Raw genomic sequence first — 56,499 nt, 5'->3', positions numbered from 1 at the left:
CGCTCACCCGCAGCACCGGCGCCCCCGCGCGCTCCGCCGCCTCGACGAGGTCGGCGTGCCGCGTCTCGGCCTCGGCCGTGGTGAACAGCTCCGCCAGGCCGCCCTCGATCGCCAGCGCCTCGCGCACCGCCTGCGGCCCCTCGGCCAGGAACCGCCGCTCGCGGCGGCGGAACGCGCGCTTGGCGAGCCGCCGCGCGGCCTTCACCCGCGGTGAGCGGATCGAGGTCAGCTCACGACCCGCCATGCGCCCTTCCCCTTTCGAGCCCCCGCCCGGGCCGGCGACGCGGCGCCGGGACCGGGGACCGCCGCGCGGCTCAGGCCGCCTCGCTGCCCTCGGTCGGCAGCGCGGCCCGGGCCACCTCGACGAGCGCCGCGAACGCGGCGGCGTCGTTGACGGCCAGCTCGGCCAGCATGCGCCGGTCGACCTCGACCTCGGCGAGCTTGAGGCCCTGGATGAGCCGGTTGTAGGTCATGCCGTTGGCGCGGGCCGCCGCGTTGATGCGCTGGATCCACAGGCGGCGGAACTGGCCCTTGCGGTCCTTGCGGTCCCGGAAGGCGTACGTCATCGAGTGGAGCTGCTGCTCCTTGGCCTTGCGGTACAGGCGCGACCGCTGGCCGCGGTAGCCGCTCGACCGCTCCAGGACGACCCGACGCTTCTTGGCGGCGTTGACCGCCCGCTTCACGCGTGCCACGTGTTGAACTCCTTCGTGGGGGCCGGGCCCTTCCGGGCTCCGGCGGGGTCAGGTTGTCCGGACTACTTGCGGAGCAGCTTCTTGATGTTCTTGGCGTCGGCCGGCGCCACGACGGCCGGGCCGTCCAGGCGGCGGGTGCGCTTGGAGGGCTTGTGCTCGAGCAGGTGGTTCTTGTTGGCGCGGCGGCGCATCACCTTGCCGGAGCCGGTCAGCTTGAAGCGCTTCTTGGCACCGCTGTGGGTCTTGGTCTTCGGCATGGTCGCCGTCGTCTCCTCAACTCGTGCGCCCCCGCACCGGCGCGCGGGGGCGTGCCTGACCGGGCGCGCTCCCCGGACCTGTCGGATCGCGCCTGGGCAGGCTTCAATGTACGTGCGTCCCGGACCCGTCGGACCGGGGTGCGGACCGGGCCGGCGACCGGCGCCGGCCCGGGGTCAGCCGGCGGCCTGCGACTGGTCCGCGCGCGACGCGTCGCGCTCGGCCTTCGCCTCCGCCTTGGCCTCGGCCTTCTTCTTGTGCGGACCGATCACCATGATCATGTTACGGCCGTCCTGCTTGGCGCGGGACTCGACGAAGCCGAGGTCGTCGACGTCCTCCGCGAGCCGCTGCAGGAGCCGGTAGCCGAGCTCCGGCCGGGACTGCTCGCGGCCGCGGAACATGATCGTCACCTTGACCTTGTCCCCGGCCTTGAGGAACCGCACCACGTGACCCTTCTTGGTCTCGTAGTCGTGCGGGTCGATCTTCGGCCGGAGCTTGATCTCCTTGATGATCGTGTGCGCCTGGTTCTTCCGCGCCTCACGCGCCTTCATCGCGGACTCGTACTTGAACTTGCCGTAGTCCATGAGCTTGGCGACGGGCGGGCGCGCGGTGGGCGCCACCTCGACGAGGTCGAGGTCCGACTCACGCGCGAGCTCAAGGGCCTTGGCGATGGGAACGATGCCCACCTGTTCGCCGTTCGGGCCGACGAGCCGGACCTCGGGCACGCGAATGCGGTCGTTGATACGCGGTTCGGCGCTGATGGGACCTCCTAGGGGCCGCAGTCGTGAAAGTTCTCGGACCGGTCGTACCCCAGGGCTCCCATGCGAAAAGCCCCGCACGACTCGCATACGGGGCCACCTTCGGCCGCCCGCGGCGACGATGCGCCGGGGCGACGGCGTCGCGGGACGGCGCCCGCGTGCCGGACCGAGACCCGCCGGCCGTGGGCCGGTCAGGTGGGAGGTGGCCTCCGCTTGAGCGCCCGGTGCGCGCGTCGGAACACGCTCGCCAGGCCGGTCGAGTTCCCACTCTACCACCCGTGTCGAGCTGTTCGCGCTGCCCCGGGATACCACCGCCCCCGCACAACACCGCGCGGGGCCGCGGGATTCCCCGGCGGTCAGGCGCGGCGGGCCAGTTCGGCCGCTCCGGCGGCGCGCATCGCCTCCACCGGGACGTCCGCGCGGCCCGTCATCAGGGCGACCTGCCGGACGGCCTGGTGCAGCAGCATCGCGAAGCCGCCGACGACGGGCCGGCCCGCCGCCGACACGGCCGCCGCGAGGGCCGTGGGCCACGGGGCGTAGACGACGTCGAACAGCGCCGCGCCCGAGGCCGCGACCGGCGCGGCGAACGCGTCGGCGGCCCCGCCCGGCAGCGTCGAGACCACCAGGCCGACGTCCAGCAGCTCCGGGACGCGGTCGAGCGGCGAGACCTCGACGGCCAGCCCGAACCGCTCGCCCGCCGCCACCGACGCGGCGGCGCGCTCGGGGCTGCGCACGGCCAGCCGCACCGAGTCCAGCCCGAGCCGGGCGAGGGCCGCGAACGCGGACGCCGCCGTCGCCCCGCCGCCCAGGACCAGGGCCGACCCGGGATCGCCCAGGCCCGCCTCGGTCAGCGCGGCGACGATCCCGTGGACGTCGGTGTTGTCCGCGACGCGGCGGCCGTCGCGCAGGACGAGGGTGTTCGCCCCGCCGACCGCGACGGCCAGGTCGGACGCCTCGTCCGCGAGGTCGAGCGCGACGCGCTTGAGGGGCATCGTCAGCGACAGCCCCGCCCAGCCCGCGTCCAGCCCGTCGAGGAACCCGGCCAGACCGTCCTCGGCGCACTCCACCGCCGTGTACGACCAGTCGTCCAGGCCCATCGCCGCGTACGCCGCGCGGTGCAGCGCCGGCGACAGCGAGTGGGCGACGGGCGAGCCGAGCACGGCCGCGCGGAACGTCGTGTTCTCGTCAGCCATCGGGGTGCGCCGCCAGCCATTTGTCGAGTTCGTTCTTCATGCGGGTGAAGTCGGCGTCGGTCGTGCCGTACTCGGTGTGGCCTGTGGACGGGTCGGTGGTCACGAAGAACAGCCAGTCGCCGTCCGCGGGCTTCAGCGCCGCCTCCAGCGCCGCCGCGCCGGGGCTGTCGATCGCGCCGACCGGCAGGCCCTTGACGTAGTAGGTGCTGTAGGGCGACCGGACGGCCGTGTCCTTGTACGTGACGTGCAGCGTGCGCTTGTTCAGCGCGTACAGGACCGTCGTGTCGAGCTGGAGCTTGCGCCCGGCGTGCAGCCGGTTGTAGAGCACCCGCGCGATCTTGGGGTAGTCCTCCTCGGTGCCGCCCTCGGCCTGCAGCAGGCTCGCCAGCACGACGACCTCGCCGGGCTTGAGCCCCACGTCGCCGGCCTTCTCCTCCAGCCCGACCTTCTGGGCCTCGTCCTTGAACCGGGCCACCATCGCCTTGAGGATCTGCGGCGCGGACGCGTTCGGGTCGAGGTCGTAGCGGCCGGGGAACAGGTAGCCCTCGACCTTGCCGTCGGCGTACTTGGGCAGGCCGAGCGCCTTGGTGTTCTTCGCGGCGGCCTGGAACTTCTTCGCCGAGATCCCGGTCTTCTTGGCCAGCAGTTCGTAGATTTCACCAGCTCGCCGACCCTCGGGGATGGTGATCTGGTTCCCCGCGCGGGACTTGGGGTCGAGCAGCAGCGTCATCGCCGCGCGCGACGACATCTTGCGCCGCATCTGGTAGAAACCCGGCTGGATGCCGCTGGCGCGGGTCTCCCCCGCGTAGACCTTGAGGAACGCGGCGACGCTCTTGATCACGTCGTGCTCGTGCAGGGCCGTGCCGATGGCCTGCCCGGTCGCGCCCTCGGCGACCTGGACGGTGACGCTGCCCGTCCCCTCGCCGGAGTAGTCCGGCGGGTGCAGGCGGTTGTCGAGCCACGCCGCGCCGAGGACGCCGCCGGTGCCGACGATCGCGACGAGGAACGCCATCGCGAACAGGAACGCCGCCTTGCCGCTGCGCCGCTTGCGGCGCCTGCGCTGCGGGACGGCGGCCGGGCGGCGGCGCCGCCGGTCGCCGCGCGGCGCTTCGGAGAACAGGTCGAGGTCGCTCATGTGCCCTCACCGACGGTCTCGCCCGGCGGTCGGCCGGTGCTGCGCTCGGCGTCCAGCGCGGCCTGCAGCAGGACGGTCGCGGCGGCCTGGTCGACGACCCTGCGCCGCGCCTGCCCGTGGACGCCGCCCGCCCGCAGCCCCGCCTCGGCGGTGACCGTGGTGAGCCGCTCGTCGTACATCCGGACGGTCCCGGCGGGGAGGCGGCCGGCGAGCATCCGCGCGAACCGGCGGGCGGCGGCCGCCGCCGGGCCCTCCCGGCCCGACAGCGACGTGGGCAGCCCGACGACGACCTCGACGGCCTCGTACTCGGCCATCAGCTCGACGATCCGGTCGACGTCGCCGCGGCCGAACCGGACGGTCTCCAGCGGCACGGCGAGGGCCCCGCGGGGGTCGCTGCGCGCGACCCCGACGCGGACGCTCCCGACGTCGACGCCGAGCCGGACGCCGGTCCTCATCGCGGCTCCCCCGCCGCCGGCCCGCTCACACGGCCTCGACGGCTCGTTCGACGGCGGTCAGCGCGTCGCCGACCGCGCCGGCGTTCGCACCCCCGCCCTGGGCGAGGTCGTCCTTGCCGCCGCCCCCGCCGCCGAGGGCGCGGGCGGCGACGCCGACGAGCGCGCCCGCCTTGAGGCCGCGGTCGCGGGCCCCCTCGCTGACGGCGACGACCACGACGGGCCGGTCCTTGGGGACGCCGACGACCATGACGACGGCGGGCCGCCCGGCGAGCCGCCCGCGCACGTCCACGGCGAGCTTGCGCAGGTCGTCCGCGCCGGTGCCGTCCGGCGCGCGGTGCGCGACGTAGGCGACGCCGCCGACGTCGCGGGCCCCGTCGGCCAGCGACCCGGCGACCGCGAGGACCTGCTGGGAGCGCAGCCGCTCCAGGTCCTTCTCGGCCTCGCGCAGCCGGGCGACGACGCCGGAGATCCGCTCGGGGAGCTGCTCCCTGCGGACCTTCATCTGCTCCGCGAGCTGCGCGACGAGCACGCTCTCGCGGGCGAGGAACCGGAACGCGTCGATGCCGACGAGCGCCTCGACGCGGCGGACGCCCGCGCCGATGGACGACTCGCCCAGCACCTTGACCAGGCCGAGCTGCCCGGAGCTGGCGACGTGGGTGCCGCCGCACAGCTCGCGGGAGTAGTCGCCGACCTCAACGACGCGGACCTCGTCGCCGTACTTCTCGCCGAACAGGGCGAGCGCGCCCATCGCGCGGGCCTCGTCGATGGAGGTGTGGAAGGCGCGGACGTCCAGGTCGTCGACGAGGACGGCGTTGACCTCGTCCTCCACGTCCCGCAGGACGCTCGGCGGGACCGCGCCGGAGGCGGTGAAGTCGAACCGGAAGCGGCCCGGGGAGTTCTCCGACCCGGCCTGCGCGGCGGATTCGCCGAGCGCGCGGCGGAATCCGGCGTGGACCATGTGGGTCGCGGTGTGGGAGCGGGAGATCGCGCGGCGGCGCTCGACGTCGATCTCGGCGAACGCGGTGTCGCCGACGCGCGCCTCGCCCGCGGTGACCCTGCCGCGGTGGACGACGAGCCCGGCGAGCGGGGCCTGCACGTCGTGGACGGCGACGCGCGCGCCGTTCCCGAACGTGATCGTGCCCTGGTCGGAGAGCTGGCCGCCGCCCTCGGCGTAGAAGGGGGTGCGGTCCAGGACGACCTCGACCTCCGCGCCCTCGCCCGCCGCCTGCACGTTGGCGCCGTTGATGATCAGGCCGACGAGCCGGGCGTCGCCCGTCACCGACTTGTAGCCGGTGAAGTCCACGCGGCCGCCGGAGCGGGTGAGCAGCTCGTCCAGGACGGAGACGTCGAGGTTGCCGGTCTTCTTCTCGCGGGCGTCCTTCTTGGCCCGGTCCCGCTGCTCGGCCATGAGGCGGCGGAAGCCGTCCTCGTCGACCTTGAGGCCCTGCTCGGCGGCCATCTCCAGGGTGAGGTCGATGGGGAAGCCGTAGGTGTCGTGGAGCTTGAACGCCTGCGCGCCGGGCAGCGCGCGCCCGCCGGAGCGGCGGGTCTCCTCGACGGCGGTGTCGAAGATCGCGGTGCCGGTGCGGAGCGTCTGGAGGAACGAGTCCTCCTCCGCGTCGATGACGGTGTGGATGTTCGCTGCGGTGCGGACCAGGTCGGGGTACTGCTCGCCCATCGCCGCGATGGCGGTCTCGGTGAGGGCGTGCATGAGGCCGGCGTCCTGGCCGCCGAGGAGCCGCAGGTTGCGGACGGAACGGCGCAGGATGCGGCGCAGGACGTAGCCGCGGCCCTCGTTGCCGGGGCGGATGCCGTCCGCGACCATCATCGTGCCGCTGCGGACGTGGTCGGCGACGACGCGCAGCGACACGTCGTCGCGGCGGTCCGCGCCGTACTTGACGCCCGTCAGCTCGGCGGCGCGCTGCAGGACCCGCCACAGGGTGTCGGTCTCGTAGATGTTGTCGACGCCCTGGAGGATCGCCGCCATGCGCTCCAGGCCCATGCCGGTGTCGATGTTGCGGGACGGCAGGTCGCCCACGACGTCGAAGTCGGTCTTGGAGCGGACCTCGCCGAGCTGCTTCTGCATGAAGACGAGGTTCCAGACCTCCAGGTACCGGTCCTCGTCCGCGACGGGGCCGCCCTCGCGCCCGTACTCGGGGCCGCGGTCGTAGTAGATCTCCGAGCAGGGCCCGCCGGGGCCGGGGACGCCCATGTGCCAGTAGTTGTCGGCCAGGCCGCGCCGCTGGATGCGGTCCAGCGGGACGCCGACCTCGCCGTGCCAGAGGTCCTGGGCCTCGTCGTCGTCGGTGTAGACGGTGACCCACAGCTTCTCTTCGGGGAACCCGAACCCGCCGTCCTCGCGGGGCCGCGTCAGCAGCTCCCACGCGAACGGGATCGCCTGCTCCTTGAAGTAGTCCCCGATGGAGAAGTTCCCGAGCATCTGGAAGAAGGTGGCGTGCCGGGTGGTCTTGCCGACCTCTTCGATGTCGGGGGTCCGGACGCACTTCTGGGCGCTCGTCATGCGGGGGGACGGCGGTGTGCGCTGGCCGAGGAAGTACGGCTTGAACGGCACCATCCCGGCGGGCACCAGCAGCAGCGTCGGGTCCTCGGCGATCAGGCTGGCCGACGGCACGACGGTGTGCCCGCGCTCGGCGAAGAAGTTGAGGAAGCGCCGCGCGACCTCTGCCGACTCCATGATCAGTGGCCATCCTTGTCGTCGTCGATGATCGTGTACCGCGCCCGCAGGACGCGGCCGCGCCGGACGGCGTCCGGCTCGGGCGGGGCCTGGTCCAGCCGGACCGCCGCGCGCAGTTCCTCCTCGCGCTCCGCCATCCCGACGCGCACGTCGGAGGCGAAGTCGCGCAGCCGCCGCCCGGCGCCCTGCCCGGTCTCCACGGCGCGGGCCGCGACGCCCTCGGGCGACCAGGCGCGGGCGAACCGCTCGACGCGGCGCTTGACGCGGTGCGTGGCGTAGACGCCCGCGCCCGCGCCGACCGAGAGCCAGAACAGGCGCCTCACCGGCGGCCTCCCTTCCTGCCGCCGCCCTCGCGGGGGCGGGGGAGCTGCGGCGCGCCGTCCGCGGCGGAGTCGCCGCGGCCGCCGAGCGCCTTGCGGACGCCGTAGGAGAACGCGGCGGCCTTCACCAGCGGGCCGCCGACGACGGACGTCATGACGGTGGTGACGGCCGAGACGTTCTGGGTGATCCCGGCGGCCTGCTTGGTGATCACGTCGGTGCGGCCGAGCTGCTCGTTGGCGCGCCGGACGGTGCGGTTCATGTCGTCCAGCAGCGGCCCGGCCTGCTCGGCGATCTCGTGGACGACCTCGCCCGCGTCGCGGAGCAGGCGGGCGAGCCGCAGCAGCGTGTAGGCCAGGAAGGAGACGAGCACCGCCCAGAACACGGCCACGATGAGACCTGCGAGCTGTCCGCCAGTGAGCATCAGGGTCTTCCGTTCGGTTCGCTTCGGCGCGGCGCGCCGGACCGTCGCAGCGGCGCGTCGCTCCATCGCGGGCGGGCCGGAAACGCACCTTACCGCGAGTGTCGTCCCGGTCCGCGCGGTGAGCGGCGGGCGCGCCGCCCGATCGCCGCGCACGGCGGTACTTCGCAGGTTATCGGGACGAACCGCCCAGTGGGGCCGTCCCGGCGGAGTACGCCGTGCCCGCCAGAGTGCCATGATCGTCCGGCCCGCCGCCACCTTGGCGCGGCCGCCGGGGCGTCACCCGCGGCCGGCCCCGCCGCGCAGGACCGCGCGGATGCGCGCCAGGACCTCGGTGAACCGGGCCTCGGCGCCGTGCCGCGTCGGCCGGTAGTACTCGCGCCCGTCCACGTTGTCGGGCGCGTGCTGCTGGCGGACGACGCCGCCGGGGTGGTCGTGGGCGTACTTGTAGCCCTCGCCGTGGCCGATCTTCGCCGCGCCCTTGTAGTGGGCGTCGCGCAGGTGGTTCGGGACGGGTCCGGCCAGGCCCCTGCGGACGTCCGCCATCGCCGCGTCCACCGCCCTGACCACCGCGTTGGACTTCGGCGCGAGCGAGAGGTGGATCACCGCCTGCGCCAGGTTGATGCGCGCCTCGGGCAGCCCGACCAGCTCGACGGCCTGCGCCGCCGCAACGGCGGTCTGCAGCGCGGTCGGGTCGGCCATGCCGACGTCCTCGCTGGCGTGGACGACGATGCGGCGGGCGATGAACCGGGGGTCCTCCCCCGCCTCGATCATCCGGGCCAGGTAGTGCAGCGCCGCGTCCACGTCGCTGCCGCGGATGCTCTTGATGAACGCGCTGATCACGTCGTAGTGCTGGTCGCCCTCGCGGTCGTAGCGGACGGCGGCGCGGTCCACCGCGCGCTCCAGCACCCCGACGTCCACGACGCCGTCGTCGGGGGCGACGAGCGCGGCCGCCTCCAGGTAGGTGAGGGTGCGGCGGGCGTCGCCGCCCGCCAGCCGGATCAGGTGGTCCTCGGCGGCGGGCTCCAGCGACACCGCCCCGGCCAGGCCGCGCTCGTCGGCGAGGGCGCGGGCGATCACGGCGCGCAGGTCGTCCTCGCCGAGGGGCTCCAGGGTGAGCAGCAGCGACCGGGACAGCAGCGGGCTGATCACGGAGAAGAACGGGTTCTCGGTCGTCGCGCCGATGAACGACACCCAGCGGTTCTCGACGGCGGGCAGCAGCGCGTCCTGCTGGGCCTTGTTGAACCGGTGGACCTCGTCCACGAACAGGACCGTCTGGCGGCCCGTCATGCCGAGTTCGCGGCGGGCCAGCTCGATCTCGGCGCGGACGCGCTTGACGCCGTCGCTGACGGCCGAGACCTCCACGAACCGGCGGGCGGTCACGCGGCTCACCACGGTCGCGAGCGTCGTCTTGCCCGTGCCGGGCGGGCCCCACAGCAGCAGGGACATCGGGACGTCGCGGTCCACGAGCTGGCGGATCGGCGTGCCGGGGCCGAGCAGGTGCGCCTGGCCGACGACCTCGTCCAGCGAGCGCGGCCGCATCCGGACGGCCAGCGGCTCGTTCGCGCCCGGTTCCGCGAACACCGGCGCGGCCGGTTCCGGCGGTTCCGGCGGTCGCGCCGGGTCGTCGAAAAGGGCGTCAGCGCGGCCCGTTTCCCCCCTGCTCGTCACACTCCGACACTATCCCGCGGGCCGCCCCGCCCGGCACGCGCCGATCGTCCTCCTCGCGCGGACGCCGCCGGGTATCCTTCGGAACTCGGCGGCGGTCTCCCCGCGTTGGCGATGCGGAGACCGGCGGACGGAGCCCGGGGAGGTGGCGTGGACGCGAGCGGCGCGGCGGCGCGCGCGGGGCGCGCGCTGCGGCACGGGCCGTCCGGCCTGCTCGTCGCGCTGCTGGTCGTCGCCGGGCTGGTGTTCAGCTACGGGCTCGGGCACGCGCCGCCGCAGGAGGTCTGCACGGCCCATTCGCTGCACGTCCCGGCGGGGTCGCCGCTCGTCCACGGCGTCGGCACGGCGTCGCCCGGTCCGCTGATCTCGCTGACCGACCTCCCGGCGCGGGCCCCCGTCTCCCCCGCCGACGCGTGCTGCCTGGTCCTGCCCGTGCTGTTCGGGCTGCTGGCGTTCGCGCTGGCCGCCCTGCCGCGCCGGGCGGGCGGCCGCGCCGCCGCGCGCGGCGGCTGGGCGCTCGCCCCGCCGCGCCCCTTCGCCCCCGCCCCCCGATCGCTCGCCGCCCTCCAGGTGCTCCGGCTGTAGAAGACCCGGCCCCCCGGCCCCCTTCACCAGCTCGTCCTTCCATCCGAGCACCGGAGGTCCCTTTCCCATGCCCACGAACGAGCGCGGCGCGAACCGGCCCCGCACCAACGCCCTGACCGAGCGGCGGACGCCCTGGGGCGGCATCGGCTTCTTCACCGCCGTCGGCCTCGTCGCCGTCGCGGCGGTGGTGTTCGCGTTCCTGCAGACCCGGCCGTCGCAGGCCGACGACGACATCAAGGGCGTCGTCGTCCACGACGGCCTCAGCCGGAACCACACGACCGATCCCGTCGACTACCCGGACTCGCCGCCGATGGGCGGCGACCACGACCCGACCTGGCAGAACTGCGACGCGCGGGTCTACGACGCGCCGCTGCGGAACGAGAACGCCGTCCACGCGCTGGAGCACGGCGCCGTGTGGGTCACCTACCGGCCCGGGCTCGCCGCCGACCAGGTCGCGGCGCTCGCCAGGCGGGTCCGCGCGGTGGACTACTCGCTGATGAGCCCGTACCCGTCGCTGGACGCGCCGATCGCGCTCAGCGCGTGGGGCCGCCAGCTCAAGGTGCAGGACGCGAACGACTCCCGTATCGACGCGTTCCTGGCCAAGTACGTCAAGGGGCCGCAGACGCCGGAGCCGGGCGCGCCCTGCACCGGCGGCAAGGACACGCCGTGACCGAGCCCGTGGTGACCCGGCCCGTGGTGACCCGGCCCGCGAGGGGAAGGCGGGCCGCCGTCCTGCTCGCGGCGCTCGTCCTCGGGGTGGCGGCGGCGCTGGCCGTGCTGCCGCTGCTGCGGTCCGGCCACGCCGACGCCGACTCGCCGGAGGCCGGGTTCGCCCGCGACATGAGCACGCACCACGCGCAGGCCGTCCGGATGGCGATGGACATCCGGGACCGGACCGGCGACCAGGCCGTCCGGACCCTGGCCTACGACATCGCCACGACCCAGTCCCAGCAGATCGGCATGATGACGGCCTGGCTGGACGAGTGGGGCGCGCCCAAGACCGACCCGCGCGGCCCGATGCGCTGGATGGGCCACGCCGGGCACGGCGGGGCACAGGCCGCCGGAGCGGAGTCGATGCCGGGAATGGCCACGCCCGCGCAGCTCCGTGCGCTGGACGCGGCGTCGGGCCGGGCGGCGGAGGTGCTGTTCCTCCGTCTGATGATCACGCACCACCGGGCGGGCGTGGAGATGGCGAAGGCCGTCCTCACCCGCACCGGCGACGAGCAGGTCCAGCGGCTCGCCCGCTCGATGGCGGCCGCCCAGCAGAGCGAGATCACGCTGATGGAAGGGATGCTCGCCGAACGGTCGGCGGCCTGACGGCGCGGCGCGGGGGTCCGGGCGGGCCCCCGCGCCCGCGCGTCAGGAGAACTCGGCGAGCGTGCGCTCGGCCTCGGCCAGCCAGGACCGGCGGGCCGTCAGCGCCTCCTCGGCGTCCTTGACGTCCCGGTCGCGGCCCGCGGCGGCGGCCTTGTCCCGGCGGCGCTCCAACTGGGCGATGGAGTCGCGGAGCTGCGCCACCGTCGCCTCGGCGCGGGCCCGCGCCTCGGGGTTGGTGCGCCGCCACTCCGACTCCTCGGCCGTCCGCACGGCCTCCTCGACCTTGCGCAGCCGCGACTCCAGCCGGTCGCGCCGGTCGCGCGGGACCATGCCCGCCGCCTCCCAGCGCTCCTGGAACCCGCGCAGCGCCTGCCGGGCCGCGCGGACGTCGCGGACGGGCAGCAGTTTCTCCGCCTCCGCGAGGATGCGCTCCTTCTCCTCGGCGTTCACCGCGAACTCGGCGTCCCGCTCGGCGAACACGGCGGAGCGGGCGGCGAAGAAGACGTCCTGCGCGCCCTTGAACCGGGCCCACAGCTCGTCCTCGACCTCGCGGGACGCGCGGCCCGCCGCCTTCCAGCGGCGCATCAGCTCCCGGTAGGCGGCGGCGGTGTCGGACCAGTCGGTGGACCCGCTCAGCGCCTCGGCGTCCGCGACCAGCCGCTCCTTCTCGCGGCGGGCCTCGGCGCGCTGGTCGTCCAGCGTCGCGAAGTACGCCTTGCGGCGCTTGGTGAACGCGTTGCGGGCCGCCGACAGCCGCTTCCACAGCGCCGTCTCGGTGGTCCGGTCGACGCGGTCGGCGGCCTTCCACTCCTCGACCAGCGCGCGCAGCCGCTCGCCGCCGTTCTTCCAGTGCGTCTCCTCGGCGGCGATCCGCTCGGCCTCGGCGACGATGCGCTCCTTGACCTCGCGGGCCTCGTCGCGGGCGTGCTCGCGGCGGGCCTTGACCTCCTCGCGGCGGCGGCCGACCAGGTCGTCGAGCGCGTCCAGGCGGCGGCCGAGCGCGGCCAGGTCCCCGACGGCGTTCGCGCCCTCGACGGACTCGCGGAGCCGCTGCACGGCCTGCTGCGCCTGCTGGGGCTGCAGGTCGGTGGTCTTCACCCGCTGCGTCAGCAGGCCGATCTCGGTGGCCAGCGCGTCGTACTTGCGCTTGAAGTAGGCGAGCGCCTCGTCCGGGGCGCCCGCCTGCCAGGACCCGACGACGTGCTCGCCGCCCTCGGCGGTCCGCACGTAGACGGTGCCGTCCTCGTCCACCCGGCCCCACGGATCGGTCGCGCTGGACACCCTTGCCTCCTGATTCGCGAGTCCGTTCGAGATCGCCGGACTCCGGACGATCACACCTTAGTATCCCGAACGCCTAGTTCCCGGCGATGGTGACGTCCTGGATCGTGACCTTCTTCTTGGGCTCGCCCGTCCCGTCCGAGCCCTTGGTGGCGACGCCCGCCTTCGCGACGGCCTGCAGCTTGTCGATACCCGAGGTGATCTTGCCGAACACGGTGTAGTCCGGCGGGAGCTGCGAGTCCCCGTAGACGAGGAAGAACTGGCTGCCGTTGGTGCCCGGGCCGGCGTTCGCCATCGCGAGCGTGCCCGCGGTGTACTTCGCGCCCGCGGTGTTCTCGTTGTCGAACTGGTACCCGGGGCCGCCGGTGCCCGTCCCGGTCGGATCGCCGCACTGGAGCATCTGCAGGCCGGCGCTGGTGGACAGGCGGTGGCAGTGGCTCTTGTCCCAGAACTTCTTCCCGGCCAGGTAGGCGAAGGAGTTCGTCGCGCAGGGGGCCTTCGCGCCGTCCAGCGTGAGGCCGATGTCGCCCTGGCTGGTCTTCAGCACCGCCTTGACGTCGCCGTGGTACAGGGGCTTGGCGGGCGGCGTGCCGAGGTCCTTGGGCGCGCCCGCGTCCTGCGCGGCGCGGTAGTCGCAGGTGCCGTCGCCCTTGGCCTCGGCCTTGCTGCCCTTGTCGTCGCCGCCGGCGAGGACCGCGGTCGCCACGCCCGCCGCCGCCAGCACCGCCACCGCCGCGACCCCGCCGATGATCTTCACGCGCCGGGAACGCGCCCGCTGGGCCTCCAGCCGCTGCTGCTGACGCTCGTAGCGCTGCCGCGCCAGTTGCTTCTTGCGGTCCTTGCCCGCCACCAGAGCCCTCCTCGCGGCCGCCGACCCCGCCGGTCCGTGCCGGTCCGTCGCCGATTCGTTGAACGTGGTGGGCATGGTAGCGGCCAACGGGACGTACCGGTGCCCTGCGGGCACCGCGCCGCGCGCCGGGCGGCCGACACGGCGTTCCCGGTATCGCGTTCGCGGTGGTGGCCGTCGCGCCGGTACGCTCGGTGACACCGCCCTCCCCGCCGGACTCGCTCCGCATCGGCCCTTAGGAAGGACGACCGTGCTCGTCGCCGGGTTCCCCGCCGGATCGTTCGCCGCGAACTGCTACGTCGTCGCGCCCGCGGCGGGCGAGGAGTGCGTCATCATCGACCCCGGCGAGAACGCCGCGGCCGGGATCGACGAGATCCTGCGCGAGCACCGGCTCAAGCCGGTCGCGGTGCTGCTCACCCACGGCCACATCGACCACGTCTGGTCGGTCGCGCCGGTCTGCGGCGCCAAGGACGTCCCGGCCTGGATCCATCCGGACGACCGCGGCCTGCTCAGCGACCCGGCCCGGGGCCTGTCGCTGAACCCGGGGCAGGAGCTGTTCGGCGGCGTGACGCTGAGCGAGCCCGACGACGTCCGCGAGCTCTCCGACGGGGCCGTGCTCGACCTCGCGGGGCTGAGCTTCACCGTCGGCCACGCGCCGGGCCACACGCCGGGGTCGGTCGTGTTCCGCACGCCGCCCGCCGCCGGGCCGGACGGGGCGGTCCCGGAGGTCATGTTCTCCGGGGACCTGCTGTTCGCCGGGTCGATCGGCCGCACCGACCTGCCGGGCGGCTCCTACGAGGACATCCTCGCGAGCCTGTCCCGCGTCTGCCTCACGCTGCCCGACACCACCGCCGTGCTCCCCGGCCACGGCCCGCAGACCACCATCGGCCGGGAGCGCGCCACGAACCCGTTCCTGGCGGACCTCGCGCCCGCCGACGGCCCTCACCAGGGATTCTGAACCGAGAGACCATGAGTTCGAGCTTTCAGGCCCCGAAAGGGGTCAAGGAGTACGTCCCGCCGCGCGCGGAACTGTTCGCCGCGATCCGCGACGCCTTCGCCGAGCAGGCGCGGCTGGCCGGATACGGCTACCTGGAACTGGCGGTGTTCGAGGACACCGAGCTGTTCAAGCGCGGGGTCGGGGAGTCCACCGACGTGGTGTCGAAGGAGATGTACACCTTCGAGGACCGGGGCGGCCGCTCGCTGACGCTGCGCCCCGAGTTCACCGCGACCGTGCTGCGCGCGGTGCTGGAGCACAACCTGCACAAGCAGGGCGCGCTGCCGGTGAAGGTGTGGACGGTCGGGCCGGTGTTCCGCGCCGAGCGCCCGCAGCAGGGCCGGTACCGGCAGTTCTACCAGCTCGACCTGGAGGCGATCGGCAGCGAGGACCCGCTGGTCGACGCCGAGACGATCGCGCTCGCCGCGCACTGGTACCGCTCGCTGGGCCTGACGCGGGTGCGGCTGCTGCTGAACTCGCTGGGCTGCCGCGAGTGCCGTCCGGCGTACCGGGCCGTCCTCCAGGAGTTCCTGCGCGGCCTGGACCTGGACGAGGCGACCCGCGAGCGCATCGAGATCAACCCGCTGCGCGTCCTGGACGACAAGCGCCCGCAGGTTCGGGCGCAGCTCGCCGACGCGCCGCTGATGGCCGACCACCTGTGCGGGGCCTGCAAGGACTACCACGACCGCGTCCGCGAGCTGCTGGCCGACCTCGGCGTCGCCTGGGAGGACGAGCCCCGGCTCGTCCGCGGCCTGGACTACTACACCCGCACCACCTACGAGTTCGACCACCCGCTGCTCGGCGCGCAGTCCGGCATCGGCGGCGGCGGACGCTACGACGGCCTCGCCGAGGACATCGGCGGCCCCGCCCTGCCCGGCATCGGGTTCGGCCTCGGCCTGGACCGGACCATCCTCGCGCTGGAGGCCGAGGGTTCGGCGTTCGCCGCCAAGCCGCGCTGCGAGGTGTTCGGCGTCCCCCTCGGCGAGACCGCCGAGCGCCGCCTGTTCGCGCTCGTCGCGGACCTGCGCCGCGCCGGGATCGCCGCCGACCTGGCGTTCGGCGGCAAGAAGCTCAAGGGCGCGATGAAGGACGCCGACCGGTCCGGCGCGCGCTACGCGGTGATCCTCGGCGAGCGAGATATCGCCGACGGCGCTGCCCAGGTCAAGGAGCTGGCCACCGGGGAGCAGACCGCCGTCCCGCTCGCCGAACTCACACCGACGCTGAAGGAAAGGCTCACACGATGATCCGCACGCACGGGGCGGGCACGCTCCGCAGGGAGCAGGCCGGGCAGCCGGTCACGTTGGCCGGCTGGGTGGCGCGCCGCCGCGACCACGGCGGCGTCACCTTCATCGACCTGCGGGACGCCACCGGCACCGCCCAGGTCGTCTTCCGCGAGGAGGACACCGCGCACGACCTGCGGTCGGAGTTCTGCGTGCGGATCACCGGCGAGGTCCGCGTCCGACCGGCGGGCAACGAGAACCCCGAGCTGCCGACCGGCGACATCGAGGTCGCGGCGACCGAGATCGAGGTGCTGTCGGAGTCGGCGCCGCTGCCGTTCCCGATCGAGGGCGACGTCAACGTCAACGAGGAGGTCCGGCTCCGCTACCGGTACCTCGACATCCGCCGCGAGGCGGTCGCGAAGGCGCTGAGAATCCGGTCGCAGGCGTCGTTCATCGTCCACGACGTGCTGGCGTCGCACGGGTTCGTCAACGTCGAGACGCCCACGCTGACCAACTCCACGCCGGAGGGCGCGCGCGACTTCCTCGTCCCGGCGCGGCTGCGGCCCGGCCGCTGGTACGCACTGCCGCAGTCGCCGCAGCTCTTCAAGCAGCTCCTCATGGTCGGCGGGCTGGAGCGCTACTACCAGATCGCCCGCTGTTACCGCGACGAGGACTTCCGCGCCGACCGGCAGCCGGAGTTCACCCAGATCGACATCGAGATGTCGTTCGTGGAGCAGGCGGACGTCCTGCGCGTCGCCGAGGACCTGGTCGCCCGGCTGTGGAAGGACGTCGCCGGGTACGAGATCCCCCGGCCGATCCCCCACATCACCTACGCCGACGCGATGGCCCGGTACGGCTCCGACAAGCCCGACCTGCGGTTCGGCGTCGAGCTGACCGACATGACCGCCTACTTCGCCGACACCTCGTTCCGGGTGTTCCAGGCCCCCTACGTCGGCGCGGTCGTCATGCCGGGCGGCGCGGCGCAGACCCGCAAGGAGCTGGACGCCTGGCAGGACTGGGCGAAGGCCCGCGGCGCGCGCGGCCTGGCCTACGTGCTCGTCGGGGAGGACGGGACGCTCAGCGGCCCCGTCGCCAAGAACCTGTCCGACGCCGAGAAGGCCGGGCTCGCCGCCGAGACCGGCGCCGCCCCGGGCGACGCGATCTTCTTCGGCGCGGGCAAGCGGCACGCCACGCAGGAACTGCTCGGCGCCGCGCGGCTGGAGATCGGCCGCCGCCGCGACCTCATCGACGAGTCGCAGTGGGCGTTCGCGTGGGTCGTGGACGCCCCGATCTTCGAGCCCGTCGAGGACGACCGCGGCGAGCAGATCGGCTGGACGTCGGTCCACCACCCGTTCACCGCGCCGAAGGCGTCCGTCGCCGACACCTTCCACGACGACCCGGGCGCGGCCCTCGCCGACGCCTACGACATCGTCTGCAACGGCAACGAGATCGGCGGCGGCTCGATCCGCATCCACCGCGCCGAGATGCAGCAGCGCGTGTTCGACGTCCTCGGCCTGACCAAGGAGGAGGCCGAGGTCAAGTTCGGCTTCCTGCTGGAGGCGTTCAAGTTCGGCCCGCCGCCGCACGGCGGGATCGCGTTCGGCTGGGACCGCGTCGTCATGCTGCTGGCCGGGGAGTCCTCGATCCGCGACGTGATCGCGTTCCCGAAGGCCGCGTCCGGCTACGACCCGCTGACCGGCGCGCCGACGCCGATCACACCGCAGCAGCGCGCCGAGGCCGGGGTGGACGCCTCCCCCGACGAGGAGGACGAGTCCGCGGACGCCTGACCCCGCGCACGAAGAAGGGCCGGTCCCCCGAGGAGGACCGGCCCTTCGCCGTGTCAGCGGTTGGTGCCGCTGGTGACGCGGTAGACGTCGTACACGCCGTCGATGGAGCGGACGGCCTTCAGCACGTGCCCGAGGTGCTTCGGATCGCCCATCTCGAACGTGAACCGGCTGACCGCCACCCGGTCCCGGGTGGTCGTCACCGACGCCGACAGAATGTTCACGTGCTGGTCGGACAGGACGCGCGTCACGTCCGACAGCAGCCGGGGCCGGTCCAGCGCCTCGACCTGGATCGCGACGAGGAACACCGAGTCCTCGCCGGGCGACCACTTCACGTCGATGAGCCGGTCCGGCTGGGTGCGCAGGCTCGCGACGTTCGAGCAGTCGGCCCGGTGGACCGACACGCCGTGGCCGCGCGTCACGAACCCGACGATGTCGTCGCCGGGGACGGGCGTGCAGCACCGCGACAGCCGCACCCACACGTCCGGGTCGCCCGCGACGACGACGCCCGGGTCGCCCGCCGGGCGGGTCCGGCGGCGGCGCGTCGGCAGCGCGATCTCGGCCAGGTCCTCCTCGGCGCTCTCCACGCCGCCGAGCGCGTCCACCAGGCGCTGCACGACGGTCTGCGCCGACACCTGGTTCTCGCCGACCGCCGCGTACAGCGACGACACGTCCGAGTAGCGCATGTCGCGGGCCAGCGCCAGCAGCGCCTCCCCCGACATCATCCGCTGCAGCGGCATGTTCTGCTTGCGCATCGCGCGCGCGATGGCGTCCTTGCCGGACTCGATCGCGGTGTCCCGGCGCTCCTTGGAGAACCAGTGCCGGATCTTGTTGCGGGCGCGGGCGCTCTTGACGAAGTTCAGCCAGTCGCGGCTGGGGCCCGCGTCGGGGGACTTGGAGGTGAAGACCTCGACGGTGTCGCCGTTGTCGAGGGTGGATTCCAGGGGGACGAGACGCCCGTTCACCCGGGCGCCGATACATCGGCTGCCGACCTCGGTGTGGATCGCGTACGCGAAGTCCACCGGCGTCGCGCCCTGCGGCAGGGCGATCACGTCGCCCTTGGGGGTGAAGACGAAGACCTCCGACACCGACAGGTCGAAGCGCAGCGACTCCAGGAACTCCGCCGGGTCGGCGGTCTCCTTCTGCCAGTCCAGGAGCTGGCGGAGCCACTGCATGTCGGCCGCCTTCCGGCCGCCGACCGTCTCCTCCTTGTACTTCCAGTGCGCCGCGACGCCGTACTCCGCGCGCCGGTGCATGCCCCAGGTGCGGATCTGCAGCTCGACGGGCTTGCCCTCCGGGCCGATCACCGTCGTGTGCAGCGACTGGTACATGTTGAACTTCGGCATCGCGATGTAGTCCTTGAACCGGCCGGGGACCGGGTTCCACCGCGCGTGGATCGTGCCGAGCGCCGCGTAGCAGTCGCGGACGCTGTCCACCAGGACCCGGATGCCGACCAGGTCGTAGATGTCGTCGAAGCCCACGTCGCGGGCGATCATCTTCTGGTAGATCGAGTAGTAGTGCTTGGGGCGGCCGGTGACGGTCGCCTTGATCTTGGCGTCCCGCAGGTCCGTCGAGACGTTCTCGATCACTTCCTGGAGGAACAGGTCGCGGCGCGGCGCGCGCTCGGACACCAGCCGCGCGATCTCGTCGAACCGCTTGGGGTACAGGGTCGCGAAGGACAGGTCCTCCAGCTCCCACTTCAGCGTGTTCATCCCGAGCCGGTGCGCGAGCGGGGCGAAGACCTCCAGCGTCTCGCGGGCCTTCTTCTCCTGCTTGTGCCGCGGCATGTACCGGAGCGTGCGCATGTTGTGCAGCCGGTCCGCGAGCTTGATCACCAGGACGCGGATGTCGCGGGCCATCGCCACGACCATCTTGCGGACGGTCTCGGCCTCGGCCGCGTCGCCGTACTTGACCTTGTCCAGTTTGGTGACGCCGTCGACCAGGGCCGCGATCTCGTCGCCGAAGTCGCCGCGCAGCTCGTCCAACTGGTACGGCGTGTCCTCGACGGTGTCGTGCAGCAGCGCGGCGACGACCGTCTCGGTGTTCATGCCGAGTTCGGCCAGGATCGTCGCGACGGCGAGCGGATGCGTGATGTACGGGTCGCCGCTCTTGCGCTTCTGGTCGCGGTGGTAGTGCGCCGCGACGTCGTAGGCGCGCTCGATCTGCCGCAGGTCCGCCTTCGGATGCGTGTTGCGGACGGTCTTGATCAGTGGTTCGAGTACCGGGTTCATGGCTGGCCCCCGCTGCGCGCCGAGCCGGGCGAGCCTGCGGCGCACCCGTGCCGCGGACGGCGGGATCGGGGCCGGTGTCGGCCGGGACGGGTCATCGGGCGGCGGGGGCGCGGCGCCCCCGGGTTCTGCTGCCGGCGGCGCGGGAGCGGGCGCGGCGGTGCCGGCGGCGGCCTGGTCGCGGTCCGCCCGCTCCGCCGGGCCGTCGTCCGGTCCGGGCGTGTTCGCGGGCGGCACGGCGGTCACCGCGTCGGTCGATACCACCTCACCGGGCACCCAGCCTCCCCAACACTGACGGGCGCGATCCGCCCTGTTCCGCCGGGAAGCGCCCGTCCCCGCCGGACTCTGGTGGCAGCCAGTCTATCCGCCGCCTTTTCGTACTAGACCGTAACCAGGGAATGCACGTCCAGCTTCCCGATCCGGTCGCGACCGCCCAGAAAGGACAGTTCCATCAGGACCGAAACCCCGACGACCTCGGCGCCGCCGTGCGCCACCAGCTCGGCCGCCGCCCGCGCGGTGCCCCCGGTCGCCAGCACGTCGTCCACGATGAGGACGCGCTCGCCGGGCTCGAAGGCGTCGGCGTGGACCTCGATGGTCTCGGTCCCGTATTCGAGATCATAGGACCGCCCGTGCGTCGCGGCGGGCAGTTTCCCCTTCTTGCGCACCGGGACGAAACCCGCCCCGAAGTGGTAGGCGACGGGCGCGGCGAGGATGAACCCGCGCGCCTCGATCCCGACGATCTTGTCGACGGTGCCCCGGCCGTGGTGGTTGACGATCGCGTCCACGACGCCCGCGAACGCGACGTGGTCGGCCAGCAGCGGCGTGATGTCCTTGAACAGCACGCCGGGCTTGGGGTAGTCGGGGACGTCGCGGATGCGTTCGCGAATGAGGCTGTCGAGGTCCACGGTGCTCCTGATCTCGGATCGGGCGCGAACGCAGGTCGGCCGTGCCCGCGGTCCCGCGGGCACGGCCGGACCGTGCTCTGTCACGCCGTGCTGGCCCGCCGCGCCCGGCGGCGGGGTCCTACTTGTCCTGCTTGGCCTACTTGTTGCGGCGCTGGGTACGCGTGCCGCGCTTGGGCTGCTGGCGCGGGCCCGTCTGGACGACCTTGCGCAGTGTCACGTCCGACTTGATGTCGATCCCGGTGTCGTCCGCCCGCGTCTCGTCCGCGCCCGAGTCGTCGTCGGCCGCGCCGCCGCCTCCGGCGCGGACCGCCGTCCGCGCCGACCTGGCCTGCCGCTTGGCGCTGCTCTCGCGCCGCGCGATGTTGGCGCGCAGCTCGCGGTACTGCGGTTCGCGCTCCTTGAGCTGGACGAGCAGCGGCGTCGCCACGCAGATGGACGAGTACGTCCCGACGATCATGCCGACGAACAGCGCGAGCGACAGGTCCTTGAGCGTGCCCGCCCCGAACAGCGTCGTCCCGATGAACAGGATCGCGCCGACCGGCAGGATCGCCACCAGCGAGGTGTTCAGCGACCGGACCAGCGTGCTGCTGAGCGCCCGGTTCGCCGCGTCGCTGTAGGTGATCTTGGAGGTCGGCGTCAGCGGGCGCGTGACCTCCTTGATCATGTCGAAGACCACGACCGCGTCGTACAGCGAGTAGCCGAGGATCGTCAGGAAGCCGAGCAGCGTCGCGGGCGTGACCTCGAACCCCGACCAGGCGTAGACGCCCGCCGTGATGACGAGGTCGTGCAGCAGGGCGACCAGCGCCGCCACCGCCATCCGCCACTCGAACGCCACCGACAGGTACAGGATGATCAGCACGAGGAAGACGCCGAGCGCCTGCCACGCCTTCTTGGTGATCTCACCGCCCCAGGACGCGCCGACGACCTGCGTGCTGACCTTGCCCTCCGCGACGCCGAGGTCCTTGGCGACGTTCTCCTTGACCTTGGTGGCCTCCGCGGACGGCATGCTCTCGGTCGTGACGCGCCAGTCGCCGCCGGCCTTCTGCACGATCACCTGGTGCGCGCCGCCGGCCTCGACCGCACCGCGGACCTGCTCGATCGAGTGGCCGGGCGCCTTGAACGTGAAGACCGACCCGCCCTTGAACTCCACGCCGAAGTTCAGGTGGAAGACGGCCAGGCCGATGATCGAGAACGCCAGCAGCGCGCCGGAGATCGTGTACCAGATCTTCGGGCGGCCGACGATGTCGGCGCTGATCTCGCCCCGGTAGACCCGGGAGAACACTCCGCCGAGCGCCATGCTCACGCCTCCTGACCGGTCGGGCGGGCCGCGGCCGCCGCGGGCTCCGGCTTGTGCAGCTTACGCGGGTCCAGGCCGGACAGCGGATGGCCCTTGCCGAAGAACGCGGTCCGCGACAGCAGCGTCACGATCGGCTTGGTGAAGAAGAAGACGACGATCACGTCGATGAGCGTGGTCAGGCCCATAGCGAACGCGAAGCCCGCGACGCCGCCGACCGCCAGGAAGTACAGCACCAGGGCGGCGATGAACGTGACCGCGTCCGCGACCAGGATCGTGCGGCGGGCGCGCTTCCACGCCGCCTCCACCGACGGCCGCAGCCGCCTCCCGGCGCGCAGCTCGTCGCGGAGCCGTTCGAAGTAGACGATGAACGAGTCCGCCGTGATGCCGATCGACACGATCAGGCCGATGATGTGCGGCAGCGACAGCCCGAAGCCGATGTTCTCGCCGAGCACCACGACCGCGAGGTAGGTGATGCCGGACGCGACGACCAGGCTGGACACCGCCACCAGGCCGAGGCCCCGGTAGTAGAGCATGCAGTAGACGACGACCAGCGCCAGGCCGATCCCGCCCGCGATCATGCCGCCGCGGAGCTGGTCGGAGCCGAGCGTCGAGGACACCTCGTCGATCGAGCTCTGCTTGAACTCCAGCGGCAGCGCGCCGTACTTCAGGACGCTCGCCAGGTCGGCGGCGTACGCCTGGGTGAAGGTGTCGGCCTGGCCGTAGATGCTGGCGCTGCCGCCGGTGATCGCGCCGTTGTCGATCGTCGGCGCGGAGACCACCTGGCCGTCCAGCACGATCGCGACCTGCCGCTGCGGGGAGCCCGCCGCGGCCTTGTAGGCCTCGCCGGTGACGTCGGCGAACTGCTTGGCGCCCTGGCTCTTGAACTTCAGGGCGACGCTCCAGCTCGCGGTGCCCTGCTGGGCGTTCGGCGCGATGGCGTCGGCGGACGAGACCTGCTCGCCGAGGACCCGCACCGGGCCGAGGATGTACTTGGAGACCGCGCCCTGCTCCTCGCGCTGGTCGCACGCCGGAACCCACTGGCGGTTCGGGTCGTTGGAGCCCGGCGCGTGCTTGTCGCCGACGTAGCAGTTGAGCTGCGCGAAGTCCCGGATGACGTCGTCGCCCACCGAGGCCGGCAGCGACAGCTCCTTGCGCAGCTCCGCCGGGGTCGGCGGGGCCGAGGCGTTCGGGGACGCGCCCGTCAGCGGGCTCGACGGGCTCGCCGACGCGCCCGGCGAGGGGCTGGTGGACGGGCTGGACGACGGGTTCGGCGTCGGCGCCGCGAGGGCCCCGGTCACCGCGCGGCCGCGCGGCGTCGAGGTCGCCTTCGGGGTGCCCGGCGACGCCGAGGTCCCGGGCTTCTTCTCCTTGTCGGGCGTCGCGCCCTGGAGCTGCACCGGCTTGCCGTCGGTGACGGCGAAGACCTGGCGGAACTGCAGCTTCGCGGTCGTGCCGATGAGCTGGACCACGCGGGCCTGGCCCTCGCCCGGCACGTTGACCACGATGTTGTTGCTGCCCTGCTTGGCCACCTCCGCGTCCGACACGCCGAGACCGTTGACCCGCCGGTTCATGATCTTGACGGCCTGGTCCATCTGGGCCTGCGGCGGGTTCTTGCCGTTCCCGGTCTTGGCCGTGAGCGTCACGGTGGTCCCGCCGGCGAGGTCGAGCCCGAGCTTCGGGGTCGTCCGGCCCTGCAGGAACATCACACCCGTCAGGGCCGCCAGGACCGCGAACAGGGCGATCAGCGTGCGCCCGGGGGCGGAGGGTGTGTTAGAAGACGAAGCCACTGGTCGTCGTACTTCCCGTCTTGTTCTCCGTGCCGGACGGCCGTCAGGCCGTCGGCTTGTCCGCGCCCTTGCCCGTGGACACGGCTTCGGCGGCCTCGTCCATCTCCCCCGGGGTCTTGTCGGCGTCCTTCACGTCGCCCGTCGAGGACTCCGGCGCGTCGTCCAGCGCGCCGTCGTTCTTCTTGGACAGGTCGATCTTGTTCTCGTCCTCGTCGGCGGCGTCCTCGTCGAGCGCCTCTTCGGGCTCGTCGTCCTTGAGGACCTGCATGACCGCCTGCTTGACGAAGCGGGCCTCGACGCCCGGCGCGATCTCCAGCACGACGCCGTCGTCGTCGCTGGAGACGACCGTGGCGTGCATGCCGGCGGTGGTGATGATGCGCGCGCCCGGTTCGATCGAGTTCTGCAGACTCAACTGCTCGCGGCGCCGCTTGTTCTGCGGGCGGATGAGCAGGAAGTAGAAGATGATGGGCACGGCCAGCAGCATCAGCAGCCCGAAGCCGCCACCGCCGCCGGAGTTTCCCGCCGCAATAATCATGTCGATGCCCTGACGGGCGTCCTTCCGATGTGGTTTGCCCAGCCTGCCGCCGGATTGCGATCATCGGCCGAGGCTGGAGACGTGACCAAGTCCCGGAGTCTAGAGAGTATGCGAGACCCCGGCAACGAACCGACGAACGACCGCCCGCGGAAGTTCCCGGCCCGTGACCGGGCCGTCACCTACGGCTCCGGGCCCTCGTCGCCGTCGGTGTCGAACAGCGTTCCGGCGGGCGGGCCGAACGGGGCGGCGGGCGGCGGGGTGAGGCCCAGGTGCGCCCAGGCGGCGGGGGTCGCGACGCGGCCGCGCGGGGTCCGGGCGAGCAGGCCCTGCCGGACCAGGAACGGCTCGGCGACGACCTCGACCGTCTCCGGCTCCTCCCCCACCGACACCGCCAGCGTGGACAGCCCGACCGGGCCGCCGCCGAACTTGCCGAGCAGGGCCGCCAGGACGGCACGGTCCAACCGGTCCAGGCCGCGCTCGTCCACCTCGTACAGGTCGAGCGCCGACCGGGCCAGTTCCTCGGTGACGACGCCGTCCGCGCGGACCTCGGCGTAGTCGCGGACGCGGCGCAGCAGCCGGTTGGCGATGCGCGGCGTGCCCCGCGAGCGGCCCGCGACCTCGGCCGCGCCGTCGTCGGTGATCTCGACCTCCAGCAGCCGGGCGGACCGCCGGACGATCACCTCCAGCTCCGCCGCGCCGTAGAAGTCCATGTGGGCGACGAACCCGAAGCGGTCGCGCAGCGGGCCGGGCAGCATCCCGGCACGGGTCGTCGCCCCGACCAGGGTGAACGGCGCGATGTCGAGCGGGATGGCGGTCGCGCCCGGGCCCTTGCCGACGACGACGTCGACCCGGAAGTCCTCCATCGCCATGTAGAGCATCTCTTCGGCGGGGCGCGCCATGCGGTGGATCTCGTCCAGGAACAGCACCTCGCCCTCGGCGAGGGTGGACAGGATCGCCGCCAGGTCGCCCGCCCGCTCGATCGCCGGGCCGGAGGACACCCGCAGCGGCTGCCCCAGCTCCGCCGCGATGATCATGGCGAGGGTCGTCTTGCCGAGCCCCGGACCGCCCGACAGCAGCACGTGGTCGGGCGTCCGGCCGCGCCGCAGCGCGCTGTGCAGCACGAGCCCGAGCTGCTCGCGCACCCGCTCCTGCCCGACGAAGTCGTCCAACCGCTTCGGCCGCAGCGCGGCCTCGACGACCTCCTCGTCGGGCCCTTCGGGATCAGGCCCCACCAGCCGGTTAGTGTCCATGACTTCGCCCTACGCGGCCCAGGATGGCGGGGGTCACTTGCTCAGCTTCTTCAGGGCGGCCTTGAGGAGGGCGGGGACGGGCGGGGGCGGGGTGTCGCCGAGGTCGGCGGCGACGGCGTCCACGGCCGCGTCGGCGTCGCGGGCGGACCAGCCGAGGTTCACCAGGCCCGCCTGGACCTGGTCGCGCCAGGCCGCCGGGCGCGGGGCGGCCGGGGCCGCCGCGCCGCCGGCGGGCGCGCCGAGGCGGTCGCGCAGCTCCAGGACGATCCGCTGCGCGCCCTTCTTGCCGATGCCGGGGACCTTGGTGAGGGCCACCAGGTCCTCGGCGGCGACGGCGGCGCGCAGCCCGTCGGGGCTGTGGACGGCGAGCATCGCCAGCGCGAGGCGCGGGCCGACGCCGCTGGCGGTCTGCAGCAGCTCGAAGACCGTCCGCTCGTCGTCGTCGGCGAACCCGAACAGGGTCATCGAGTCCTCGCGGACGACGAGCGAGGTCGGGACGCGGACCTCCTCGCCCTCCCGCAGCCCGGCGAGCGTCGCGGGCGTGCATTGCACGGCGTAGCCGACGCCGCCGACGTCGACGACGGCCGAGTCCGGGCCCGACGCGGCGACCGTGCCGCGCACGAAGGCGATCATCGGGCGGTTCCTCCTGGCGTTCTCGGGCGGGCGACGCGCCCCCGGGCCGCGTCCAGCCGGGCCTGCGCGCCGCCGCGCCACACGTGGCAGATCGCGAGCGCGAGCGCGTCGGCGGCGTCGGCGGGGCGGGGGGCGGCGGTGAGCCGCAGCAGCCGGGTGACCATGCTGGTGACCTGCGCCTTGTCGGCGCGGCCGTTGCCGGTGACGGCGGCCTTGGCCTCGCTCGGCGTGTGCAGCCCGACCGGCAGGCCGAGCCGGGCGGCGGCGAGCATCGCGACCCCGGCGGCCTGCGCGGTGCCCATCACGGTGCTGACGTTGTGCTGCGCGAACACGCGCTCGACGGCGACCGCGTCGGGCTCGAACTCCGCCAGCACGGCCAGCAGGCCGCGCTCGACGCCGAGCAGCCGGTGCGCGACGTCGTCGTCCGGGCTGGTGCGCACCACCGAGACGTGGACGAGCGCCAGCGGCCGGCCCGGCGCGCCGTCGACCACGCCGACGCCGCAGCGCGTCAGGCCCGGGTCCACCCCCATCACCCGCACGCGCCCGCTCCTTCGATCATGTGTTCGGCGCGGGTCACGCTACCGGACCGGGCGGACATCGCGCGCGGGACGGGCCGGTCAGAAGAAGTCGAGCGCGAACGGGTCGGCGGCGAACGCCGCGTCGAGCGCGTCGTCGTGGGCCGCGCCGCCCGCGGCGAGCCCGGCGCGGCGCAGCGTCGCGAGCGGGACGCCGGCGTACAGCGCGGCGAGCCCGCGCGGGCCGAGGCGGACGGCGTCCGCGTCGTCGGCGGAACGCTCCAGGGCGGCCGCGCCGTCCGTCACGACGAGCATCGACAGCGGGAGCCCGAGTTCCGCGCACCGGTCGAGCACCGCGCGGACCACGGCGCGGGCCAGGCCCCGGCCGCGCAGGTCCGGCGCGACGGTGACGCCGCTGACGCCGCCGAGCGGCAGCGCCCGCCCGCGCCACCACTGGCGCTGGTCGTTCACATGGGCCGTGGCGACGACGCGGCCGTCCAGGAACCCGCCGAGGCAGCGGCCCGCCTCGACCAGCGGCCGGACCCGCGCGAGGGACCGCTCCCACTCGTCGTCCGGCACCGGCCCGAACGCCTGGCGGCGCAGGTCGCGGGTGGCGGCGAACTCGGCCACGGTCAACGCCCGGATCTCCATGATCCGTACGGTAGCCCCGGACGCCGGACGGCCGCCGCGCGGGGACGCGCGGCGGCCGTTCCGGGAAACGCCGGTCAGGCGTCGATCGCGGCCAGGACCTCGTCGCTGACGTCGAAGTTGGCGTAGATCTCCTGGACGTCGTCGGAGTCCTCGAGGGCGTCCATGAGGCGGAACACCTTGCGGGCGTTCTCCTCGTCCAGCGGGACGGTCATCGTCGGCAGGAACTTGCTCTCCGCCGAGTCGTAGTCGATGCCCGCGTCCTGCAGGGCCGTGCGGACGGCGATCAGGTCGCCCGCCTCGGACACGACCTCGAACTCCTCGCCGAGGTCGTTGACCTCCTCGGCGCCCGCGTCCAGGACGGCCATCATGACGTCGTCCTCGCTCGCGCCGTTCTTCGGCACGACCACGACGCCCTTGCGGTTGAACATGTACGACACCGAGCCCGGGTCGGCGAGGGAGCCGCCGTTGCGGGTCAGCGCGACGCGCACCTCCGAGGCCGCGCGGTTGCGGTTGTCGGTCAGGCACTCGATGAGCACCGCGACGCCGCCGGGCGCGTAGCCCTCGTAGGTGATGTTCTGCCAGTCCGCGCCGCCCGCCTCCTCACCGGCGCCGCGCTTGCGCGCGCGCTCGATGTTGTCGTTGGGGACGGAGTTCTTCTTCGCCTTGTAGATGGCGTCGTACAGCGTCGGGTTGGCGTCCGGGTCGCCGCCGCCGGTGCGGGCCGCGACCTCGATGTTCTTGATGAGCTTGGCGAACAGCTTGCCGCGCTTGGCGTCCAGCGCGGCCTTCTTGTGCTTGGTCGTCGCCCACTTGGAGTGGCCGGACATGCGTTAATCCTCCTCCGTCGCCCGGCGCACCAGATCGGCGAAGTAATGGTGCACGCGGTGGTCGTCCGTCAGTTCCGGGTGGAAGGCGGTCGCCATCAGGCGGCCCTGGCGGACGGCGACGATCCTATCGGCGCTCGGGCCGCCCTCGGCACGGCCGAGGACCTCGACGCCCGGTCCGACGCGCTCCACCCAGGGCGCGCGGATGAAGACGGCGCGGTAGGGCTCGTCCCCCATCCCGGCGAGCGGGACGGCCGCCTCGAAGGAGTCGACCTGGCGGCCGAAGGCGTTGCGGCGGACGGTCATGTCGATGCCGCCGATCGTCTCCTGGTCGGCGGTGCCGTCCTCGACGCGGTCCGCGAGCAGGATCATCCCGGCGCAGGACCCGTAGACGGGCAGGCCGGACTCGACGCGCTTGCGCAGCGGTTCGAGCAGGTCGAAGGCGCGGGCGAGCTTGCCGATGGTCGTCGACTCGCCGCCGGGGACGACGAGCCCGTCCACGCGGTCCAGCTCGGCGGGGCGGCGGACGGCGAGGGTCCGCGCCCCCGCGCTCTCCAGCGCCCGCGCGTGCTCGCGCACGTCGCCCTGCAGCGCGAGGACTCCGATGGTGGGCTCCGCCGTCATGTCACCCCTGCTTCCTGGAATTCGACCTGCACACCCTAAACGCCCGGGTGGCGGCCCGTTCTTCCAGGGTGGGACGGCGCGGCGGCCCGCCGGGGGGCTCCGGCGGGCCGCCGCGAACGGGCGTCGGGATGAGCGTCAGAGGGCGAGCGTCCAGGAGTTCACGGTGCCCTGGCCGCCGGGCCAGTAGTCGGTGGCGCGCAGCGTCCAGTCGCCGTCGCGGTCGGCTCCCGCGAGGTCCACGGGATAGGACGCCTTCAGGTCGGTGGCGAAGTCGAACAGGTCGAAGCCCTTGAGGGGCTGGACGGAGCCGTCCGGGGCGACGAGGTCCAGGACGAGCCCGCCGCGCCACGGGACGGAGACGTCCACGGTGACGGTCGCGGCGGCCCCGGCGGTCCCGGCGCACCCGCTGATCTTGATCTTGCTCGACACCGTCTGCCAGGACCCGAACGCGGCCTTGGCGGCGCTGGACGCCGGGGCGCACGGCGCGGGCGCGGCCGGCGAGCCGCCGTCGGTGGTGAACAGCAGCCGGTTGGGCGAGCCCGTGCCCGGGTTGCCGACGACGCCCGCGTCCGCCGCGCCGGTCAGCGCGGTCGCGACCTGGGCGGGGGTGTCCTGCGGGTGGGCGGCCAGGACGAGCGCGGCCGCGCCCGCCGCGTGCGGGGACGCCATCGACGTCCCGGACGCGCTGCGGGTCGCGTTCGCGCCGCCGATCCAGTCGGAGGTGACGTCGCTGCCCGGCGCGAACAGGTCCACGCACGTCCCGTAGTTGGAGTAGTCGGCGCGCCGGTCGGCGCGGGTCGTCGCGCCGACCGTCAGCGCCTCGGGGACGCGGGCGGGCGAGCCGCCGCACGCGTCCTTCCCGTCGTTCCCGGCCGCGACGACGACGGTGACTCCGGCGGCGACGGCCCGCTTGATCGCCGCGTCCAGGGTCGCGCTGGTGCCGCCGCCGAGGCTGAGGTTGGCGACCGCGGGCCGGACGGCGTGCTCGGCGACCCAGTCCAGCCCGGCGACGACGCCGGAGACCGCGCCGCTGCCCGAGCAGTCCAGCACCCGGACGCCGACGAGCTTCACGCCCTTCGCCACGCCGTGCGCGGCCCCGCCGACGATCCCCGCGACGTGCGTGCCGTGCCCGTTGCAGTCGGTCGCGTCGTCGTCGTTGTCGACGAGGTCGCGGCCGGACACGGCGCGGCCCCCGAAGTCCGCGTGCGTCGTCAGAATGCCGGTGTCCACGATGTACGCGGTGACGCCGGGCGCCTTGGTGTCGTAGGTGTACGAGCCGTTCAGCGGCAGGCGCGTCTGGTCGATGCGGTCCAGCCCCCAGTTCGGCGGATTCGGCTGCACGTCCAGCGCGTGGACGGCCGAATCCCGCTCGACGGTCGCGACGGCCGGGTCGGCGGCGAGCCGCCGCGCGCGCTGCTCGCTCATCGACGCCTGGAAGCCGCGGACGGTCCGCGAGTAGACGCGCCCGACGCGGCCGGAGTACCGCCCGGCGAGGGCGCGGGCCTGGGTCGCGACGCCGTCCGTGCCCGTCCGCCCGTCCTTGAGCGTGACCAGGTAGCTGTCCTTGACGGACGCGGCGGTCGCGCCGCCGAGGATCGGGCCCTCGGCGGCCGCGGGCGGCGCGGCCGTCAGGGGAAGCAGCAGCGTGCCCGCCGCCGCGAGGACAAGACCGCCGATGCGCACTCCGGCCACCTCTCGCTCCGTGGTGACGCGCGCCACAGGCGGCGCGCGGACCCACATCCTGGACGGAGCGGGAAAGGCGGATCTATCGACTAGGTGCGCGTAAACGCCTACGAAACTCTCGTTTCGGTGCGGACCGGGTGGTCAGGAGAGCTTGAAGCGGCGCACCGGGAGTTCCAGCGGCAGGAACCCGTCCGCGCCGCGTTCGGCCAGGCCGCGGCCGAAGAGGCAGGACGCGGCGAGGGCGAGGCCGAAGTCCTCCTGGTCGAACGGCAGCGGCACGTCGGGCGCGCCCTCGTCGAGCGCGCGCCAGAACGGCTCCTCGGCGGGGAGGCGGTCGCCGACGTCCACGACGACGCCGTCCTCCGCGCTGACGAACACGTCGCGGCGCAGCTCGCCGGACTCGTACCAGCGGAACCAGCAGACCGACGCGACGCTCTCCAGAACGAGCACGCCGCAGACGGCGTCGGGCAGCGCGGCGGCGGCGCGGTCCACGATGTGGCGGGCGTCGTCGTCCAGGCCGAACAGCCGCCGGTCGCACAGCAGCACCGCGCCGCCGCCGTCGCCGCCGTACGCGCCGACGAACATCTCGTCGCCGTACGGATTCAGCGCGAAGTCCAGGACGGTGTCACCCGTCTCGGTGAGCGTCGCGGCGGGGTGGAGGCCCCGCGCGAACGACGCGGCGGCGCGCGGATCGGCGGTCACGCCGGGCCGGAAGACCGCCGCCGGGTCGGCCGAGCGGCAGCAGGCGAGCGAGACCGACCACCCCATGCGCACCCCTTCCGCCCGTGTTCCGCGTGCCGCGCCGGAATCGTCCGACGCGGCGCGAGATCAACCGGATTCAGGGTAGCCGCCGGAGTCCCCGCGCAAGGCGGGGAAGACTCCGGGGGAAGAAAGGTGTCACCAGCCGCGGCCGGCGAACTTCTGGTCCTCGCCGAGGGACGCGACGCTGATGCCGACCATCGCCTCGCCGAGGCCGCGCGAGACGTTCGCGATGACGTCGGGGTCGTCGTGGAAGGTCGTGGCCTTGACGATCGCCTCGGCGCGCTGCGCGGGGTTGCCGGACTTGAAGATGCCCGAGCCGACGAACACGCCCTCCGCGCCGAGCTGCATCATCATCGCGGCGTCGGCGGGGGTGGCGATGCCGCCCGCGGTGAACAGCACGACGGGCAGCTTCCCGGCCTCGGCGACCTCCTTGACCAGCTCGTAGGGGGCCTGCAGCTCCTTGGCGGCGACGTACAGCTCGTCCTCCGGCAGCGACTGGAGCCGCCGGATCTCGCCGCGGATCTTGCGCATGTGCGTGGTGGCGTTGGAGACGTCGCCGGTGCCCGCCTCGCCCTTGGAGCGGATCATCGCCGCGCCCTCGGTGATGCGGCGCAGGGCCTCGCCGAGGTTGGTCGCGCCGCACACGAACGGGACGGTGAACGCGAACTTGTCGATGTGGTTCTCGTAGTCCGCGGGGGTCAGGACCTCGGACTCGTCGATGTAGTCGACGCCGAGCGACTGCAGCACCCGCGCCTCGACGAAGTGGCCGATGCGGGCCTTGGCCATGACCGGGATCGAGACGGCCTGGATGATCCCGTCGATCATGTCGGGGTCGCTCATCCGGGAGATGCCGCCCTCGGCGCGGATGTCGGCGGGGACGCGCTCCAGCGCCATGACGGCGACGGCGCCCGCGTCCTCGGCGATCTTCGCCTGCTCGGGGGTGACGACGTCCATGATCACACCGCCCTTGAGCATCTCCGCCATGCCCCGCTTGACCCGGGCGGTGCCGGTCGCGGGAGCGGTGGTCTCAGAGCTGGAAGCAGACACGGGCATTCCTCACGTGAACGGGCGATAAGTCGTGATCCATGATATTCCCCGGCGGGGACGCGCTCGGACGCAGGTCAGGGCATATACGGTTTGCCGTCGTTGACCAGGACGATCCACACCTGGCCGGTCGCGAACGTCATCGGCGCGCCGTCGGCCGTCGTGAACGTCGTCCCGGCGTCCTCGGACGGGCGCGACCAGCGGGCGCCGTACGCGCGGCCGTCGCGCAGGACCGTCGCGGTGCCGGTCCCGGTCGTGTGGATGAGCGGCGTGTACGCGCCGAGGAAGTCGTGGAACTGCGACCGGGTGGTCTTCACCCGCTGCACGACGACCGTCGCGCCGCCGAGCACGCCGCCCTCGGCGGCCCGGTCGGGGCTGCCGCCCCAGGACGCCAGCCAGCGCTTGGCCTTCGCCGACCAGGTGAAACCCATCGTCGTGGCGGGCCACTTGGCGGTGAACGTCTTCGTCGGCGCCCCGCCCTGCGGGGCCGGGCCGAACTTGAACCCGACGTCCTTCGGCGGTTTCGCGTCCGGTGCGCGCTTCACCAGCGCGCGCGGGTCGGCGTAGAGGTTGTAGGGCGCGGGTTTGGTCCCGGCGCGCGTGTAGCCGCCGTCCCCCGCGTCCTGGGAGACGTCCTGGACGGGCGCGCGCCGCACGTACTTCTTCATCTTGCTCTGCACGCCCGAGAACGCGAACGCCGGATGCCCGAACTGCGGCAGCAGGTGCAGGTCGGAGATCCGCGCGCTGCGGACCGGTCCGACGCGCTTGGGCAGCGTGGACGAGTACACCGCCATCAGCCGCGTCTCGCCGCCCTCGACCTGCTCGACATACACCAGGTCGGCGGCCGAGACGCCGGTCTGCGGCATCGCGGGCCGGGTGTTCTCGATCTTGACGGCCAGCACCGGCCTGCCGACGCCGCGCCGCAGGCCCGTCAGCGGGTTCACCGCCGGGGTGGCGGACGCCGAGCCGCCCGGCGAGGACGGCGTGGCGGCCGGGCCGCCGCCGTCCGACCCGCCCGAGCAGGCCGCGAGGGACGCGGCGAGCAGGACCGCGCCGCCGGCCGCGAGCGGCCCCCGCCCGGCCGTGAACGAACGCACGATACGCCCCCTTGATGAGAATCGTCTCCGAGCGTACCGATCCGGCTCCGGTGCGCGGTCCGTCCCCCCGGCGGGGCGGCGTTCAGAGCCGGGGCGGGTCGTCGTCGATCTCGAAGAAGCCGGGCAGCGCGGCGCGGCCCGCCAGCGGCAGGACGCGGATGAGGAGCTTGCGGCGGGCCGCGCGCGCCTGCGCGACCGCGTCGTTGTAGAAGTTGCGCGCGTAGACGACCTTCTGCGCGGACGACGCCAGCTCTTCCAGGACGTGCCCGCCGTCGTCGGCGCGGTCGTCGAGCCCGGCCGCGAACCCTGGCTGGTCCACGGCGGCGCGCAGCGCGCGCGACAGGTCGCTCTCGGCGAACTCGCGGCCGTCCGCGTCGGCGGTGCGGGCCTGGTGGGCGGCGGTCGCCAGGACGAGGCTCGTCGCCGGGTCGAGCAGCCGCGAGGCGGCCAGCTCCAGCGTCACGGCCGCGCGCCGCACCAGCGCCGCGTCCAGCGCGGCCCGCGCGGTCTCGACGCGGACGTGCAGCCGGTCCAGCCGCGTCGCCCGCCACGACACGTACACCACCAGCAGGAACGCGGCGGCCAGGCCGAGCAGGACGTCGATGATCCAGTCGGGGAACACGGGTCCTCCCTACCCTTCGCCGTCGGTGGCGATGACGCCGCCCGCGCCGAGCGTGACGGTCTCGTACACCCGCAGCACGTCCCGCGCGACCGCCGACCAGTCGTAGGCGCGGACGGCGGCGCGGGCCGCGGCCGACAGGCGCTCGCGGCGGGCCGGGTCGTCCAGCAGCGCGCCCGCGGCGGCGGCGAGCGCGGCGGCGTCGCCGGTCGGGAACAGCACGCCCGCGCGGCCGCCGCGCAGCACGTGGTCGAACGCCTCGATGTCGCTGGCGAGGATCGGCGCGCCCGCCGACATCGCCTCGGCGAGGACGATGCCGAAGCTCTCGCCGCCGAGGTTGGGCGCGACGAACGCGTCCACCGAGTGGTAGGCGCGGACCTTGTCCTCCTCGCTGACGAGGCCGAGGACGACGACGCGGGACCGCAGGTCCGCCGGGACGCGCGCGAGGACGTCGTCGGCGTCGCCCGGCCCGGCGACCAGCAGCCGCAGGCCGGGCCGCTCCCGGCCGAGGGTCTCGAACGCGCGCAGCAGCACCTGAAGGCCCTTGCGCGGCTCGTCCATCCGCCCGAGGAAGCCGAGCGCGCCGCCGTCGCCGGGCCAGCCGGGCAGCGGCTCGGCGGTCGCGTACCGCGCGGTCGCGACGCCGTTGGGGATCAGGACCGCGTCGCCGCCCAGGTGCTCGACGAGCGTCGTGCGGGCGGCCTCGGAGACCGCGATCCGCCCGGTGATCTTCTCCAGGGCGCTGCGCAGGATCGGCGCGGTGACCGACACGACGCGGGACTTCTCGTAGGACGCGTGGAAGGTGCCGACGATCGGCCCGGCCGCCGCCCAGCAGGCCAGCAGGCCGAGCGAGGGCGCGGCGGGCTCGTGGACGTGCAGGACGTCGAACGCGCCGTCGTGGATCCAGCGCCGCACCCGCGACGCCGACAGGAACCCGAACGCCAGCCGCGCCACCGACCCGTTGTAGGGGACGGGCACCGCCCGCCCGGCGGACACGACATACGGCGGTAGTTGCGCGTCGTCGTCGGCGGGCGTGATGACCGAGACGCCGTGCCCGTACCCGATCAGCGCCTCGGCGAGGTCGCGGACGTGCTGCTGGACGCCCCCCGGCACATTCCAGGTGTAGGGGCAGACGATCCCGATCCTCACGCGCCGCGCCCCGCCAGGTCGGCGATCCAGACCTTCTGCAGCATGTGCCAGTCCTCCGGGTGCGCGGCGATGCCCGCCTCGAAGACCGCCGCGAGGGACTGGGTCATCGCGCCGATCTTCTCGCGCCGCGCGCCGTCCCCGGGCACCGGGATCTCGTCGTGGACGCGCGCGCCCCAGCCGTCGCCCTCGAACCAGAGCGTCACCGGATACAGGGCCGCGCCGGTCTGGATCGCCAGCGCCGCCGACACGGCGGGCATCCGCGCCGTCTCGCCGAAGAACTCCACGTCCACGCCGGTGTCGGTGAGGTCCCGGTCGACGACCAGGCAGACGGGGCGGCCCGCGCGGAGGCGCTGCGCGAGCCGGCCGAACGCCGACGCGCCCCTGTGGGCCAGGACCTCCATGCCGAGGCTTTCGCGGAACGCCACGAACCGGTCGAACAGCGAGGTCGGCCTCAGCCGCTCCGCGACCGTCGTGAACGGGTACCCGCTGTGGACGAGCCACGCCCCGGCCTGCTCGTAGTTCCCCATGTGCGGCAGCGCGAGGATCGCGCCGCGCCCGGAGTCGAGGGTGGCGAACAGCTTCTCGTGGCCGGTGACGCGCATCCCGCCGAGGATGCGGTCCCGGCTGTACTCCGGCAGGCGGAAGACCTCCAGCCAGTACCGGAAGTAGGACCGCAGCACGCGCTTGCTCAGGACGCGGACCTCGTCGTCCACGGCCTTCTTGCCGAGGACGCGGCACAGGTTGCGCTCCAACTGGCGGACGCCCGCGCCGTGGGCCTGCCACGTCCGGTCGGCGAGCGCGGCGAACGCCAGCCGGGCCAGCGGCTCGGGCGTCTTGCGCACGACCCGCCAGCCGAGCGCGTACGCCGCGTCGGCCGCCTCGTCGCGCAGGCCGTCCGTCACGAACCGCCCCCGGGCGCGGGCACCTCGTCCCGCGCCTGCCGCCACACCGCGACGAGCCGCTGCCCGACCGTCACCGCGCTGAGCACCGCGAGGACCCACAGGCCCACCGCGAGGATGTAGGGGACGCCGAGGCCGTGGAACCCGGTCGGCACCAGGACGATGATCAGCCGCTCCGACCGCTCCGCGATCCCGACGTTGCAGGTGTAGCCGAGCCCTTCGGCGCGGGCCTTGGCGTAGGACGTCACCACGCCCGCGACCAGGCAGAACAGCGCCAGCGCCGCCAGGACGTCCTCGCCGTCGCGGTCCAGGCCGATCATCAGGCCGCCGAACACGGCCGCGTCGGCGACCCGGTCCATCGTGGAGTCCAGGAACGCGCCGAACTTGGAGATCCTGCCGGTGACGCGGGCGACCGCGCCGTCGAGCATGTCGAACAGCACGAACGCGGTGATCACCATCGTGCCCCAGAAGTAGGAGCCGCGCGGGAAGAAGCCGAGCGCGCCGACGACGACGCCCACCGTGCCGATGACCGTGATGGCGTTCGGCGAGATCCCGGTTCGCGCGACCGAGCGTCCGATGGGGGTCAGGACGCGGCCCAGCGCGGGCCGCACTTTGTTGAGCATCGCCGTCCGTTCGTGAAGGTTCGGGGCGCGGTCGCGCGGGCCGCGCAGCGCGCCCATCGTAGTGCCGCCCGGCGGCGCGGGTGACCTCGACGATCAAGGTCCGGGCGCGGGGCGCGTCAGCCCTCGCCGGTGCCGGGCGCGCGCCCCGGCGGCAGCGCGCACGCGGGCGTCCCGCCGGGCATCCGGTCGCGGTGCGCGGAGACGAACCGGTACACGCCGAGCGCGATCCACCGGATCGGCGGCACGCGCAGGACGAGCCCCGGCACGCGCCAGAGGCCGCCCGCGTCGGTCAGCAGCCGCGCCACCGCCTGCGCCGCGCCGGACACGCGGCCCGCGCGGTCGACCCACAGCACCTCGCGGCGCGCGCGGGCGGCGGTGACGCCGAGGGCGGCCAGGTCGGCGCGCTGGTACGGCACGATCCGCGCGGACGTCGGAATCCACCGGTCGATGAACCGGACCGACGCCGTGCAGAAACCGCAGTCCCCGTCGTAGAGCAGGACCGGCCGGGCGGCCATCAGCCGTCCTCCGGCCAGGCGTCCGCGATGAGCGCGCGCGTCTCCCGCAGCAGTTGCGGCAGGACGCGGGTGTGCCCCACGACCGGCATGAAGTTGGTGTCGCCGCCCCAGCGCGGGACGACGTGCTGGTGCAGGTGCGCCGCGATGCCCGCGCCCGCGACGTGCCCGAGGTTCATCCCGACGTTGAAGCCCTGCGCGCCGCTGGCCTTGCGCAGCGCGGCCAGCGCGCGGCGGGTCAGGACGGCCAGCTCGGTGTACTCGTCCGCGTCCAGCTCGGCGTAGTCCGCGACGTGCCGGTACGGGACGACCATCAGGTGGCCGGAGTTGTACGGGTACAGGTTGAGGACGGCGTACACCGTCCGGCCGCGCGAGACGACCAGGCCGTCCTCGTCGGACATCGCGGGGATCTCGCAGAACGGGCAGCCCTCGCCCGCGTCCGCGCCGCTCGGCCGCCCCTCGCCCTTGATGTACGCCAGCCGGTGCGGGGTCCAGAGCCGCTGGAAGTTGTCGGGGAGGCCCGCGCCGCCCCGCTCCTCCTCGACCTCGGGTCCGGACGCGGCCTCGCGCGCCTGCTGCACCACGGACTCGTCCGGCTTTGCGCTCAAGGCGGCGATCTCCTTCGTGTACGGCCCCATCAGCAGCATAGAGAGAGATCCCGGACGGTCGGACGCCGGTCCCCCGCCGGTCAGGCCCCCGGCCGGGCGTAGCAGGACTTCATCGGGGAGCCGACGGCCAGCGCGGTGACCTTCACCCGCTGCACCGTCGTGACCGGCGCGGCGAAGGAGAAGGTGTGCGGGACGCCCTTGAGCACCGTGTCCTGCTTGGCCTGCGGCTCGCCGGCGGTCAGCGTGAGCTGGACGGCGACGGCGGAGCTGTTCTGCAGCGTCACGACGACGTCCACGCCGCCCGAGGCGGACGGACGGTAGATCGCGGTGGACTGGTCGCACAGGTCGGCGCTCGTCCCGCCGCCGGTCTGCGTCGGGTCCGGCATGGTGCCGCCGACGCCGCCGGTGCCGGGGGGCGCGGCGGTGTTCTGGCTCGTGCCCGGCGACGGCTGGGTCGGCTGCTGCTGGATCGGGTTGTTCGGGTCCGCGCCCGGGTAGCCGGGGGCGGTGGTCGCCGCGGCCTGCCCCGGGCCGGGCGTCGCGGCGGCGCGGCGGGCGCCGCCGTCCCGGTTCAGGACGGGGAGCAGCAGCACCGCGACCGCGGCGGCCACCAGCAGCAGCGCGCCGCCGTAGCCCGCGACGCGCCACCACGGCGACCGGGGCGGGCGCGCGGCGCGGCCCGGCCGCCGCGCCGGGCGCGCGGGCCGGGCGGGCCGGTCCCGCCCGCTGAGCTTCCTGGGCACTGGGCAGTTTCTCCCAATTCGTAACGATTGATCGCCGAGGCTACCAAGCGCGGCGGGGCCGCCGGGCCGGATCGCCCCGGCGGCCCCGCCGCTGCTCCGGTCAGACCTGCGCGTGGCTCTCGATCGCCGCCACGATCTCCTCGACGGCGTCCGGCAGCGCGACGCCGTTCTTCTGCGAGCCGTCCCGGTACCGGAACGACACCGCGTCCTTGGCGACGTCCTCGTCGCCCGCCAGCAGCATGTACGGCACCTTCTGCTTCTGCGCGTTGCGGATCTTCTTCTGCATCCGGTCGGCGGAGGTGTCCACCTCCACCCGGACGCCGCGCTCGCGCAGCATCGCCGCCAGCTTGTCCAGGTGCGGGACGTGCGCGTCGCCGATCGGGATGCCGACCGCCTGCACCGGCGCCAGCCACGGCGGCATCGCGCCCGCGTAGTGCTCCAGCAGCACGCCGAAGAACCGCTCGATCGACCCGAACAGCGCCCGGTGCAGCATGACCGGCCGCTTGCGGGTGCCGTCGGCCGCCTGGTACTCCAGCCCGAACCGCTCCGGCTGGTTCGGGTCGACCTGGATGGTGGAGAGCTGCCAGGTGCGGCCGATCGCGTCGCGCGCCTGGACGGAGATCTTCGGGCCGTAGAACGCCGCGCCGCCCGGGTCGGGGACCAGCTCCAGGCCGGTGTCCTCGGCGGCCTCGCGCAGCGCGGCGGTGGCCTTCTCCCACATCTCGTCCGAGCCGATGAACTTCGGGGAGTCGTCGCGGGTGGACAGCTCCAGGTAGAAGTCGTCGAGCCCGTAGTCGCGCAGCAGGTCCAGGACGAAGGTCAGCAGCCGCTTGATCTCGCCGCCCAGGTCCTCTTCGGTGGTGTAGATGTGCGAGTCGTCCTGGGTCATCCCGCGCACGCGGGTGAGGCCGTGGACGACGCCGGACTTCTCGAACCGGTACACCGACCCGAACTCGAACAGCCGCAGCGGCAGCTCCCGGTAGGACCGCCCGCGCGCCCGGTAGATCAGGTTGTGCATCGGGCAGTTCATCGGCTTGAGGTAGTAGTCGGCGCCGTCCACCTCCATCGCCGGGAACATGTCCTCCTTGTAGTTCTGGAGGTGCCCGGAGGTCTCGAACAGGTGGCCCTTGCTGATGTGGGGGGTGTTGACGAACTCGTACCCCTCCTCCTCGTGGCGGCGCCGCGAGTAGTCCTCCATCACCTTGCGGACGATGCCGCCCTTGGGGTGGAACACCGCCAGGCCGCTGCCGATCTCGTTGGGGAACGAGAACAGGTCCAGCTCCGCGCCGAGCCGCCGGTGGTCGCGCTTCTCGGCCTCCTCCAGGAACCTCAGGTACTCGTCCTGCTTCTCCCGGGACTCCCACGCAGTGCCGTAGATGCGCTGGAGCTGCGGGTTCTTCTCGCTGCCGCGCCAGTACGCGCCGCCGGAGCGCATCAGCTTGAACGCCGGGATCACCCGGGTGGTGGGCAGGTGCGGGCCGCGGCAGAGGTCCTTCCAGCACAGCTCGCCGGTCTTGGCGTCCACGTTGTCGTAGATGGTCAGCTCCGCGCCGCCCACCTCGACGTCCGCGCCCTCGCCCGCCTCGGCCGCGCCGCCCTTGAGGCCGATCAGCTCCAGCTTGTAGGGCTCGTCGGCCAGCTCGGCGCGGGCGTCGTCGTCGGCGACGACGCGGCGGGAGAACCGCTGGCCCTGCTTGACGATCTCGCGCATGCGCTTCTCGACGCGCTTGAGGTCGTCGGGGGTGAACGGCTCGGCGACGTCGAAGTCGTAGTAGAACCCGTTCTCGACGGGCGGGCCGATGCCCAGCTTGGCCTCGGGGAACAGCTCCTGCACCGCCTGCGCCATCACGTGCGCCGCCGAGTGCCGCATGATGGCGCGGCCGTCGTCCGAGCCGATCTCGACGGGCTCGACCTCGTCGCCGTCGGCGAGCCGGTACGCCAGGTCGCGCAGCTCGCCGCCGACGCGGGCGGCGACGACGGTGCGGCCCACCCCGTCGAGCACGGCTTCCAGCGCCTCGCCGGCGGTCGCGCTGGCGGGCACCGCCCGCTCGCTCCCGTCGAGGGTGATGCGCAGCTCAGACACGGTGGACACGGGTTCTCCTCGGGCTGGTCCGGTTGAGTGTGCGGACGATGCTATCGACTTGCGCGCCGGGGCTCCGGGCGAGTCGGGGGTTGCTGCGGGCGGTCCCGCCATGACGGCGTCCTCCTGCCGGACGGGCGGGCGGGACCGGCGGAGAGGTCCCGGAACGGCGAGGGGCCCCGGGATCTCTCCCGGGGCCCCACCGCGCGATGTTCTAGGACATGCGGCCGATGCGCCGGGACGGACCCGGCGTCGTCGTCTCGAACGCGGCGCGCATCATGCCGCCATCGTAACTCAGGTCGCGCGGCCGTGCGGATGGTGCTTCTCGCCGCCGTGGACGTGGTGGTGCGGGTCGGCCAGCTCGTCCATGTCCTCCAGCTCCATGCCGCGCGTCTCCGGCACGGCCCGGAACACGAAGATCAGCGCGAGCACGGAGAACGCGGTGTAGACGCCGTAGGCGAGGCTCAGCGAGACGCCCGACAGGCCGGGGAACGAGGTCGTGATCACCCAGTTGGCGATCCACTGCACGGCGGCGGACACCGCCAGCGCCGACGCCCGGATGAAGTTGTTGAACATCTCCCCGAGCATCACCCAGACGACCGGCCCCCACGTCGCCGCGAAGGAGAAGACGTACAGGTTCGCCGCGACGAGCGCGACCGGCCCGGCCGCGCCCTCCAGCGCGGGCTTGCCGTCCACGACGGTCGCGGTGGAGAAGCACGCGGTCAGGACGCCGAGCGTGACGACCATGCCCGCCGCGCCCATGAGCAGCAGCGGGCGGCGGCCGATGCGGTCGATGAGCAGGATCGCCACGACCGTCCCGACGACGTTGACGATCGAGTTGATCACCGAGGTGAGCATCGCGTCGTTCTCGCTGAAGCCCACCGCCTGCCACAGCGTCGAGGAGTAGTAGAAGATCACGTTGATGCCGACGAGCTGCTGGAACGCCGACAGCAGCAGGCCGACCCACACGATCGGCAGCAGCCCGAACCGGGGGCCGCGCAGGTCGTGCAGGCGGACCGGCCGGTCGCTGGCGATCGAGTCGTGGATCTCGTCGATCTTCGCGCCGATCTCGCGGCCGTCCATCAGCCGGGACAGGACGCCGCGCGCCTGCGCGGTCCGGCCCTTCTTGACGAGGTAGCGCGGCGATTCGGGGATCACCAGCGCGATGGCGCCGTAGATCGCGGCGGGGACGGCGGCGCTGACGAACATCCAGCGCCAGGCCGTCCCGCCCCACGGGAAGTGCCCGGCCGCGCCGCCGTCGGAGACCTGGGCGATGATGTAGTCCACGACGAGCGCGGCGAAGATCCCGAGGACGATCGCCATCTGCTGGAGCGAGCCGAGGCGCCCGCGCAGCCGGGCGGGGGCGATCTCGGCGATGTAGGCGGGCGCGATCACCGACGCCGCGCCGATCGCGAGGCCGCCGAGGATGCGCCAGACCGTCAGGTCGACGGCGCTGAACGCCAGCGCCGACCCGGCCGAGCTGATGACGAACAGCGCGGACGCGATGAGCATGACGCGCACCCGTCCGATGCGGTCGGAGATCGGCCCGGCGAACCACGCGCCGACGGCGCAGCCGAGCAGCGCGGCGGCGACGACGAAGCCGGTGACGACCGAGCCGAGGTGGTACTGGCCCTTGATCGCGTCCACGGCCCCGTTGATGACCGAGGAGTCGTAGCCGAACAGGAAGCCGCCGAGCGCGGCCGCGCCCGCCAGCAGGATCGCCGTCCCGGTCGGGTGGGCGGGGGCGTCGCCGCCCGCTCCGTCCGGCCGCGTGCCGCCGTCGTCGCCGTCTGTCACCATACGGGCGATCTTCCCGCTGTGGCGTGCGTTATGCGGCGGGCGGCGTCTTCGCAGGTCAGCGTGGTCGGTGGTCGTCCCTTCGGCGCGGTTCGGGCGCAAAGCCGAGCTGCTACTCAAGACGGGGCCTCGATCTCCCTCCGGAGGGGCACGCGCCCGCCGCGGGCGACCGCCTAAGCTCGCCGCGATGAGCGACTCCCCTACCGCCCTGTCCCCCGCCCGCCTGCGGCGCGGCGTCCGGGCGGCCCTGTCCCCGCGGGCGGCGGGCGGCGACCCGCCCGGCGCGGGCCTGCCCGCCGCGCGGTTCCTGCGCGTCCCGGCGGCGGTCCTCGTCGGGCTCGTCGCGCTCGGCTGCACCGGCGGGACCATCGCGATCCCGCTCCAGGTCTTCCACCCGCCGCCCGCCGCGACGCTCGCGTGGCTGCTCGGCATCGCGCAGGTCCTCCCGCTGGCGTTCGCGCCGTTCCGGCCGCTGCCCGCGTGGCGGGTGAGCGCCGCCGGGTTCCTCGCGGGCGGCGTCCTGCTGCACGGGCGCTACTTCTGGCCGTGGCCGGTGCCGGGCGGGATCGCGTTCCTGCTGCTGCTGTACTTCGTCGCGGTGTCCGCCGCGCGCGAGTCGCGGCGGGAGACGCTGATCGGCGTCGGCGCGCTGACCATCGGGGGCGTCATCGTCCCGACGTCGCTGCTCGGGATGCCCGGCTGGTTCGCGGTGCTGCTGTCGCTGCTCGTCACGGCCGTCCTGGTGTTCGGCGACGCGGTCGGCGGGCGGACGTCCGCGGAGCGCGAACTGGCCCGGCAGGCCGAGGTCCACCGCGCCGACCTCGCACGGCGCGCCGTGCTGGAGGAGCGCGCCCGCATCGCGCGGGAGCTGCACGACGTCGTCGCGCACCACATGTCGGTCATCGCGATGCAGGCCGAGGCCGCCCCGTACAAGATCGACGGGCTGCCGGAGGAAGCGCGGCGGACGTTCGGGATCGTCCGCGACGCCGCCCGCGAGGCGCTGACCGAGACGCGGCGCGTCGTCGGGCTGCTGCGCGCCGAGGACGAGGACGCCGAGCGGTCCCCGCAGCCCGGCCTCGCCCGGCTGGACGACCTCGCCGCCGCCGCGCGCCGCGCCGGGCTGACCGTCGCGGTGTCGGTCACCGGGGTGCCGCGGCCGCTCGACGCGGGCGTGGACCTGTCGGCGTACCGGATCGTGCAGGAGTCGCTGAGCAACGCCGCCCGGTACGCGCCGGGCGGGCGGGCCTCCGCCGAGCTGCGGTACGGGCGCGACGCGCTGACCGTCGCGGTCCGCGACGAGGGGGCGGCCGGGCCCGCGCCGTCGTCGCGCGCGGGCGGCGGGCACGGGCTCGTCGGGATGCGCGAGCGCGTCGCGATGCTCGGCGGGACGTTCGCCGCCGGGCCCGCCGAGACCGGCGGCTGGTCCGTCACGGCCGTCCTGCCGTACGGAGGCGGCTAGGGTTCATCCGTGACGATTCGGGTGCTCATCGCCGACGACCAGGAAATGATCCGGGACGGGCTGGCCGCGCTGCTGTCCTCGGACGCGGAGATCGAGGTGGTCGGGCAGGCCGGGGACGGGCGGGAGGCCGTGGAGCTGGCGCGCCGCCTCGACCCGGACGTCGTCGTGATGGACATCCGGATGCCCGAGATGGACGGGCTCGCCGCCACGGCCGAGCTGCACCGCGACACCCCGGCGGACGCCGCCGACGCCCGGCCCAAGGTGCTCGTGCTGACGACGTTCGACCTGGACGAGTACGTCTACGAGGCGCTGGCGGCCGGGGCCAGCGGGTTCCTGCTGAAGGACGCGTCCGCCGCCGACCTGATCCGCGGGGTGCGGATCGTCGCCGCCGGGGACGCGCTGCTCGCCCCGTCCATCACGCGGCGGCTCATCGGGGACTTCGCGCGGCGCCGCCGCCACCAGCGGCCGAGTCCCGCGGCGACGGCCGCGCTGACGCCGCGCGAGACCGACGTCCTGCGGCTCCTCGCGCGGGGGCTGTCCAACGCCGAGATCGCCGCCGAGCTGGTGCTCGCGGAGCAGACGATCAAGACGCACGTGGGGCACGTCCTGACCAAGCTCGCGCTGCGCGACCGCACGCAGGCCGTCGTGTTCGCGTACGAGAACGGCTTCGCCGGGTAGCGGGTCAGCGCGCCGGGTCGAGGACGAGCTTGCCGAGGGTGCGGCGGGAGCGCAGATCCTCGTGGGCGCGGCGGGCCTCGGCCAGGCCGTACTCACCGCCCGCGATGACGCGCAACTTGCCGTCCAGGACCAGGCCGAACAGCTCGTCCAGGGCCGTGCGCATCACGTCGCCGGGGAGCTGGAAGACGTGCGCGAGCCACATGCCCGCAATCGTCGTCGAGTGCGCCATCAGGGACGCGGGCTGCACCGGCTGCGGCGGCGTCCGCGACGCCATGCCGTAGAACGCCAGCCGCCCGAACGGCGCGAGCGCCCGCAGGCTCTGGTCGGTGACGGCGCCGCCCGTCATCTCCAGGACGGTGTCGACGCGGCGGCCCTCGTTGGCCTCGACCAGCGCGGCCTTGAGGTCCGGTTCGGCGGGGTCGATCGCGACGTCCGCGCCCAGCTCCAGCGCCAGCTCGCGCTTCTCCGGGCTCGACGCGGTCGCGATGACGCGGCCCGCGCCCCACGCCTTCGCGAGCTGCACCGCGAGCGTGCCGACGCCCCCGGCCGCCGCGTGGACGACCACCGACTCGCCCGGCGCGAGATGCACGCTGCGGCGCAGCAGCAGCCACGCCGACGCGCCCTGCACGACGAGCCCGAGCGCGGACACGTCGTCCACGCCGTCCGGCACGTCCCACGCGGTCGCGGCCGGGGCGACGGCCTTCTCCGCGTATCCCCCGGACCCGAGCAGCGCCACCACCCGCCGCCCGTCCGCCGTGCGCCCCACGGCCTCCGCCCCCGGCACCAGCGGCAGCGACGCCTTCGCCAGATAGCTGTTCTCGGCCTGGTGCGTGTCGGCGTAGTTGATCCCCGCCCGCGACACGTCCAGCAGCAGCTCACCCTCCCCAGCGACGGGATCGGGGAGGTCGGTGACGGCCAGCACTTCCGGACCGCCGAACTGGGTGATCTGAACAGCACGCATCCCGCTGTTCTATCAACCCCCACCGACACCCCCGCCGCCGCGGTCGGATCACCGCCTCGCGCGGACCGGTGAGCCACCCAACGCGCACAGCACGGCCTCCCCGCGCACGGCCGGGCGCATACAGCGCCGATGATGCACCAAGCGCGTGAGCGGCGCGGCCCTCCGCGCACGGCCGCGAGCCGCCAGGCGAGCGGCCGGGCGCTCGTGTTCTCACCTGGGGCCGGGGACTCCCCGGAACTTGAACGGGCCGGGCTCGCGGCCGGGGACCACGAACCACGCCTCCCCCGTGCCCTCGGTGTTGAGGATGCCGAAGAACGCGTCCACCACGTCGCTCACGTCGAGGATCGGGAAGTTCGTCGCTTCGAGGTGGGACTTCAGGGGGATGAGGATGTCGGTGTCCGCGAAGGACGGGCAGAGGGCGTTGACGCGGATGTTCTCGTTCGCGTACGCCGGGCCGAGGGAGCGGACGAGCCCGACGACGGCCGTCTTGTTGGCCCCGTAGACGGGGTCGAAGGGCGCGGGCGTGAGGCCGGCCATGCTCGCGGTGGCGATGATGTCGCCGCCGCCGCGGGCGCGCAGGGCGGGGAGGGCCGCGTGGATTCCGTAGACGACGCCGTCGAGGTTGACGCCCATCGCGCGCCGGTACGCGACGGGGTCGAAGTCGTCGCCGAGGCCGTGCCCGGAGGCGATCCCGGCGTTGAGGAACGCGAGGTCGAGCCCGCCGAAGCGGTCGAGCGCGGTGGCGACGGCGGCGGCGCTGTCGCCGGGTTCGCGGACGTCGCAGGGGACGAACGCGGCGTCGAGTTCGGCGGCGAGGGCGGCCCCGCGTTCGGCGTCGACGTCCGCGAGGACGAGCCGCGCGCCGGAACCGGCGAGGGCGCGGGCGACGGCGGCGCCGATGCCGCCCGCGCCTCCGGTGATCAGGGCGACCTTGTCCGTCGCGTCGTAACCGGCCGTCATGGACCCTCCTCCACAAGTAACTGACTCGTCAGTTACTATACCGGCATGGACTTCGCACCGAGCGAGCGCGCCCAGGAGTACCTGGAGCGCCTGCAGACCTTCATGACCGAGCACGTCTACCCCGCCGAGCCGGTCTACGCCGCCCAGCGCCGGGAGCTGACGGCCGCCGGACGCCCGCACGAACTCCCGGCGATCGTGGAGGAGCTGAAGGCCGAGGCGCGCGGGCGCGGCCTGTGGAACCTGTTCCTCCCGCACAGCGAGGACCCGGCGCACGGGCTGAGCGTCACCGACTACGCCGCGCTGGCGGAGGTCACCGGCCGCTCCCCCGTCATCGCGCCGGAGGCGCTGAACTGCTCCGCGCCCGACACGGGCAACATGGAGGTGCTGGACCTGTTCGGCACGCCCGAGCAGAAGGAGCGCTGGCTGAAGCCGCTGCTGGACGGCGAGATCCGGTCCGGGTTCGCGATGACGGAGCCGGACGTGGCCAGCTCCGACGCCCGCAACATCTCCACCAGCATCGTCCGCGACGGCGACCACTACATCGTCAACGGGCGCAAGTGGTGGATCACCGGCACCGCCGACCCGCGCTGCAAGGTCCTCATCGTCATGGGCAAGACGGACCCGGACGGCCACCCGTACCGCCAGCAGTCGATGGTGCTCGTGCCGGTGGACACGCCCGGCGTGGAGATCGTCCGGGCGCTCCCGGTGTTCGGCTACGAGGACCAGGAGGGCCACTGCGAGATCCGGTTCACCGACGTCCGGGTGCCGGTGGAGAACCTGATCGGCGAGGAGGGCGGCGGTTTCGCCATCGCGCAGGCGCGGCTCGGGCCGGGCCGCATCCACCACTGCATGCGCGCGATCGGGATGGCCGAGCGGGCGCTGGAGATGATGTGCGAGCGCGCGCTGGCGCGGGTGGCGTTCGGCAAGCCGCTCGCCGCGCAGGGCGTCGTCCGGCAGCAGATCGCCGAGTCGCGGATGGCGATCGAGCAGGCCCGCCTGCTGACGCTCAAGACCGCGTGGCTCATCGACAACCACGGCGTGAAGGCCGCCCGCTCGGAGGTCGCGGCGATCAAGGTGATCGCGCCGCGCGTCGCGCTGCAGGTGCTGGACACCGCGATCCAGATCCACGGCGCGGGCGGGGTGTCCGACGACTTCCCGCTGGCGGCGATGTGGGCGGGCGCCCGCACGCTGCGGCTGGCCGACGGGCCGGACGAGGTCCACGTCCGGTCGGTCGCGCGCGCCGAACTGGCCAAGTACACCGGCTGATGGCCGGGACGACGGGGGACGACGCGGGCGTGCGGCGGCGGATGCCGCACGCCCTGCGCCGCGAGCAGTTGCTGCGCGCGGCGCTCGGGGAGTTCGGGCGGCGCGGCTACCACGAGACGCAGATGGAGCACGTCGCGGCCGCCGCGCGGGTGTCCAAGGCGCTGCTCTACCAGCACTTCTCCGCGAAGGACGAGCTGTTCGCGGCGGTGTCGGCGGAGGTCGTCGCGGGCCTGACCGCGCGGCTGAACGCGGCGGTGCTGGCCGAGCAGGACTCGGCGGCGGGGATCGCGGCGATGGTCCGCGTCCTGTACGACTACGCGACCGACGAGCCGGACGCGTGGAACCTGCTCGTCCGCCACATCGACAAGCCGGAGGTCGGCCCGGAGCTGCGGGAACTGCGGGACCGGCTCGGGGAGGCGTTCGCGGCGCTGCTGCTGCGCCGCCGCCGCGCGGACCCGACGCTGTCCCCGGCGGCGCTGGCCGTCAACGAGCGGCGGGCGCGGCTGCTGGTGCCGCTGATGTACGGCTCGATGCTGTCGTCGGTGTCGTGGTGGCTGGAGCATCCGGACACGCCGCGCGAGGAGGCCGAGGCGATGGCGATGGACTTCGTCTGGCTCGGCCTGGACCGGCTGCGCTCGGGCGAGCGGACGGATCTGCGCGCCCGCTGACGCCCGAGCGCCGCCGGTGTCACTGCGCGGCGACGGGTCCGCGCGCGACGGTCGGGACGGTCACCGACGCGTCGGTCACCTCGGCCCACCCGATGGCCTTCTGCCCGGTGAACAGGGCGGTCCCGGGCGTGATCTGGAGGGCGAGGCGGCTGCCCGGAGCGATCTTCCAGGAGACCGCCTCCAGGTCGCGGGAGAGCGTGCGCGCCTTCCCGTCCAGGACGATCGGCAGCGGCGTGGCCTGGTTGCCGACGACGAGCCCGGTGTCCTGGTCGACGAGCTGCGCGTACAGCGCGGTGTGGTCGTTGACCGCGTTGCCCTTGTAGGACAGCTTCACGTGCGGGACGCCGAGCGCCTGCGCGTCCTTCTTCGGCGCGGGGATCGGGATCGTCAGCGCGTTCCCGGCGGGCGCGGCGGCGACCTGCGAGCCGGACGAGTCGAGCGGGTTGACGAACAGCCAGCCCTTGCCCCTGCCGGTGAGGGCGCCGGTCGCGGCGGGCGGGTAGGCGGGCGCGGAGCGGTACACGCCGTCCTGGTCGACGTACTCGAAGCCGGGGCCGGTGGCGGTCGCGGCCTTCTTCTTCAGGTACTTGTCGAACCAGGCGAGCGTGAGGTCGGTGAGGTGGCTCTGCGGGCCGGGCTTCGTGCTGCACTCGCCGTGGCCGCCGCAGAACCAGACCATCTTGACCGGCGTGCCGTTGGCCTTGATCTGCCGGTAGAAGCCGATGCCCTCGCGGAGCGTGAAGAGGGTGTCGACGGTGCCCTGGAGGACGAGCGTCGGGGCCTTGATCTTCTTGACGAGGTCGCCCGCGCCCGCGCCCTCGAACCAGGTGGCCGTCCTGTCCGACAGGACGCCCGTCAGCAGGCCCTCCCCGCAGCCCCGCACGACCGGCCCGGCGACCTTGTTGCCGTTGAGCAGGCCGCCCGCGCACAGCAGCAGGCCCCAGCCCGCCTTGAACACGTCGTCGGGGTACAGGCTGCGGCGGACGTTGGTGAACGCGATCGTCGGGACGATGGCGTCCACGCGCCGGTCGAGGCCGGCCGCGACGAGCTGGATGCCGCCGCCGTAGCTGCCGCCCGCCATGCCGAGGCGCGGGTCGCCCGCGCCGTCGAGCTGGGCCTCGGGCTGCTTCGCCGTCCAGTCGATGAGCTTCACGGCGTCGCGGCCCTCGATCTCGGGGCGGTCCACGTTGGCCTCGCCGCCGGAGCCGAAGCCGCGCGCGTTCCACGTCACGACGTTGTAGCCCGCGCCGGTCAGCGCGGCGAGGTCGCCGGTGGCGACGTCGGTGGCGGCGCGACCGCCCCAGCCGTGGCCGAGCAGGACGGTGGGGGCCTTCGCGCCCGCCGCGAGGCCGCGCGCCGGGAAGAAGTAGGTGACGATCTTCGTCCCGTCGTAGGACTCGACCTCGGCGGTGCGGCCCCCGGCGGGGGCGTCGGCGTGCGCGGGGACGGCGGCGAGGGGCGCGGCGAGCAGCCCGGCCGCGACCGCGGCGGGCAGGACGTGGCGGCGTGGCACTGGGGGCTCCGGGGGGTGGGGTCGGTAATAAGCACCTGATTTTTATCACCGGCGGCGATCCCGATCCAGGCCGGGCCCCGCGCGGCTCCGCGAACCCGCAGGTCGCGCGGGCTACGCTCGGTCGCCGTGACCGAGCATCCCGGGGAGGGCGCGGACGCCTACTCCGCGATGGAGGCCGCGCTGCGCGGCGGGCACGAGCCCGGCGTCGGCGCGGACGCCTACGCGACCCTCGACCTCGCGCTGCGCGTCGGGGAGCTGATGCTCGCGGGCGGCGAGACCGCCGAGGCCGTCGACCTGGCGATGCGCCGCCTCACCCGCGCCTACGGGCTCCCGCACACCGAGATCGACGTGACGCTCGCGGCGGTCGCGCTGTCCTACCGGCCGCGCGGCGGCCGCCCGCCGGTCACCGCCGAGCGGCGGGTGCGGCGGCGGCTGCCCGACTACGGGCGGCTGCTGGCCGTCCACGAGCTGGTGGAGGCCGCCGCCGCGCGGGCGCTGCCGCTCGCCGCGGCCCGGTTCGCGCTCGGCGACGTCATCGGGCGGCCCGCCGGGTACCCGGGCTGGGCGCTGGCCGGGGCGCTGTCGCTGCTCGGCGCGGCGGGCGCGGCGCTGGTCGGCGGCGGCGCGGTCGCGATGGCCGCCGCGTTCGTCGCGACGCTGCTCGGCGACCGGACCGGGGCGTGGCTCGGGCGGCGCGGCGTCGCGGACTTCTTCCAGGCCGCCGTCGCCGCCGCGATCGGGACGCTGGTGTCGGTCGCGCTGGTGTGGTCGGGCGCGGGCGTGCGGCCCGAGGGCGTCATCGTCGGCGTCGTCATCGCGCACATCCCCGGCCGCGCGCTGGTGGTGTCGATGCAGGACGGCATCGCGGGCGACCTGGTGACGGGCACGACGCGGCTGGTGGAGGTGCTGTTCACCATCACCGCGATCCTCAGCGGCATCGGCGGCGTGGTGTACGCGGCGGCGCGGTTCGGCGCGCCCGTCTCGCTCGGGGACCTGCCGCGGGCGCCGTCCAGCCTGGCCCTCCCCCAGACGCTCGGCGCGGCGCTCATCGCGGCGGCGTTCGCCGTCTACCACCTGGTGCCGCGCCGGTACCTGCCGGTCGCGGCGGCGGGCGGCGTCCTCGTCTGGTGGACGTACGCGGAGCTGCGGCACCTCGACCTGCCCGCCGCGCCCGCGACGGCGGTGGCGGCGACGCTCGTCGGCGTCGCGGGGACGGCGCTGGCGCGGCGGCGCGGGATCCCCGCGCTCGTCCTGGTGACGCCGTGCATCGCGCCGCTGATGCCCGGCTCGCTGATGTACCGGGGGATGCTCCAGCTCACGACGGGGTCCGCGCCGCGCGGCGTGCTGATCCTCGTCGAGGCGATGGCGACGGCGCTGGCGATCGGCGCGGGCGTGTACGTCGGCGCGGAGCTGCTGCGGCTGGTGCGGCCCGCGCGGCGGGTGCTGCGGCCCCGGCGGGCGCGCGCCTGACCCCCGGAGCGGGGCCGCTACCAGATCGTGACCGGGCCGGGCCGGTGCGTCTCCGGGCCGGTGACCTGGCACGGAGCGGCGCGCCGCCAGCCGCGCCGGGCCGGGCGGGCCGCGAACGTCGCAGGTCGACCCCGGAATGAGCCCGATCGCCGTTACCATTCCCGAAGTGTCAAGATCCTGTTGGCATGATCTGTACCGGAACGGCGTGAAATGGATGACCTCGATCTGCGGCCCCGGCTGCCCGGCAACCTGCCGCAGCTCTTCGCCGACGGCGCCGCGGGCCGGGTCCTTCAGACGCCGCTCCCCCCGGGCGACGTCGTGTGGCCCGATCCCGGCTATCCGCAGCGCCAGCTCCAGCTCCGCCCCGCGTTCTGGGTGAGCGACGAGCCCGTCGGCGGCGAGGTCTGGGCGCGGTTGCGCGCCGAGCACGAGCGGTCCGGGCTGTGGCCGCTGCTGCTGGACGAGTCCGACCAGCCGTGGGCGGCGGGGCAGGTCGCCCCCGAGCCCGTCGAGGACGTCGGCAACTACGCCCCCATCGCGTTCATGTCCGAGGTGTGGAGCGACTGGGCCGAGCAGGCCACCCAGGAGGACGTCGACGACCTCGCGCCGTTCGGCCTCGACTGTCCCGGGCCCGCGCCGCGCGGCTCGGCGATGGACGACCCCGGCGCGGTCGCCGACCGGCACGCCCGCGCGCTCGCCGGGCGCGGGCTGTCGCTCGGGCTCGTCGCCGTCGAGCGGGGCGCGGACGCGCTGACCGCCGTCGGCTGGCAGGGCGCGCTCAACCACAACGAGTGGACCGCGCCGCTGTCGGCCGTCGTGCGGAGCTGGGAGGAGCGGTTCGGGGCGCGGGTCGTCGGGATGGGGTTCAACACGCTGGAGCTGAGCGTGGCGGGGCCGCCGGTGACGTCGCGGCACGCGCTGCAGGTCGCGGCGGAGCACTGGGCGTTCTGCCCGGACATCCTGTTCCAGGGGCCGGGGACCCTCGCCGGGTACGCGGAGGAGATCCGCGGGAAGACGTGGTGGTCGTTCTGGTGGGACTGACCGCCTAGTCGGCCGGGCCGGAGGCGAGCATCCGCAGGGCGAGGTGGGCGCAGAGGGCGCCGATCTCGTCGGGGGTGCGCGGGCCGTCCGGGCGGTACCAGCGGCAGACGTCGATGGCCAGGGACGCCAGCGCACGGCTCGTGCCGGGGACGTCCGCGACGTCGAAGACGCCCGCCGCCGCCCCGGCCTGGACCTCGTCGTGCAGCAGCGCGCGGACGCGGCGGCGCAGCGCGGCGATCTCAACCGCGTGCGGGGGCTCCAGCGCGCCCAGCTCGTTCTGGATGACGCGCGCGGCGCGGTGGTGGCGGGCGTGCCAGCGCGCGAACGCGTACATCAGCGCGCGGACGCGCTCGGGGCGGCCGTCCACGCCGTCCAGCGCGTCCTCCAGCGCGGCGAGCACCGAGGCGTGGACGCGTTCGGCGATGCGGAACAGCAGGTCGGCCTTGGTCCGGTAGTGGACGTACAGGGCGCCCGCGCTCATTCCGGCCGCCGCCGCGATGTGCCGCGTGGACGTGCCGTGGTAGCCGAGTTCGGCGAAGGAGTCCACGGCGGCGGCGAGCATGCGCCGCGACGCCTCGGGGGTCACGGCGGCCCACATCTCGTCCTCGGGAGTCACGGGCCGATTCTAAGCGAGCGCTCAGTACACTGGCGGCGCATCACTACGAACCGGGAGGTACCCGCCCATGCGCCGCACCGTCTTCGAGGCCGACCACGAACTGTTCCGCGAGTCCGTGCGCGAGTTCGTCGAGCGCACGCTGCTCCCTCTGGACGAGAACATCCGCGCTGAGCGAATGCTCAGGCGCGAGGTGTGGCTGGAGGCGGGCCGCCAGGGGTTCCTCGGCATGCAGGTCCCCGAGGAGTACGGCGGGCAGGCGGCGGGCGACTTCCGCTACAACGCGGTCGTGGGCGAGGAGCTGGCGCGCGTCGCGGTGGCGTACAACTCGATCGTCAGCATTCACACCGACATCTGCGCGCCTTATCTCCTGGAACTCGCGACCGACGAGGCGAAGGCGAAATGGCTTCCGGGCTTCTGCTCCGGCGAGCTGATCACCGCGATCGGCATGACCGAGCCGGGCGGCGGCTCCGACCTCGCGGCGCTGAAGACGACCGCCGTCCGCGACGGCGACGCGTGGGTCGTCAACGGCTCGAAGACGTTCATCACGAACGGCGGGCACGCCGATCTGGTCATCGTCGCGGCCAAGACCACCCCGGAACGCGGCGCGAAGGGGATCACGCTCTTCGGCGTCGAGGCGGACACGCCCGGTTTCACGCGCGGCACGAAACTCGACAAGGTGGGGCAGCCGGAGGCGGACACGTCCGAGCTGTTCTTCGAGAACGTCCGCGTCCCCGACTCCCACGTCATCGGCGAACTGGACCGGGGCTTCATCCACATGATGGAGCGGCTGCCGCAGGAGCGCCTTTCCTGCGCCATCGCCAACGTCGCCCACGCGCGCGGCGTCCTGGACGAGACGATCGCCTACGTCAAGGAGCGCCGCGCCTTCGGCCAGGCGATCGGCAACTTCCAGCACAACAAGTTCCTCGTCGCCGAACTCATCACCAAGCTCGACGTCGCCCAGGCGTTCGTCGACCAGTGCCTCGCCGCCCACGTCACCGGCGACCTCGACTCGGTCGACGCCTCGAAGGCCAAATGGTGGACCTCCGATGTCCAGAACCAGGTCATCGACGCCTGCGTCCAGCTCTTCGGCGGCTACGGCTACATGCGCGAATACCGCGTCGCCCGAGCCTGGATGGACGCCCGCGTAACCCGGATCTGGGCCGGCTCCAACGAGATCATGAAAGAAATCATCGGCCGCTCCGCTGGCTTGTAGCCTGACCAGCGGCAACGGCTGACGAGATGTCAGCCAGATTGTGAGCCCAAGCCCAGGAAATACCCTGGGTAGCGAAATCGCCGCCGTCCGACCTGGTCACAGCAGCACGCCGCAGTCCCGCCGCGACCGTGGCGGGACTAGTGTCCCGGATCAGAAACAGCGCCGTCCGCGTGCGACGGCGGTCGGTGGCCGAGGAGCCGCGCGAGACTGGCGCGCAACTCGCCCGCGGCCTCTTCGTCGGTCGTGCGCCCCGCGGCGACCTCCTCGCCGGCGGCGTGCCCCAGCGCGATGACCGCCGTGACCAGCCACGCGTCGGAGAGGCCGCCGTCGAACTCCCCGTTCCGGCGGCCGCGCCCGATCACCCGCGCGATGCGGTCGGCGACCGGCGCGTGCAGCTCGTGCTCGACCGGCGCGGTGCGCGGAACCGCGTTCGCCGCCTGGAGCAAAAGCCGATGCTCCCGCGCCGTCCGGACGGAGGCGTCCAGGAGACGCCACAGCGCCTCCGCGGCCGGTCCCTCGTCCGGACGCGCGGCGTCCATCGCCGCGACGGCCTGCCGGGTGACGTCGTCCAGTACGGCCGCCAGCAGCAGCCGCCGCGACGGGAAATGCGCGTAGACCGTCTGCCGCGTCACCTGCGCGGCGACGGCGACGGCCTCCATGCCGGCCTCCGGATCGGTGTTCAGCACGCGCACCGCGGCCGCCAGGATGGCGGCGCGGCTGCGGCGCGCGTCGGCGCGTCGGCGGTGCTCTCCGGACGTACTCATCTCTTACATCTTGTCAGAACTGCCGCGCCTCGATAATTTACAGCGTGTAAGAGTTCTGACGACTCCCGGAGGGAAGACCATGCCTTCACTGAACGGCGCTGATCCCGGGCAGTTCCTCGCCGACTTCCTCACCTCGTTCACCCGCGACCTGCTCACCGGTGACGAGTCCGCGGAAACGGTCGTCGACCGGTACCACGCCCCGGACGTCGTCCAGATCGCCGACGGGCACCGGATCGACCGGGCCGGGCTCATCGCGCACACCCGGCCGGTGCGCAAGAACCGTCCCGAGAGCCGCGTCGAGGTCCACGAGGCGCTGGCGGACGGCGACCGCGTCGCCGCGCGGTACACGCTCCACGTCCGGCAGCGCGGCAAGGACCTCGCCATCGAGGTGCATTACTTCGGCCGGTTCACCGCGGACGGGCGCCTGCGCGAAGCGCACATGGCCACCCGCACCCTGCCGACGGCCGAGGACAACGCCGACGCCGGGACGAGCGGCGACGAGTGACACGGCTCGGGCCCAGGGTCTGCCTCAAAGTGCCTCAGCCCCAGCGCGGGTGCGTCAACTGGCCGGTGAAGCGAAGCCGGAGGCGAGCTTCACCGGCCAGATCGCGAAGCGATGCGGCGCTCGCACAGGGCCGTGGGCCGGGACTTCGAAACACCGCCTGGTCGTCAGATGACGGGCGGGCGTCCGAGGCGGATCATGCGCCATACGGTGCGCCGGCGGCGCGCAGTTCGGGCGGTCGAGAACCATCGCCGCCGCTTTCCTGGCGTTGCTGGACGCGAGATTATGTGGAAAGGGGCCAGGAAGGCATTCACCTGAACAGGGCGCAGGAGTGGGAGATACTTCCGCGCGAGTCGGCTGGGCACCCGGACGCCAACCCCGTTCGACGGAACGCAGCAGTCCGGCGGTAAGGTCTCACGCGGAATCTGCGGGCGGAGTGCGAGGGGCGAGGGCGGGAAGTGACCACAGCTCCGAACACGTGGGTCCGGGTTCCCGTGGGAGAAGGCTCGGACTCTTGGTCCACGTTCGGCCGGACGCGCAAGGTCCTCGCGGTCGCGCACTCGGTGACGAGCATCGCCCGCCTGCTGGACGTCCTGACGGTGTTCGAGAACGACACGCGCGTCCACGTGCTGTTCACGCGCATAGCGGCTTCGGCGTTCGACGACGGAGTGGCGGACGCCCTCACCGAACTGGGCGCGCGCACCCTTCCCTGGAAGCAGGCGGTGAGCACGCGTTTCGACCTGGCCATCGCCGCGAGCCACAGCGGCGATTTGCACGAGATCACCGCACCCATTGTCCTCATGCCGCACGGAATCGGCTACAATAAATATTTGAGAACAGAGAACAGAGAACAGAGAACAGAGAACAGAGAACAGAGAACAGAGAACAGAGAACAGAGAACAGAGAAC

The 56,499-nt window shown here is 73.6% G+C and carries 56 protein-coding genes and 1 pseudogene (1 of these 57 running past the window's edge); 15 read left to right on the top strand and 42 right to left on the bottom strand.

What is annotated here, in order from left to right; translation table 11 throughout:
• The 11 genes from G339_RS0128610 to G339_RS0128560 form a co-directional block, all read right to left on the bottom strand.
• Window positions 1-244, bottom strand: the beginning of a protein-coding gene (locus G339_RS0128610; RefSeq protein ID WP_019634498.1) for a TrmH family RNA methyltransferase. The gene continues 569 nt to the left of window position 1, outside the view; only the first 244 of its 813 coding nucleotides appear in the window; the start codon lies at window positions 242-244; its stop codon lies beyond the left edge, outside the window.
• Between the two features lie 70 nt (window positions 245-314).
• A complete protein-coding gene (gene rplT, locus G339_RS0128605; protein WP_084693467.1) occupies window positions 315-692 on the bottom strand; it encodes a 50S ribosomal protein L20 in 378 nt (125 codons plus the stop codon).
• A 62-nt stretch (window positions 693-754) separates the two neighbouring features.
• Window positions 755-949, bottom strand: coding sequence for a 50S ribosomal protein L35 (rpmI, locus tag G339_RS0128600; protein ID WP_019634496.1), 195 nt, complete (start codon window positions 947-949; stop codon window positions 755-757).
• Window positions 950-1,123: 174 nt separating this feature from the next.
• A complete protein-coding gene (gene infC, locus G339_RS0128595; protein ID WP_476692187.1) occupies window positions 1,124-1,786 on the bottom strand; it encodes a translation initiation factor IF-3 in 663 nt (220 codons plus the stop codon).
• Window positions 1,787-2,061: 275 nt separating this feature from the next.
• Complete coding sequence (locus G339_RS0128590) at window positions 2,062-2,898, bottom strand: shikimate dehydrogenase (RefSeq protein WP_019634494.1); 837 nt, start codon at window positions 2,896-2,898, stop codon at window positions 2,062-2,064.
• The gene (gene mltG, locus G339_RS0128585) at window positions 2,891-4,033 is read right to left on the bottom strand and encodes an endolytic transglycosylase MltG (RefSeq protein WP_019634493.1); all 1,143 of its coding nucleotides are present in this window, start codon (window positions 4,031-4,033) and stop codon (window positions 2,891-2,893) included. Before mltG ends, G339_RS0128590 begins: the two co-directional genes overlap by 8 nt.
• Window positions 4,030-4,488, bottom strand: coding sequence for a Holliday junction resolvase RuvX (gene ruvX, locus G339_RS0128580; RefSeq protein ID WP_019634492.1), 459 nt, complete (start codon window positions 4,486-4,488; stop codon window positions 4,030-4,032). Before ruvX ends, mltG begins: the two co-directional genes overlap by 4 nt.
• 25 nt (window positions 4,489-4,513) lie before the next feature.
• On the bottom strand, window positions 4,514-7,183 hold the full coding sequence (gene alaS, locus G339_RS0128575; RefSeq protein ID WP_019634491.1) for an alanine--tRNA ligase: 2,670 nt from the start codon (window positions 7,181-7,183) through the stop codon (window positions 4,514-4,516).
• Between the two features lie 2 nt (window positions 7,184-7,185).
• Entirely contained in the window at window positions 7,186-7,506 is a 321-nt protein-coding gene (locus G339_RS35645) for a DUF6167 family protein (protein WP_019634490.1), read from the bottom strand.
• Window positions 7,503-7,925 carry a DUF948 domain-containing protein gene (locus tag G339_RS0128565; protein WP_033324657.1) on the bottom strand — a complete coding sequence of 141 codons (423 nt, stop codon included), beginning with the start codon at window positions 7,923-7,925 and terminating at the stop codon, window positions 7,503-7,505. Before G339_RS0128565 ends, G339_RS35645 begins: the two co-directional genes overlap by 4 nt.
• A gap of 276 nt (window positions 7,926-8,201) precedes the next feature.
• Complete coding sequence (locus tag G339_RS0128560) at window positions 8,202-9,464, bottom strand: replication-associated recombination protein A (RefSeq protein ID WP_084693469.1); 1,263 nt, start codon at window positions 9,462-9,464, stop codon at window positions 8,202-8,204.
• 276 nt (window positions 9,465-9,740) lie between these two features.
• Here G339_RS0128560 and G339_RS0128555 point away from each other — a divergent pair, with 276 nt between their 5' ends.
• The 3 genes from G339_RS0128555 (at window position 9,741) to G339_RS0128545 (ending at window position 11,492) form a co-directional block, all read left to right on the top strand.
• On the top strand, window positions 9,741-10,175 hold the full coding sequence (locus G339_RS0128555) for a hypothetical protein (RefSeq protein WP_019634487.1): 435 nt from the start codon (window positions 9,741-9,743) through the stop codon (window positions 10,173-10,175).
• Window positions 10,176-10,242: 67 nt separating this feature from the next.
• Complete coding sequence (locus tag G339_RS0128550; RefSeq protein ID WP_019634486.1) at window positions 10,243-10,845, top strand: DUF3105 domain-containing protein; 603 nt, start codon at window positions 10,243-10,245, stop codon at window positions 10,843-10,845.
• Complete coding sequence (locus G339_RS0128545) at window positions 10,842-11,492, top strand: DUF305 domain-containing protein (protein WP_019634485.1); 651 nt, start codon at window positions 10,842-10,844, stop codon at window positions 11,490-11,492. The genes G339_RS0128550 and G339_RS0128545 overlap by 4 nt, the downstream gene beginning before the upstream one ends.
• Before the next feature lie 42 nt (window positions 11,493-11,534).
• Here G339_RS0128545 and G339_RS0128540 read toward each other — a convergent pair whose 3' ends face one another.
• Window positions 11,535-12,773, bottom strand: coding sequence for a DUF349 domain-containing protein (locus G339_RS0128540; protein ID WP_026341864.1), 1,239 nt, complete (start codon window positions 12,771-12,773; stop codon window positions 11,535-11,537).
• Window positions 12,774-12,846: 73 nt separating this feature from the next.
• Window positions 12,847-13,620 carry a peptidylprolyl isomerase gene (locus tag G339_RS0128535; RefSeq protein ID WP_019634483.1) on the bottom strand — a complete coding sequence of 258 codons (774 nt, stop codon included), beginning with the start codon at window positions 13,618-13,620 and terminating at the stop codon, window positions 12,847-12,849.
• A gap of 247 nt (window positions 13,621-13,867) precedes the next feature.
• Between G339_RS0128535 and G339_RS0128530 the strand changes: the two genes are divergently transcribed.
• Genes G339_RS0128530 through aspS form a run of 3 tightly spaced genes read left to right on the top strand, consistent with a single transcriptional unit; the run spans window position 13,868 to window position 17,618 of the window.
• Window positions 13,868-14,575: an MBL fold metallo-hydrolase gene (locus tag G339_RS0128530; RefSeq protein WP_019634482.1), complete on the top strand. Its 708-nt coding sequence runs from the start codon at window positions 13,868-13,870 to the stop codon at window positions 14,573-14,575.
• A gap of 11 nt (window positions 14,576-14,586) precedes the next feature.
• A complete protein-coding gene (hisS, locus tag G339_RS0128525) occupies window positions 14,587-15,855 on the top strand; it encodes a histidine--tRNA ligase (RefSeq protein ID WP_019634481.1) in 1,269 nt (422 codons plus the stop codon).
• A complete protein-coding gene (gene aspS, locus G339_RS0128520; protein ID WP_019634480.1) occupies window positions 15,852-17,618 on the top strand; it encodes an aspartate--tRNA ligase in 1,767 nt (588 codons plus the stop codon). The genes hisS and aspS overlap by 4 nt, the downstream gene beginning before the upstream one ends.
• Before the next feature lie 53 nt (window positions 17,619-17,671).
• Here the strand turns inward: aspS and G339_RS0128515 are convergent, their stop codons facing one another.
• The 24 genes from G339_RS0128515 to G339_RS0128400 all read right to left on the bottom strand — a co-directional run bounded on the left by G339_RS0128515 (window position 17,672) and on the right by G339_RS0128400 (window position 42,483).
• Window positions 17,672-19,846: a RelA/SpoT family protein gene (locus G339_RS0128515; protein ID WP_157408071.1), complete on the bottom strand. Its 2,175-nt coding sequence runs from the start codon at window positions 19,844-19,846 to the stop codon at window positions 17,672-17,674.
• 377 nt (window positions 19,847-20,223) lie between these two features.
• Window positions 20,224-20,748, bottom strand: a complete 525-nt coding sequence (locus tag G339_RS0128510) for an adenine phosphoribosyltransferase (protein ID WP_019634478.1) — start codon at window positions 20,746-20,748, stop codon at window positions 20,224-20,226.
• Between the two features lie 136 nt (window positions 20,749-20,884).
• On the bottom strand, window positions 20,885-22,045 hold the full coding sequence (secF, locus tag G339_RS0128505; RefSeq protein WP_019634477.1) for a protein translocase subunit SecF: 1,161 nt from the start codon (window positions 22,043-22,045) through the stop codon (window positions 20,885-20,887).
• Window positions 22,046-22,047: 2 nt separating this feature from the next.
• Entirely contained in the window at window positions 22,048-23,832 is a 1,785-nt protein-coding gene (gene secD, locus G339_RS0128500) for a protein translocase subunit SecD (RefSeq protein ID WP_026341862.1), read from the bottom strand.
• Window positions 23,833-23,875: 43 nt separating this feature from the next.
• Window positions 23,876-24,367 (bottom strand): preprotein translocase subunit YajC, encoded by a 492-nt coding sequence (gene yajC, locus G339_RS0128495; RefSeq protein WP_019634475.1) that lies wholly within the window; start codon window positions 24,365-24,367, stop codon window positions 23,876-23,878.
• Window positions 24,368-24,546: 179 nt separating this feature from the next.
• On the bottom strand, window positions 24,547-25,617 hold the full coding sequence (ruvB, locus tag G339_RS0128490; RefSeq protein WP_026341861.1) for a Holliday junction branch migration DNA helicase RuvB: 1,071 nt from the start codon (window positions 25,615-25,617) through the stop codon (window positions 24,547-24,549).
• Window positions 25,618-25,650: 33 nt separating this feature from the next.
• Complete coding sequence (gene ruvA, locus G339_RS0128485) at window positions 25,651-26,250, bottom strand: Holliday junction branch migration protein RuvA (protein ID WP_019634473.1); 600 nt, start codon at window positions 26,248-26,250, stop codon at window positions 25,651-25,653.
• On the bottom strand, window positions 26,247-26,789 hold the full coding sequence (gene ruvC, locus G339_RS0128480) for a crossover junction endodeoxyribonuclease RuvC (RefSeq protein ID WP_026341860.1): 543 nt from the start codon (window positions 26,787-26,789) through the stop codon (window positions 26,247-26,249). The genes ruvA and ruvC overlap by 4 nt, the downstream gene beginning before the upstream one ends.
• Window positions 26,790-26,867: 78 nt before the next feature.
• The gene (locus tag G339_RS0128475) at window positions 26,868-27,416 is read right to left on the bottom strand and encodes a GNAT family N-acetyltransferase (RefSeq protein ID WP_026341859.1); all 549 of its coding nucleotides are present in this window, start codon (window positions 27,414-27,416) and stop codon (window positions 26,868-26,870) included.
• A 74-nt stretch (window positions 27,417-27,490) separates the two neighbouring features.
• Window positions 27,491-28,243, bottom strand: coding sequence for a YebC/PmpR family DNA-binding transcriptional regulator (locus G339_RS0128470; RefSeq protein ID WP_019634470.1), 753 nt, complete (start codon window positions 28,241-28,243; stop codon window positions 27,491-27,493).
• 3 nt (window positions 28,244-28,246) lie between these two features.
• Complete coding sequence (gene pdxT, locus G339_RS0128465; protein WP_019634469.1) at window positions 28,247-28,864, bottom strand: pyridoxal 5'-phosphate synthase glutaminase subunit PdxT; 618 nt, start codon at window positions 28,862-28,864, stop codon at window positions 28,247-28,249.
• Between the two features lie 135 nt (window positions 28,865-28,999).
• Window positions 29,000-30,556: a S8 family peptidase gene (locus G339_RS0128460; protein ID WP_240489925.1), complete on the bottom strand. Its 1,557-nt coding sequence runs from the start codon at window positions 30,554-30,556 to the stop codon at window positions 29,000-29,002.
• A 132-nt stretch (window positions 30,557-30,688) separates the two neighbouring features.
• Window positions 30,689-31,315 carry a DUF6928 family protein gene (locus G339_RS0128455; RefSeq protein ID WP_019634467.1) on the bottom strand — a complete coding sequence of 209 codons (627 nt, stop codon included), beginning with the start codon at window positions 31,313-31,315 and terminating at the stop codon, window positions 30,689-30,691.
• Between the two features lie 129 nt (window positions 31,316-31,444).
• The gene (gene pdxS, locus G339_RS0128450; protein WP_033324604.1) at window positions 31,445-32,362 is read right to left on the bottom strand and encodes a pyridoxal 5'-phosphate synthase lyase subunit PdxS; all 918 of its coding nucleotides are present in this window, start codon (window positions 32,360-32,362) and stop codon (window positions 31,445-31,447) included.
• A gap of 68 nt (window positions 32,363-32,430) precedes the next feature.
• Entirely contained in the window at window positions 32,431-33,450 is a 1,020-nt protein-coding gene (locus tag G339_RS0128445) for a DUF3048 domain-containing protein (protein WP_019634465.1), read from the bottom strand.
• An 82-nt stretch (window positions 33,451-33,532) separates the two neighbouring features.
• The gene (locus G339_RS0128440) at window positions 33,533-34,072 is read right to left on the bottom strand and encodes a hypothetical protein (RefSeq protein ID WP_019634464.1); all 540 of its coding nucleotides are present in this window, start codon (window positions 34,070-34,072) and stop codon (window positions 33,533-33,535) included.
• Window positions 34,073-34,081: 9 nt separating this feature from the next.
• A complete protein-coding gene (locus tag G339_RS0128435; protein ID WP_019634463.1) occupies window positions 34,082-35,218 on the bottom strand; it encodes a glycosyltransferase family 4 protein in 1,137 nt (378 codons plus the stop codon).
• Window positions 35,215-36,120 carry a phosphatidylinositol mannoside acyltransferase gene (locus G339_RS0128430; protein ID WP_019634462.1) on the bottom strand — a complete coding sequence of 302 codons (906 nt, stop codon included), beginning with the start codon at window positions 36,118-36,120 and terminating at the stop codon, window positions 35,215-35,217. Before G339_RS0128430 ends, G339_RS0128435 begins: the two co-directional genes overlap by 4 nt.
• A complete protein-coding gene (gene pgsA, locus G339_RS0128425; protein ID WP_033324651.1) occupies window positions 36,117-36,740 on the bottom strand; it encodes a phosphatidylinositol phosphate synthase in 624 nt (207 codons plus the stop codon). Before pgsA ends, G339_RS0128430 begins: the two co-directional genes overlap by 4 nt.
• 116 nt (window positions 36,741-36,856) lie before the next feature.
• Window positions 36,857-37,255, bottom strand: coding sequence for a thiol-disulfide oxidoreductase DCC family protein (locus tag G339_RS0128420; RefSeq protein ID WP_019634460.1), 399 nt, complete (start codon window positions 37,253-37,255; stop codon window positions 36,857-36,859).
• Window positions 37,255-37,860, bottom strand: coding sequence for an HIT family protein (locus G339_RS0128415; protein ID WP_420804507.1), 606 nt, complete (start codon window positions 37,858-37,860; stop codon window positions 37,255-37,257). The genes G339_RS0128420 and G339_RS0128415 overlap by 1 nt, the downstream gene beginning before the upstream one ends.
• Before the next feature lie 80 nt (window positions 37,861-37,940).
• Window positions 37,941-38,603, bottom strand: coding sequence for a hypothetical protein (locus G339_RS0128410; protein ID WP_019634458.1), 663 nt, complete (start codon window positions 38,601-38,603; stop codon window positions 37,941-37,943).
• Between the two features lie 100 nt (window positions 38,604-38,703).
• The gene (gene thrS / locus G339_RS0128405) at window positions 38,704-40,695 is read right to left on the bottom strand and encodes a threonine--tRNA ligase (RefSeq protein WP_019634457.1); all 1,992 of its coding nucleotides are present in this window, start codon (window positions 40,693-40,695) and stop codon (window positions 38,704-38,706) included.
• A gap of 282 nt (window positions 40,696-40,977) precedes the next feature.
• Window positions 40,978-42,483: a sugar porter family MFS transporter gene (locus tag G339_RS0128400; protein WP_019634456.1), complete on the bottom strand. Its 1,506-nt coding sequence runs from the start codon at window positions 42,481-42,483 to the stop codon at window positions 40,978-40,980.
• 184 nt (window positions 42,484-42,667) lie between these two features.
• On the opposite strand from G339_RS0128400, the gene G339_RS0128395 reads away from it, so the two are divergent.
• Window positions 42,668-43,939 carry a sensor histidine kinase gene (locus G339_RS0128395; RefSeq protein WP_019634455.1) on the top strand — a complete coding sequence of 424 codons (1,272 nt, stop codon included), beginning with the start codon at window positions 42,668-42,670 and terminating at the stop codon, window positions 43,937-43,939.
• A 9-nt stretch (window positions 43,940-43,948) separates the two neighbouring features.
• Complete coding sequence (locus G339_RS0128390) at window positions 43,949-44,617, top strand: response regulator (protein ID WP_026341855.1); 669 nt, start codon at window positions 43,949-43,951, stop codon at window positions 44,615-44,617.
• A gap of 4 nt (window positions 44,618-44,621) precedes the next feature.
• On the opposite strand, the gene G339_RS0128385 is transcribed toward G339_RS0128390, so the two are convergent.
• Together G339_RS0128385 and G339_RS0128380 are read right to left on the bottom strand one after the other, a co-directional pair.
• Entirely contained in the window at window positions 44,622-45,578 is a 957-nt protein-coding gene (locus tag G339_RS0128385) for a quinone oxidoreductase family protein (protein ID WP_026341854.1), read from the bottom strand.
• A 210-nt stretch (window positions 45,579-45,788) separates the two neighbouring features.
• Window positions 45,789-46,538 (bottom strand): SDR family NAD(P)-dependent oxidoreductase, encoded by a 750-nt coding sequence (locus G339_RS0128380; protein WP_019634452.1) that lies wholly within the window; start codon window positions 46,536-46,538, stop codon window positions 45,789-45,791.
• Between the two features lie 45 nt (window positions 46,539-46,583).
• On the opposite strand from G339_RS0128380, the gene G339_RS0128375 reads away from it, so the two are divergent.
• Both G339_RS0128375 and G339_RS0128370 read left to right on the top strand, forming a co-directional pair.
• A complete protein-coding gene (locus G339_RS0128375; RefSeq protein WP_019634451.1) occupies window positions 46,584-47,804 on the top strand; it encodes an acyl-CoA dehydrogenase family protein in 1,221 nt (406 codons plus the stop codon).
• A complete protein-coding gene (locus G339_RS0128370) occupies window positions 47,804-48,472 on the top strand; it encodes a TetR/AcrR family transcriptional regulator (protein WP_019634450.1) in 669 nt (222 codons plus the stop codon). The genes G339_RS0128375 and G339_RS0128370 overlap by 1 nt, the downstream gene beginning before the upstream one ends.
• Before the next feature lie 19 nt (window positions 48,473-48,491).
• Here G339_RS0128370 and G339_RS0128365 read toward each other — a convergent pair whose 3' ends face one another.
• Window positions 48,492-49,985, bottom strand: coding sequence for a CocE/NonD family hydrolase (locus G339_RS0128365; protein WP_019634449.1), 1,494 nt, complete (start codon window positions 49,983-49,985; stop codon window positions 48,492-48,494).
• Between the two features lie 126 nt (window positions 49,986-50,111).
• Here G339_RS0128365 and G339_RS0128360 point away from each other — a divergent pair, with 126 nt between their 5' ends.
• The gene (locus G339_RS0128360; protein WP_019634448.1) at window positions 50,112-51,455 is read left to right on the top strand and encodes a threonine/serine exporter family protein; all 1,344 of its coding nucleotides are present in this window, start codon (window positions 50,112-50,114) and stop codon (window positions 51,453-51,455) included.
• 210 nt (window positions 51,456-51,665) lie between these two features.
• Window positions 51,666-52,496: a DUF4253 domain-containing protein gene (locus G339_RS0128355; protein WP_019634447.1), complete on the top strand. Its 831-nt coding sequence runs from the start codon at window positions 51,666-51,668 to the stop codon at window positions 52,494-52,496.
• Window positions 52,497-52,500: 4 nt separating this feature from the next.
• Here G339_RS0128355 and G339_RS0128350 read toward each other — a convergent pair whose 3' ends face one another.
• Complete coding sequence (locus G339_RS0128350; RefSeq protein WP_026341853.1) at window positions 52,501-53,112, bottom strand: TetR/AcrR family transcriptional regulator; 612 nt, start codon at window positions 53,110-53,112, stop codon at window positions 52,501-52,503.
• Between the two features lie 67 nt (window positions 53,113-53,179).
• Between G339_RS0128350 and G339_RS0128345 the strand changes: the two genes are divergently transcribed.
• The gene (locus G339_RS0128345; RefSeq protein ID WP_019634445.1) at window positions 53,180-54,325 is read left to right on the top strand and encodes an acyl-CoA dehydrogenase family protein; all 1,146 of its coding nucleotides are present in this window, start codon (window positions 53,180-53,182) and stop codon (window positions 54,323-54,325) included.
• 137 nt (window positions 54,326-54,462) lie between these two features.
• Here the strand turns inward: G339_RS0128345 and G339_RS0128340 are convergent, their stop codons facing one another.
• Entirely contained in the window at window positions 54,463-55,089 is a 627-nt protein-coding gene (locus G339_RS0128340) for a TetR/AcrR family transcriptional regulator (protein ID WP_019634444.1), read from the bottom strand.
• Window positions 55,090-55,168: 79 nt separating this feature from the next.
• Here G339_RS0128340 and G339_RS0128335 point away from each other — a divergent pair, with 79 nt between their 5' ends.
• Window positions 55,169-55,594, top strand: coding sequence for a nuclear transport factor 2 family protein (locus G339_RS0128335; RefSeq protein WP_019634443.1), 426 nt, complete (start codon window positions 55,169-55,171; stop codon window positions 55,592-55,594).
• A 491-nt stretch (window positions 55,595-56,085) separates the two neighbouring features.
• Window positions 56,086-56,499, top strand: a pseudogene (locus G339_RS41225) (hypothetical protein); the annotation flags it as partial.

The sequence above is a fragment of the Actinomadura atramentaria DSM 43919 genome, assembly GCF_000381885.1.
In the GTDB taxonomy this organism is placed as follows: Bacteria; Actinomycetota; Actinomycetes; order Streptosporangiales; family Streptosporangiaceae; genus Spirillospora; species Spirillospora atramentaria.
Note: the sequence above shows the minus strand (reverse complement) of the source record. Positions and strands in the feature narration are given on the sequence as shown.

Coding starts and splice junctions, on each gene's coding strand:
- rpmI (WP_019634496.1), bottom strand. CDS start 949: ATGCCGAAGACCAAGACCCACAGCGGTGCCAAGAAGCGCTTCAAGCTG.
- G339_RS0128590 (WP_019634494.1), bottom strand. CDS start 2,898: ATGGCTGACGAGAACACGACGTTCCGCGCGGCCGTGCTCGGCTCGCCC.
- mltG (WP_019634493.1), bottom strand. CDS start 4,033: ATGAGCGACCTCGACCTGTTCTCCGAAGCGCCGCGCGGCGACCGGCGG.
- ruvX (WP_019634492.1), bottom strand. CDS start 4,488: ATGAGGACCGGCGTCCGGCTCGGCGTCGACGTCGGGAGCGTCCGCGTC.
- alaS (WP_019634491.1), bottom strand. CDS start 7,183: ATGGAGTCGGCAGAGGTCGCGCGGCGCTTCCTCAACTTCTTCGCCGAG.
- G339_RS0128565 (WP_033324657.1), bottom strand. CDS start 7,925: ATGCTCACTGGCGGACAGCTCGCAGGTCTCATCGTGGCCGTGTTCTGG.
- G339_RS0128560 (WP_084693469.1), bottom strand. CDS start 9,464: ATGCGGCCGCGCTCGCTGGACGAGGTCGTCGGCCAGGCGCACCTGCTC.
- G339_RS0128550 (WP_019634486.1), top strand. CDS start 10,243: ATGCCCACGAACGAGCGCGGCGCGAACCGGCCCCGCACCAACGCCCTG.
- hisS (WP_019634481.1), top strand. CDS start 14,587: ATGAGTTCGAGCTTTCAGGCCCCGAAAGGGGTCAAGGAGTACGTCCCG.
- aspS (WP_019634480.1), top strand. CDS start 15,852: ATGATCCGCACGCACGGGGCGGGCACGCTCCGCAGGGAGCAGGCCGGG.
- G339_RS0128515 (WP_157408071.1), bottom strand. CDS start 19,846: ATGAACCCGGTACTCGAACCACTGATCAAGACCGTCCGCAACACGCAT.
- secF (WP_019634477.1), bottom strand. CDS start 22,045: ATGGCGCTCGGCGGAGTGTTCTCCCGGGTCTACCGGGGCGAGATCAGC.
- yajC (WP_019634475.1), bottom strand. CDS start 24,367: ATGATTATTGCGGCGGGAAACTCCGGCGGCGGTGGCGGCTTCGGGCTG.
- ruvB (WP_026341861.1), bottom strand. CDS start 25,617: ATGGACACTAACCGGCTGGTGGGGCCTGATCCCGAAGGGCCCGACGAG.
- ruvA (WP_019634473.1), bottom strand. CDS start 26,250: ATGATCGCCTTCGTGCGCGGCACGGTCGCCGCGTCGGGCCCGGACTCG.
- G339_RS0128475 (WP_026341859.1), bottom strand. CDS start 27,416: ATGGAGATCCGGGCGTTGACCGTGGCCGAGTTCGCCGCCACCCGCGAC.
- G339_RS0128470 (WP_019634470.1), bottom strand. CDS start 28,243: ATGTCCGGCCACTCCAAGTGGGCGACGACCAAGCACAAGAAGGCCGCG.
- pdxT (WP_019634469.1), bottom strand. CDS start 28,864: ATGACGGCGGAGCCCACCATCGGAGTCCTCGCGCTGCAGGGCGACGTG.
- G339_RS0128455 (WP_019634467.1), bottom strand. CDS start 31,315: ATGGGGTGGTCGGTCTCGCTCGCCTGCTGCCGCTCGGCCGACCCGGCG.
- pdxS (WP_033324604.1), bottom strand. CDS start 32,362: ATGCCCGTGTCTGCTTCCAGCTCTGAGACCACCGCTCCCGCGACCGGC.
- pgsA (WP_033324651.1), bottom strand. CDS start 36,740: ATGCTCAACAAAGTGCGGCCCGCGCTGGGCCGCGTCCTGACCCCCATC.
- G339_RS0128420 (WP_019634460.1), bottom strand. CDS start 37,255: ATGGCCGCCCGGCCGGTCCTGCTCTACGACGGGGACTGCGGTTTCTGC.
- G339_RS0128400 (WP_019634456.1), bottom strand. CDS start 42,483: ATGGTGACAGACGGCGACGACGGCGGCACGCGGCCGGACGGAGCGGGC.
- G339_RS0128395 (WP_019634455.1), top strand. CDS start 42,668: ATGAGCGACTCCCCTACCGCCCTGTCCCCCGCCCGCCTGCGGCGCGGC.
- G339_RS0128385 (WP_026341854.1), bottom strand. CDS start 45,578: ATGCGTGCTGTTCAGATCACCCAGTTCGGCGGTCCGGAAGTGCTGGCC.
- G339_RS0128380 (WP_019634452.1), bottom strand. CDS start 46,538: ATGACGGCCGGTTACGACGCGACGGACAAGGTCGCCCTGATCACCGGA.
- G339_RS0128375 (WP_019634451.1), top strand. CDS start 46,584: ATGGACTTCGCACCGAGCGAGCGCGCCCAGGAGTACCTGGAGCGCCTG.
- G339_RS0128370 (WP_019634450.1), top strand. CDS start 47,804: ATGGCCGGGACGACGGGGGACGACGCGGGCGTGCGGCGGCGGATGCCG.
- G339_RS0128355 (WP_019634447.1), top strand. CDS start 51,666: ATGGATGACCTCGATCTGCGGCCCCGGCTGCCCGGCAACCTGCCGCAG.
- G339_RS0128345 (WP_019634445.1), top strand. CDS start 53,180: ATGCGCCGCACCGTCTTCGAGGCCGACCACGAACTGTTCCGCGAGTCC.
- G339_RS0128340 (WP_019634444.1), bottom strand. CDS start 55,089: ATGAGTACGTCCGGAGAGCACCGCCGACGCGCCGACGCGCGCCGCAGC.
- G339_RS0128335 (WP_019634443.1), top strand. CDS start 55,169: ATGCCTTCACTGAACGGCGCTGATCCCGGGCAGTTCCTCGCCGACTTC.